The sequence below is a fragment of the Clostridium senegalense JC122 genome (assembly GCF_000285575.1).
GTDB lineage: Bacteria > Bacillota > Clostridia > Clostridiales > Clostridiaceae > Clostridium_J > Clostridium_J senegalense.
This window is the reverse complement of the sequence record NZ_HE611054.1, coordinates 177,810-235,480: the sequence shown is the minus strand read 5'-3', so window position 1 is coordinate 235,480 and position 57,671 is coordinate 177,810. Positions and strand designations below refer to the sequence as shown.

49 protein-coding genes, 2 pseudogenes and 1 riboswitch are annotated in these 57,671 nt (G+C 28.5%); of the genes and pseudogenes, 44 read left to right on the top strand and 7 right to left on the bottom strand.

Going from position 1 to position 57,671, the window contains the following annotated elements:
- Positions 1 to 415: 415 nt before the first annotated feature.
- From CSGHG_RS17095 to CSGHG_RS17040, 12 genes are all read left to right on the top strand, one after another.
- The gene (locus CSGHG_RS17095) at positions 416 to 1,675 is read left to right on the top strand and encodes a UDP-N-acetylglucosamine 1-carboxyvinyltransferase (protein WP_010298175.1); all 1,260 of its coding nucleotides are present in this window, start codon (positions 416 to 418) and stop codon (positions 1,673 to 1,675) included.
- A 23-nt stretch (positions 1,676 to 1,698) separates the two neighbouring features.
- Positions 1,699 to 2,484 (top strand): MBL fold metallo-hydrolase, encoded by a 786-nt coding sequence (locus CSGHG_RS17090; protein ID WP_010298172.1) that lies wholly within the window; start codon positions 1,699 to 1,701, stop codon positions 2,482 to 2,484.
- Between the two features lie 36 nt (positions 2,485 to 2,520).
- On the top strand, positions 2,521 to 3,096 hold the full coding sequence (locus tag CSGHG_RS17085; protein WP_010298169.1) for a GerMN domain-containing protein: 576 nt from the start codon (positions 2,521 to 2,523) through the stop codon (positions 3,094 to 3,096).
- A gap of 93 nt (positions 3,097 to 3,189) precedes the next feature.
- Complete coding sequence (locus tag CSGHG_RS17080) at positions 3,190 to 3,687, top strand: SEC-C metal-binding domain-containing protein (RefSeq protein ID WP_010298161.1); 498 nt, start codon at positions 3,190 to 3,192, stop codon at positions 3,685 to 3,687.
- 422 nt (positions 3,688 to 4,109) lie between these two features.
- Positions 4,110 to 4,289 carry a hypothetical protein gene (locus tag CSGHG_RS17075; RefSeq protein WP_026022423.1) on the top strand — a complete coding sequence of 60 codons (180 nt, stop codon included), beginning with the start codon at positions 4,110 to 4,112 and terminating at the stop codon, positions 4,287 to 4,289.
- A 112-nt stretch (positions 4,290 to 4,401) separates the two neighbouring features.
- Positions 4,402 to 4,896 carry a GDSL-type esterase/lipase family protein gene (locus tag CSGHG_RS17070; RefSeq protein ID WP_010298158.1) on the top strand — a complete coding sequence of 165 codons (495 nt, stop codon included), beginning with the start codon at positions 4,402 to 4,404 and terminating at the stop codon, positions 4,894 to 4,896.
- Positions 4,897 to 5,165: 269 nt separating this feature from the next.
- On the top strand, positions 5,166 to 5,657 hold the full coding sequence (locus tag CSGHG_RS17065; RefSeq protein ID WP_010298156.1) for a DUF4358 domain-containing protein: 492 nt from the start codon (positions 5,166 to 5,168) through the stop codon (positions 5,655 to 5,657).
- A 38-nt stretch (positions 5,658 to 5,695) separates the two neighbouring features.
- The gene (locus CSGHG_RS17060) at positions 5,696 to 7,102 is read left to right on the top strand and encodes an MBOAT family O-acyltransferase (protein WP_010298153.1); all 1,407 of its coding nucleotides are present in this window, start codon (positions 5,696 to 5,698) and stop codon (positions 7,100 to 7,102) included.
- A 32-nt stretch (positions 7,103 to 7,134) separates the two neighbouring features.
- Positions 7,135 to 8,283 carry a DHHW family protein gene (locus CSGHG_RS17055; RefSeq protein WP_235700172.1) on the top strand — a complete coding sequence of 383 codons (1,149 nt, stop codon included), beginning with the start codon at positions 7,135 to 7,137 and terminating at the stop codon, positions 8,281 to 8,283.
- A gap of 151 nt (positions 8,284 to 8,434) precedes the next feature.
- On the top strand, positions 8,435 to 8,557 hold the full coding sequence (locus tag CSGHG_RS24740; RefSeq protein WP_268869875.1) for a hypothetical protein: 123 nt from the start codon (positions 8,435 to 8,437) through the stop codon (positions 8,555 to 8,557).
- Positions 8,558 to 8,708: 151 nt separating this feature from the next.
- Positions 8,709 to 9,590, top strand: a complete 882-nt coding sequence (locus CSGHG_RS17045; protein ID WP_010298148.1) for a tRNA 2-thiocytidine biosynthesis TtcA family protein — start codon at positions 8,709 to 8,711, stop codon at positions 9,588 to 9,590.
- A gap of 204 nt (positions 9,591 to 9,794) precedes the next feature.
- On the top strand, positions 9,795 to 10,478 hold the full coding sequence (locus CSGHG_RS17040) for a hypothetical protein (protein ID WP_147582290.1): 684 nt from the start codon (positions 9,795 to 9,797) through the stop codon (positions 10,476 to 10,478).
- Between the two features lie 50 nt (positions 10,479 to 10,528).
- On the opposite strand, the gene CSGHG_RS17035 is transcribed toward CSGHG_RS17040, so the two are convergent.
- The 3 genes from CSGHG_RS17035 to CSGHG_RS22175 all read right to left on the bottom strand — a co-directional run bounded on the left by CSGHG_RS17035 (position 10,529) and on the right by CSGHG_RS22175 (position 14,083).
- Positions 10,529 to 11,887 (bottom strand): YjiH family protein, encoded by a 1,359-nt coding sequence (locus tag CSGHG_RS17035; RefSeq protein WP_010298141.1) that lies wholly within the window; start codon positions 11,885 to 11,887, stop codon positions 10,529 to 10,531.
- Positions 11,888 to 12,239: 352 nt separating this feature from the next.
- The gene (locus tag CSGHG_RS22180; protein WP_162130924.1) at positions 12,240 to 13,229 is read right to left on the bottom strand and encodes a glycerophosphodiester phosphodiesterase; all 990 of its coding nucleotides are present in this window, start codon (positions 13,227 to 13,229) and stop codon (positions 12,240 to 12,242) included.
- A gap of 104 nt (positions 13,230 to 13,333) precedes the next feature.
- Positions 13,334 to 14,083: a glycerophosphoryl diester phosphodiesterase membrane domain-containing protein gene (locus CSGHG_RS22175; RefSeq protein WP_010298135.1), complete on the bottom strand. Its 750-nt coding sequence runs from the start codon at positions 14,081 to 14,083 to the stop codon at positions 13,334 to 13,336.
- Positions 14,084 to 14,409: 326 nt separating this feature from the next.
- Here CSGHG_RS22175 and CSGHG_RS17025 point away from each other — a divergent pair.
- From CSGHG_RS17025 to CSGHG_RS16935, 20 genes and pseudogenes are all read left to right on the top strand, one after another.
- Positions 14,410 to 14,649: pseudogene (locus tag CSGHG_RS17025) on the top strand (ATP cone domain-containing protein); the annotation flags it as partial.
- A gap of 130 nt (positions 14,650 to 14,779) precedes the next feature.
- Complete coding sequence (locus CSGHG_RS17020) at positions 14,780 to 15,346, top strand: glycerol-3-phosphate responsive antiterminator (protein ID WP_010298128.1); 567 nt, start codon at positions 14,780 to 14,782, stop codon at positions 15,344 to 15,346.
- Positions 15,347 to 15,511: 165 nt separating this feature from the next.
- Positions 15,512 to 17,014 (top strand): glycerol kinase GlpK, encoded by a 1,503-nt coding sequence (glpK, locus tag CSGHG_RS17015; protein ID WP_010298125.1) that lies wholly within the window; start codon positions 15,512 to 15,514, stop codon positions 17,012 to 17,014.
- A gap of 49 nt (positions 17,015 to 17,063) precedes the next feature.
- Positions 17,064 to 18,502: pseudogene (locus CSGHG_RS21255) on the top strand (FAD-dependent oxidoreductase).
- Positions 18,503 to 18,517: 15 nt separating this feature from the next.
- The gene (locus tag CSGHG_RS17005; protein ID WP_010298121.1) at positions 18,518 to 19,777 is read left to right on the top strand and encodes an NAD(P)/FAD-dependent oxidoreductase; all 1,260 of its coding nucleotides are present in this window, start codon (positions 18,518 to 18,520) and stop codon (positions 19,775 to 19,777) included.
- Between the two features lie 4 nt (positions 19,778 to 19,781).
- Positions 19,782 to 20,129 (top strand): DUF1667 domain-containing protein, encoded by a 348-nt coding sequence (locus tag CSGHG_RS17000; protein ID WP_010298118.1) that lies wholly within the window; start codon positions 19,782 to 19,784, stop codon positions 20,127 to 20,129.
- A gap of 1,009 nt (positions 20,130 to 21,138) precedes the next feature.
- Positions 21,139 to 22,080: a carbohydrate kinase family protein gene (locus tag CSGHG_RS16995; RefSeq protein WP_010298115.1), complete on the top strand. Its 942-nt coding sequence runs from the start codon at positions 21,139 to 21,141 to the stop codon at positions 22,078 to 22,080.
- 380 nt (positions 22,081 to 22,460) lie between these two features.
- On the top strand, positions 22,461 to 22,625 hold the full coding sequence (locus CSGHG_RS23425) for a hypothetical protein (RefSeq protein WP_155844786.1): 165 nt from the start codon (positions 22,461 to 22,463) through the stop codon (positions 22,623 to 22,625).
- A 54-nt stretch (positions 22,626 to 22,679) separates the two neighbouring features.
- Positions 22,680 to 23,462: an ABC transporter ATP-binding protein gene (locus CSGHG_RS16990; RefSeq protein WP_010298112.1), complete on the top strand. Its 783-nt coding sequence runs from the start codon at positions 22,680 to 22,682 to the stop codon at positions 23,460 to 23,462.
- Complete coding sequence (locus CSGHG_RS16985) at positions 23,452 to 25,590, top strand: ABC transporter permease (protein ID WP_010298109.1); 2,139 nt, start codon at positions 23,452 to 23,454, stop codon at positions 25,588 to 25,590. Before CSGHG_RS16990 ends, CSGHG_RS16985 begins: the two co-directional genes overlap by 11 nt.
- Before the next feature lie 46 nt (positions 25,591 to 25,636).
- Complete coding sequence (locus CSGHG_RS16980) at positions 25,637 to 26,320, top strand: response regulator transcription factor (RefSeq protein ID WP_010298106.1); 684 nt, start codon at positions 25,637 to 25,639, stop codon at positions 26,318 to 26,320.
- A complete protein-coding gene (locus CSGHG_RS16975) occupies positions 26,317 to 27,387 on the top strand; it encodes a sensor histidine kinase (protein ID WP_010298104.1) in 1,071 nt (356 codons plus the stop codon). Before CSGHG_RS16980 ends, CSGHG_RS16975 begins: the two co-directional genes overlap by 4 nt.
- A gap of 423 nt (positions 27,388 to 27,810) precedes the next feature.
- Positions 27,811 to 27,996, top strand: a complete 186-nt coding sequence (locus CSGHG_RS23645) for a cation transporter (protein WP_010298102.1) — start codon at positions 27,811 to 27,813, stop codon at positions 27,994 to 27,996.
- 212 nt (positions 27,997 to 28,208) lie between these two features.
- Positions 28,209 to 30,371 carry a heavy metal translocating P-type ATPase gene (locus tag CSGHG_RS16965; protein WP_279232745.1) on the top strand — a complete coding sequence of 721 codons (2,163 nt, stop codon included), beginning with the start codon at positions 28,209 to 28,211 and terminating at the stop codon, positions 30,369 to 30,371.
- Positions 30,372 to 30,553: 182 nt separating this feature from the next.
- Positions 30,554 to 31,237: a response regulator transcription factor gene (locus CSGHG_RS16960; RefSeq protein ID WP_010298098.1), complete on the top strand. Its 684-nt coding sequence runs from the start codon at positions 30,554 to 30,556 to the stop codon at positions 31,235 to 31,237.
- A 1-nt stretch (position 31,238) separates the two neighbouring features.
- Entirely contained in the window at positions 31,239 to 32,501 is a 1,263-nt protein-coding gene (locus tag CSGHG_RS16955; protein WP_010298095.1) for a sensor histidine kinase, read from the top strand.
- 132 nt (positions 32,502 to 32,633) lie between these two features.
- The gene (locus tag CSGHG_RS16950) at positions 32,634 to 33,320 is read left to right on the top strand and encodes a polyphosphate polymerase domain-containing protein (RefSeq protein ID WP_010298092.1); all 687 of its coding nucleotides are present in this window, start codon (positions 32,634 to 32,636) and stop codon (positions 33,318 to 33,320) included.
- A gap of 43 nt (positions 33,321 to 33,363) precedes the next feature.
- A complete protein-coding gene (locus tag CSGHG_RS16945; RefSeq protein WP_010298089.1) occupies positions 33,364 to 34,053 on the top strand; it encodes a DUF4956 domain-containing protein in 690 nt (229 codons plus the stop codon).
- 255 nt (positions 34,054 to 34,308) lie between these two features.
- Positions 34,309 to 34,473, top strand: coding sequence for a hypothetical protein (locus CSGHG_RS23420; RefSeq protein WP_155844785.1), 165 nt, complete (start codon positions 34,309 to 34,311; stop codon positions 34,471 to 34,473).
- A gap of 458 nt (positions 34,474 to 34,931) precedes the next feature.
- Positions 34,932 to 37,049: a CotH kinase family protein gene (locus CSGHG_RS16935; RefSeq protein WP_010298088.1), complete on the top strand. Its 2,118-nt coding sequence runs from the start codon at positions 34,932 to 34,934 to the stop codon at positions 37,047 to 37,049.
- 256 nt (positions 37,050 to 37,305) lie between these two features.
- On the opposite strand, the gene CSGHG_RS25120 is transcribed toward CSGHG_RS16935, so the two are convergent.
- Complete coding sequence (locus CSGHG_RS25120; RefSeq protein WP_412766369.1) at positions 37,306 to 37,599, bottom strand: SdpI family protein; 294 nt, start codon at positions 37,597 to 37,599, stop codon at positions 37,306 to 37,308.
- A gap of 372 nt (positions 37,600 to 37,971) precedes the next feature.
- Between CSGHG_RS25120 and CSGHG_RS16925 the strand changes: the two genes are divergently transcribed.
- Entirely contained in the window at positions 37,972 to 39,384 is a 1,413-nt protein-coding gene (locus tag CSGHG_RS16925; RefSeq protein WP_010298084.1) for a potassium/proton antiporter, read from the top strand.
- Positions 39,385 to 39,685: 301 nt separating this feature from the next.
- Here CSGHG_RS16925 and CSGHG_RS16920 read toward each other — a convergent pair whose 3' ends face one another.
- Positions 39,686 to 40,606: a LysR family transcriptional regulator gene (locus CSGHG_RS16920; RefSeq protein WP_010298082.1), complete on the bottom strand. Its 921-nt coding sequence runs from the start codon at positions 40,604 to 40,606 to the stop codon at positions 39,686 to 39,688.
- 292 nt (positions 40,607 to 40,898) lie between these two features.
- On the opposite strand from CSGHG_RS16920, the gene CSGHG_RS16915 reads away from it, so the two are divergent.
- The 6 genes from CSGHG_RS16915 to CSGHG_RS16890 all read left to right on the top strand — a co-directional run bounded on the left by CSGHG_RS16915 (position 40,899) and on the right by CSGHG_RS16890 (position 45,739).
- Positions 40,899 to 42,089, top strand: a complete 1,191-nt coding sequence (locus CSGHG_RS16915; RefSeq protein ID WP_010298080.1) for a M20 metallopeptidase family protein — start codon at positions 40,899 to 40,901, stop codon at positions 42,087 to 42,089.
- 172 nt (positions 42,090 to 42,261) lie between these two features.
- Positions 42,262 to 42,828 carry a nitroreductase family protein gene (locus CSGHG_RS16910; RefSeq protein WP_010298077.1) on the top strand — a complete coding sequence of 189 codons (567 nt, stop codon included), beginning with the start codon at positions 42,262 to 42,264 and terminating at the stop codon, positions 42,826 to 42,828.
- Positions 42,829 to 42,955: 127 nt separating this feature from the next.
- Positions 42,956 to 43,339: a VOC family protein gene (locus CSGHG_RS16905; protein ID WP_010298073.1), complete on the top strand. Its 384-nt coding sequence runs from the start codon at positions 42,956 to 42,958 to the stop codon at positions 43,337 to 43,339.
- 153 nt (positions 43,340 to 43,492) lie between these two features.
- Positions 43,493 to 44,191, top strand: a complete 699-nt coding sequence (locus CSGHG_RS16900) for a lantibiotic protection ABC transporter ATP-binding protein (RefSeq protein WP_010298070.1) — start codon at positions 43,493 to 43,495, stop codon at positions 44,189 to 44,191.
- A gap of 11 nt (positions 44,192 to 44,202) precedes the next feature.
- Positions 44,203 to 44,961 carry a lantibiotic immunity ABC transporter MutE/EpiE family permease subunit gene (locus tag CSGHG_RS16895; protein WP_010298067.1) on the top strand — a complete coding sequence of 253 codons (759 nt, stop codon included), beginning with the start codon at positions 44,203 to 44,205 and terminating at the stop codon, positions 44,959 to 44,961.
- A 1-nt stretch (position 44,962) separates the two neighbouring features.
- Positions 44,963 to 45,739 carry a lantibiotic immunity ABC transporter MutG family permease subunit gene (locus CSGHG_RS16890; RefSeq protein WP_010298063.1) on the top strand — a complete coding sequence of 259 codons (777 nt, stop codon included), beginning with the start codon at positions 44,963 to 44,965 and terminating at the stop codon, positions 45,737 to 45,739.
- A gap of 100 nt (positions 45,740 to 45,839) precedes the next feature.
- Here CSGHG_RS16890 and mgtA read toward each other — a convergent pair whose 3' ends face one another.
- Positions 45,840 to 48,485, bottom strand: coding sequence for a magnesium-translocating P-type ATPase (gene mgtA / locus CSGHG_RS16885; RefSeq protein WP_010298060.1), 2,646 nt, complete (start codon positions 48,483 to 48,485; stop codon positions 45,840 to 45,842).
- Between the two features lie 394 nt (positions 48,486 to 48,879).
- A riboswitch (M-box (ykoK) riboswitch) is annotated at positions 48,880 to 49,040 on the bottom strand.
- A 311-nt stretch (positions 49,041 to 49,351) separates the two neighbouring features.
- Entirely contained in the window at positions 49,352 to 50,092 is a 741-nt protein-coding gene (locus CSGHG_RS16875; RefSeq protein WP_010298057.1) for a class I SAM-dependent methyltransferase, read from the bottom strand.
- A gap of 708 nt (positions 50,093 to 50,800) precedes the next feature.
- Here CSGHG_RS16875 and CSGHG_RS16870 point away from each other — a divergent pair.
- The 5 genes from CSGHG_RS16870 (at position 50,801) to CSGHG_RS24735 (ending at position 57,570) form a co-directional block, all read left to right on the top strand.
- Positions 50,801 to 51,502 carry a response regulator transcription factor gene (locus tag CSGHG_RS16870; protein WP_010298054.1) on the top strand — a complete coding sequence of 234 codons (702 nt, stop codon included), beginning with the start codon at positions 50,801 to 50,803 and terminating at the stop codon, positions 51,500 to 51,502.
- Positions 51,492 to 52,601 carry a sensor histidine kinase gene (locus CSGHG_RS16865; RefSeq protein WP_010298049.1) on the top strand — a complete coding sequence of 370 codons (1,110 nt, stop codon included), beginning with the start codon at positions 51,492 to 51,494 and terminating at the stop codon, positions 52,599 to 52,601. Before CSGHG_RS16870 ends, CSGHG_RS16865 begins: the two co-directional genes overlap by 11 nt.
- Positions 52,602 to 52,682: 81 nt before the next feature.
- Positions 52,683 to 54,560 (top strand): serine hydrolase domain-containing protein, encoded by a 1,878-nt coding sequence (locus CSGHG_RS16860; protein ID WP_010298046.1) that lies wholly within the window; start codon positions 52,683 to 52,685, stop codon positions 54,558 to 54,560.
- Positions 54,561 to 54,729: 169 nt separating this feature from the next.
- Positions 54,730 to 57,099: a peptidoglycan-binding protein gene (locus CSGHG_RS16855; RefSeq protein ID WP_010298043.1), complete on the top strand. Its 2,370-nt coding sequence runs from the start codon at positions 54,730 to 54,732 to the stop codon at positions 57,097 to 57,099.
- Between the two features lie 336 nt (positions 57,100 to 57,435).
- On the top strand, positions 57,436 to 57,570 hold the full coding sequence (locus CSGHG_RS24735; RefSeq protein WP_268869874.1) for a hypothetical protein: 135 nt from the start codon (positions 57,436 to 57,438) through the stop codon (positions 57,568 to 57,570).
- Positions 57,571 to 57,671: the final 101 nt, after the last annotated feature.

Below are 57,671 nucleotides of genomic sequence, written 5' to 3'. Positions count from 1 at the left end.
ATAAAAACTTTAAAAGTTTTTATTTAATAGTTAAAAAGTAATAGTTAATAGTTTTAGGATGAAACTGGAATGTAGTTTTCTTATAATCTGATGATATAAAAAGTATAGTTATTAATAATCACCATAACTCTTAGCTATTAGTATAATGTTAATATTATGAATTCATAAATTTAAAATTTAGTTTAGAACAGTATATCAATAATTTAAAAAAGGGTTAAATACCTTTAAAATTCTTGTAAAATGCATAAATATCTTGCATATAAGTATGATAGCCTTTATATTAGATGTAGAATAAATGATATATTTTAAAATTTCGTATTAATAATGTAATTTGTATATGATATAATATGATATGTATGATTTTTAGGATGCAAGATAAACTTAATATATATTAAATAGTGAGGATGATACCGTAATGGAAAAATTAATAATTAATGGTGGTAAATCCATATATGGAGAAGTGGAAATAAGTGGAGCGAAAAATGCAGTAGTAGCAATTTTACCAGCAGCTATAGTAGCAAGTAAGGGAAAATGCTGTATTGATAATATCCCTAATATTGAAGATGTTAATTGTATAGAAAGAATATTTGAATATTTAGGATGTAAAGTTGAAAGAAAAGAAGGGGCTTTAACTATAGATAGTACAGTTGTTAAAAGTCTTAATGCAAATACAGAACATGTAAGAAAAATGAGAGCGTCATATTACTTTTTAGGAGCTCTTTTAGGAAGATTTAAAGAAGCTAGAGTAGAGCTTCCAGGGGGATGCCCTATAGGTTCAAGACCTATAGATCAACACATAAAAGGATTTGAAGCTTTAGGTGCAAGCGTAACAATAGAATGTGGCGCTGTTAGTGTTAAAGCAGAAAAATTAGTTGGAACAAGCATATACTTTGATGTAATTAGTGTTGGAGCAACTATAAATGTCATGCTTGCAGCTGTTTTTGCAGAAGGTGTTACTATTCTTGAAAATGCTGCTAAAGAACCGCATGTAGTTGATGTAGCAAACTTTTTAAATAGTATGGGCGCAAAAATAAAAGGTGCAGGAACTGATACAATAAAAATAACAGGAGTAGATGAGGTTGTAGGATGCAATTACTCAGTTATTCCAGACCAAATAGAAGCAGGTACTTTCATGGTAGCTACAGCTGCATGTGGAGGAGAAGTAAAAATAAAGAACGTTATACCTAAACACCTTGAGTCTATATCAGCGAAATTAATAGAAATGGGAGCTGATGTTACAGAGGGTGATGACAATATTATCGTTAAATCAGATAAAAACTTAAAGGGTGTAAACATAAAAACATTACCTTACCCAGGATTCCCAACAGATGTACAACAGCCAATGAGTACTTTATTAGCTGTTTCAAAGGGCAGAAGTGTAATAAATGAAAGTATATATGAAAACAGATTAAAACATGTTGAAGAGTTAAATAGAATGGGAGCAAACATAACTGTTGAGGGAAGAGTTGCTGTTATTGATGGCGTAGAAAAACTTAAAGGTGCTAATGTTAAGGCAACAGATTTAAGAGCAGGAGCGGCACTTGTTATAGCAGGTTTAGTTGCAGAAGGAACTACTGTTGTTGAAGGAATACAACATATAGATAGAGGGTACCCTAATATAGAAGAAAAGTTTAAACGCTTAGGTGGAGACATTACAAGAGCAAAGTGTGATTAGTAAGTTAAGAGAAGGAGAAGTTTATGATATTTTGTCCATTATTTAGTGGTAGTAGCGGAAATAGTGTATTTGTATCAGATGGTAATACTAGAATTTTAATAGATGCAGGAGTTGCAGGTAAGAACATAGAAAGGGAATTAACTAATATAGGTGAAAACCCTTCGGAAATAGACGGTATTTTTGTAACTCATGAACATATAGACCATATAAAATCTGTAGGTGTATTATCAAGAAAACACAATATACCTATATATGCAAATGAGCTTACTTGGAATGCTATGGAAAGCAAACTAGGTAAATTAAAGATGGAAAATATAAAGCTTCTTGATAAGAAATACATAGACATAAAAGATATGACTATAGAAAATTTTAAAATACATCATGATGCTGTTGATCCTAGAGGTTATGCATTTAGAAGCAAAAATAAGGTAGCAGCAGTAGCAACAGATTTAGGACATTTTTCAGAAGAAGTGAAAAATGTTTTGAAAGAGGCAGATGTATTTTTATTAGAAAGTAACCATGATATTGAAATGCTTAAATTTGGGCCATATCCATATGTACTTAAGAAAAGAATTTTAAGTGATATTGGACATTTATCTAATGAGGCTTGTGGAAATGCTATATTAGATATTTTAGGAGACAATCTTAAAAATATATATTTAGGACACTTAAGCAAAACAAATAACTATCCACAGTTAGCATATGAGACAGTTATAAGCGTTTTAAAGGAAAACAAGGTTCAAATAGGAACAGATGTAAATATTACTATGGCAAATAGAGATAAACACAGTGATGTTATATGTGTATAATGATATTATGCTAATAATAAGTATAAGGGGGCAGTTATGAAAAAGAAATCAATAATAATAATATTAATAATTGCTTTTACTATAATAGGTGTTTTATCTTTTATAAATTACGATAAGAAAGATAAAAATAGTGCTTTAAATAGAGAAAAAATCAAGAATTTAAATGTAAAACAAGAAGAAAGTGGAGAGTATTTAGATTTAACATTATATTTTGATGGAACTGAAAATGATAGTGAATCTAAAATTTTAAAAGAAGAAAGACTAGTTGATAAGGAAGAATTGTTAGGAGAAATAATAGTTCAAGAGCTTTTAAAAGGCCCTTCAGTAGTTAGTCAATCTAAAGCAATATTCCCTAAAGACACAAGATTATTAAGCTTTTCTATTAAAGATGGTATTGCATATGTGAATTTAAGTGAAGCTGCAAAAGTTGAAATGAATGAGAATAAAGAAAAAACCACACTTACTTGTTTAGCTACGTCCCTTACTCAGCTAAGTAGTATTGACAAGGTTATGCTAACTATAGATAATAAAAATTTGCAAACAATAGGTGGAAATTACGATGTTTCAAAACCGTTTTCACAGGAAGATATTAATGGATTAAAGCTTAAATAGAATGAAGTTAAGTAAATATTGAAACAAATCAAAAGTTTTATTATAATTAACGAAGTAGATAAATTTTAATTTATTCATAAAGGAGATAATAACATGAGTTTATATAATGAATGGACAAATTACGTAGTTGATTTTGTGAAAAGCAAAGGTGAACCAGAATTCTGGAAAGAGTATGCTAGAGTTGAAACTACTATATATAGCAAAGCATTAACTAATTTAAATGGAGAAATTAAGGGAAAAATAAATGAATTAGCTGAAGAATATGGCGTTACAGATGTTCAATTTATGGGATTCTTAGATGGAATAAATGAGAGTATAGAAAAAGAATTAGATTTAGAGTCAATGGATGCAAATGCTGAAATAGATATGAAAATTGATTTTGAAAAATTATATTTCAATATGTTAGAATCTAAAGCTGATTACTTATACAAATTACCACAATGGAATGCAATATTCTCAGAAGAAAAAAGAAAAGAGATAACAAAAGAATGGAGAGCTTCTAAAGTAATAGTTAAAGAAACTAAAGTAGGAAGAAATGATCCATGCATATGTGGTAGTGGTAAAAAATACAAAAAGTGTTGTGGAAAATAGAATTTATGATAAAGCACCCTTATAGGGTGCTTTTTTAATACACAATTATATAGGGAAATAAGCTCCAATTTAAATTTATTTAATAACTTTTAACTTAAAACAAATTGTTGATTATTCATGAGATTAAGTGTATATAGGGAGTTTAAAAATTTTAAACAAAACGTTAATAATTTTAAATTTATTAAAAAAATACAATAGTAAAGTTTAGATTTTTAAAAAAATAATATAAAATTAGTTATAATTTAATATTATTGTAATTAATTTTGCTATATTAAATGATAAAATTTTTATGTAAAAGTGTTAAAAATTATATTAAAATAGCTTTTAATTGTGATAATATAGTTTAGTATTAAAGTATATTATATACACTAATGTAGGTATTTAACTTTAAAAGTTTTAACATAGATGTTTTGAGGTGCATTATGAACAAAAAGAAAAAGTATGTTGTGGTTAACGAGAAAAGACTAATTATGGCAATAATAGTATGTTTGATTATTATATTTGGTGCATCTATACCAATGATTAATTATATAAAGAGTGTAAATAAAAAAATGAATTGGTATATGGAAAAAAGAAGAGGTCAAACAGTTAGAAGACTCTAAAACAAATGAAGAAGTTAAAGAGAAGGAAGAAGATAAAAGTGACAATAAAGAAAATAAAATAGAAAATAATGAGACAAGCAGTGATGAAAATATTTTAACAACATCTGCATTTATGGGAGATTCTATAACGGAAGGGTTCTCTTTTTATGAATTAGTAGAAGATAAAAGAGTTTTAGCTAATAAAGGAGATACTACTGAAGTTGCAGTAAGTTATGTAAATCAATTAAAAGATATAAATCCTAAAAATATATTTATACTTTATGGAATGAATGATTTGATTTGTTTTTCTAAAAATGAAGATTTTATTTCACAATATGAAAAACTAATAGAAGATATAAAAAAAGAAGTACCAAATTCTACTATATATGTTCAATCAGTATTTCCAGTAGCAAGTTTTGGAGAGGATGCTACAAATGGAATTACTAATACTCGTATAGAAGAAGTTAATAAATTGATTGTAGATATGTGTGTGAGACAAAGGGTTAATTATATGGATATTGGTAAGCTTTTAAAAGGAAATGATAATTCTTTTGAGCCAGATGGTAAACATGTAAAAGGAACCTTTTATAGCACATGGATAGATGAAATAAAAAACAATTTACATTAATTATAAGGGAAAGTAGAGTTAAACTTAGCTACTTAAAAATTGAGAATGAAAAGTTAGGTTAATTAAATCAGTACATAAAAATTTTAAGGCGTATAAAAATAAATAAAAAGTCAAAAATTCAAAGTATATTTGTCATGAGACAAAGAGATAAAATCTAGTGATAGTGGGGCTATGTATGGGCTTTATCGACAAAGTATTCATGGCAAATAAGTGAGAATATTAGTTTATTATTTATTTGAGTATGCCTAAATACAGGAAGGATGAAAAATATGTTAAAAGGAAACACTAAAACAAAAAAAATAATGGCAATTGCTTTTGGAGCAATACTAACGGTAGGAATGTTAACTGGTTGTGGGACAAGTACTAAGGAGAAAAACCCAACGACAAAAGAAGTAATAGAAAACATAAAAAATTCAACAGAATTTGCAGATATGCAAGAAGGTAGTGAAGAAAAATTAGAGAAGTTTGTTGGCGTTAAGTCAGAGGATATAGAAGAAATTTCATTTTACATACCAAAAACAAACTTACAAGCTGATGAAGTAGCTGTTATAAAAGTTAAAGATGAAGCAAAAGTTGAAGATATGAAAAAACAAATCGAAGCAAAAGTAAATGAAAATGGTGAAGGATTTAAAGATTATCTTCCAGAACAATATAATTTAGTAGAAAACAAGGTTTTAAAATCTGAAAGAACGTACATATTATTAGCAGTATCAAAGGATGCAGAAAAAATAGAAGAAGCTTTTGATGGTTCTTTAAAATAATATAAAAACAAAATTTAATAATTAAGGTGGGACGTAAATTGGTATTTAGTAGTTTAATATTTTTATTTGTATTTCTACCTGTAACATTACTAGTTTACTATATATCCCCTAAAAGAATAAGAAACTTAGTATTATTGATATTTAGTCTTATATTTTATGCATGGGGTGAGCCTGTTTATATAGGAATAATGCTATTTTCAACAGTGTTTGATTATACTAACGGAATTCTTATAGATAAATATAGAGATAATAAGAGCAAGGCAAGACTTGTTCTTATTATTTCTATGGTTATTAATCTAGGAATTTTAGCATTTTTTAAATATTACGGGTTCTTTATAGCAAACGTTAATGGATTACTTGGTCTAAATTTAGTAGCAAAAACTTTACCATTACCTGTAGGTATATCATTTTATACGTTTCAGACAATGTCATACACTATAGATGTCTATTTAGATAAGATTCCAGTGCAAAAAAACATCATATCTTTTGGTGCGTATGTTACAATGTTCCCACAGTTAGTAGCTGGTCCTATTGTAAAGTATGGAGAAGTTGCAAAACAAATAGATAGTAGGCATGAAACACTAGAAAAGTTTGGAGAAGGATGCGAATTATTTATAGTAGGTTTAGCTAAAAAAGTTTTACTAGCTAATAATATAGGAATTATATGGACTACTATTAAAAATACTCCAATAAATGATGTTACTGTGATTGGAGCGTGGCTTGGTATAATAGCATTTACCTTCCAAATATATTTTGATTTTAGTGGGTATTCAGACATGGCAATCGGTCTTGGAAAAATGTTAGGTTTTGATTTTATGAAAAACTTTAATTACCCATATATATCAAAGAGTATTACAGAGTTTTGGCGTAGATGGCATATATCTTTAGGCTCTTGGTTTAGAGAATATGTATACATACCGTTAGGTGGTAATAGAGTTTCACTAGGGAAACATTTAAGAAATTTATTTATAGTTTGGTTTCTTACTGGCCTTTGGCATGGAGCAAGTTGGAACTTTATAGTTTGGGGACTTTACTTTGGATGTATATTAGTAATAGAGAAAATGTTCTTATTAAAATGGCTTGAAAAAATGCCTGGATTTATTGCTAATTTATATGCAATGGTACTAGTTATAATCGGTTGGGTGTTCTTTGATGTAGAAACATTAAATAGTGCCTTAAAGTACATAAAAGTTATGTTTGGTCTTAATAGCAATCCTTTAATGGATAGTATGACAATGTATTATTTCACAACTAATATAGGATTAATCATAGCAGTTATAATATGTTCAACACCTATTTTAAAAAGATTAGTTGATTTTATAAAAATAAAACTAAAAACTTTAAAGATAGTAATATTACCAAGTATATACTTAATAATGTTAGTTATATCAGTGGCTTATTTAGTTAATGAAACTTATAATCCATTCTTATACTTTAGATTTTAGAAGTATGAATAATTAGCTTAAAAGAGGTGAAAGTGTTGAACAAAAATAATAAATTATTAAAGATAATTGTAGCTATAATGTTTATTGGATTTTTTACATCTATTGTAGCTTTAAATATAATAACTCCAAATAAAGATTTTTCAGAGTTGGAAAATAGAGTGCTTCAAAAGAAGCCTAAGTTTTCAATAGAATCTTTGCTTGAAGGTAAATTTACTAAAAAATATGAAGAATATATTTCTGACCAATTTGCATTTAGAGATTTTTGGGTAGAATTAAAATCTAAATGTGATAAATTTATAGGAAAAAAAGAAAGTAATGATGTTTACTTAGGAAAAGATGATTATTTACTTGAAAAATTTAAAGCACCATCACAAGAAGAGGTTGATACTAGGGTAAATGCTATCAATAACTTTGATAATCAATCTAAAGAGTTAAAAAAATATATTGTATTAGCACCTACTGCAGTGGATATACTTAAAGATAAGTTACCAAACTATGTAGTAGAGCCTAGTGAAAAAACATATCTAGATAAGTTTAAAGATGGTTTAAATGAAGACATAAATTTTGTAGATGTATATGAAAAGTTAAATTCTAAAAAAGATGAGTACATATACTATAAAACGGATCATCACTGGACAACTGATGGAGCATACTATGCTTATGAAGAATTAGCTAAGAGCATGAATCTGTCTTTAGCAGATAAAGATAACTTTGATAAAGTAGAAGTGAGTAATGAGTTTTTAGGTTCACTATACTCTAAAGGTAATTTTAGAGGTGTATCTTCTGATAGCATTAATCTTTATAAATATAAAAATCATATAGATGAAGATATAAAGGTAGAGTATCCATTAGAAGAAAAAGAGAGTAATTCTATGTATGCAATGGATAACCTTAAGAAAAAAGATAAGTATACTGTTTTCTTAGATGGAAATCATCCTTTAGTAAAGATAAGTACAAAAGCAAATAGTGATAGAAAGTTGCTTATAGTAAAGGATTCTTATGCTAATTCTTTTGTTCCATTTTTAATAAATGATTTTAGTGAAATATATATGGTAGATTTAAGATACTATACAGAAGACTTGTCAAAATTAATAGAAAAGAATGAAATAGATGAAATGTTAATGCTTTATAATGCAAATACATTTTTTCAAGACACATCTATAAAAACTATTAAATATTAAAACATATAAATAACCTTTAATTTAAGTTTAGTAAGTAATTATTAAACTATAGATAATGTTTACTTTTAATTATGAAAGTAAATGTTAAAAAAGCATATAAACTTAGTTATATAGTATAATATTATTAACTGTAAAATTAGGGGGAGTATTTATGAGTATGACTTTAATACCACATTTAGTGACTTTGGGGTTAACTTGTATAAAATTTTTAATTTTATATTTTGTTATAAAACTTGCTGTAAAAAAATCTATTCAAGAAGCTCAAGATAAATAATTTACAAAGTTATATAAGAGAGTTTAGAAAATAAGTTTTTATAAGCTAAATTTTTAAACTCTTTTTATTATTTTAATGTAGAAGTTCAAAAGTGAGTTTGTATCACTATAGATTGGTGTTATAATATTTTAAAGGTAAGTGAGGTGTAAATATGAGTGAAGAAAATAAAGAGGGATTAGCTGGTAGTGGATGTGAAGTATTAATTCCATTTAACGAAAGACGCCCTATACAAGAAATTGAAAGAAGCTTAATAAAAAAATATAGAAAACATATATGGTCTAAATTTATAAAGGCTATAAAAGACTATAAATTAGTAGAAGATGGAGATAAAATTGCAGTAGCTATATCTGGAGGAAAAGACAGTTTAGTTATGGCAAAATGTTTTCAGGAATTAAAAAGACATGGCCAAATGGATTTTGAACTAGAGTTTATAGCTATGGATCCTGGTTATCATGAAGATATTAAACAGCTTTTAATTGACAACTGTAATTACTTAAATATACCTATACATATATTTGACTCAGGGATATTTAAAATTGTTGATGACATAGCTAAAGACTATCCATGTTACATGTGTGCGAGAATGCGTAGAGGTGCATTATATTCAAAGGCTCAAGAACTTGGATGTAATAAACTTGCACTAGGACATCATTTTAATGACGTAATAGAAACTACAATGTTAAATGTTTTATATGCAGGAAATTTTAAAACAATGCTTCCAAAATTAAAGGCAACTAATTTTGAAGGATTAGAGCTTATAAGACCACTTTATTATGTAGAAGAGCCATATATACAAAAATTCATTCAAAACAGCGGTATATGGCCATTAAATTGTGCATGTATGGTAGCTGCAAAGAAAATAGGGAACAAACGTTTTGAGATAAAGGATATGATAGCAGATTTAAAGAAAAACTTTAAAGATGTAGATAAATCTATATTCAGAGCAGCACAGAATGTAAACATGGATGCAATATTAGGATGGAAAAAGGACGGAGAAACCTATTCATATTTAGATTTCTTTGATGAAGATTAATAATTTATTTAAATTAGCTGTATTAAAATAGAAGAACAAATCTATTTTAATACGGCTTTTTTCAACTATATTATAGTTTATGTAAAAATGAGGTTAATTTACAATATGTTAACATAATGATAGATATAATGTTATGATTTAAATTTACGCTAATTATAAAATTAATTAGAATATAAATTTAGAGAGGGAGTTGGTGTGATATATATGAAGAATAAAAAAACAAATTGGATTTTAGTAATTATACTTATTATATTATCAATAATTATCTTAGGATATATAATTGCACTAAAAAGTATGAAAGGTGATGTTGTAGCAACATATCTTACTAAAGATAGTTATAAATATGCTCCAATAGAGTTTAGGGAGAATGTATACTTTCCAGTAGGTGGTGGATTTCCAGAGGCTAATAGAACAGAACCACTAGGTAGTCTTTCAAGAAACAAAGGAGGACTATTAGCTAGAATTGTTTTTGATGAACCAATTGTAGGAGAAAAAAATGATGAAGAGTTTACAGATTTAGAAGTGTATCAAGGTTATAGTATGAAATACACTAAAGCTAATAAAGTAGAGAAAGATAATTCAGTAAAAGAAGGTTTAGAAAAATATTCACAATATATGTTATACAAAGGAAATATATCAGATGAAAATGAGATGGAGAAAGTTTTAATTGATAAGGAAATAGTTCTTCAACTTGAGAAGTTATTTGGTGAGATTAAATATAATATAGATGATTTTAGTAAATATGATGAAATATATTATGTATATGCTGAACCTAAAGTTTATATTGGAACTATTTTTTATATTGATAAAAAACTTTATTATGGAAATATGAATAATCTCATTGAAGGGGAGTTATATGATAAGATAATGAACCTTATAGAAAAATAGAAATAAAAAAATCTCAAAATGTTTTATTCATTTTGAGATTTCTTTGTTTATTAGAATATTATGTGTGCTATTAATGACACAATAGGAAGAGCAATTAATGTTCTTTCTAAGAAGATTATAAATAAATCTTTTAATGAAACTGGTATTTTTGAACCAAGTATAAGTCCTCCTATTTCAGACATATATATTAATTGAACTACAGATATACATGCTATGATAAATCTTGTCATTGGGCTAACTATTGTAGCACCTATAACTGTTGGCAAGAACATATCTGCAAAACCTACTATTAAAGTTTGAGAAGCAGCAGCTGCTTCTGGTATATGTAATAGATTAAGTATTGGTATGAACGGCATACCAAGTATTTGGAAAACTGGAGTATACTCAGCAATTATTAAAGCAAGTGTTCCTATAGCCATAACAATAGGAAGAACTCCAAGCCACATATCTAAAACATTTTTTACACCTTCAAAAACTAATTCAGAGAAGTTTTTGTTTTTTTCAGCTCTTTCTAATGCTTGAGTTAAAGCCCATTGATAAGAAGTGTAACCTTCAGGAATGATTTCCTTATTTTCTGCTTTAGCATTATTAAAAAAGCTTCTACTTTTTTTTGAAAGTGGTGGTATACGTGGAGTTATTATAGCTAAAATTATTCCACATAATGTAACAGTTAAGTAAAAAGGTATAAACATATTAGAAAGTCCTACTTGAGCTATTACAACTAAACTAAATGTTATTGAAACAGCAGAGAAGCTTGTACTTATTATTGAAGCTTCTTTAGCAGAATAATAACCTTCCTCATATTGTTTGCTAGTAAGTAGTACACCTATAGTTCCATCACCAAGCCAAGAAGTTATACAATCTATAGATGAACGACCAGGCAATCCGAAAACTGGTCTCATTACTTTACTACAAAAAGTTCCTACGAATTCTAATAATCCAAAGTTTAATAACAGTGGTAGAAATAATCCAGCAAATAAAAATACTGAGAATAGAATTGGTAGTAAATCATAAAGTAAAAGTCCACCTGTGTTTTCTGATACAATGAAATTTGGACCAATATTAAAAGTAGCACATATTACAAAAATCATTCCGAAAAATCTTGATGCAGCCCAAATTGGTGAAATATTAAATAATGAATTGAAAAATTTATTATTTATAATAAAATTAGGTTTTACTAATTTAGTTACTAATGTTCCAAGTGCAGCTAAAGTAATCATAAAGCATACTATGTATGGCATAAAATCGATTAATCTATTAAGTAAAGCCCTAGATAGTATGGCCACTGGTATTGTTAATTCGCCTTCATGGGGAACAGGTGTCATGAAAAACAATACGCCAATTAAAGATGGTAATAAAAATAATAATAAGTTCCATTTAGAATAAGATGCTTTTTCTGTTTTTAGCATATATAATTCCTCCTTCTTTAGTTTATAAATATACAATTTCTTATTATAATAATACAGAAAATGAAAAAAGTCCACCCTTTTTCGTCATAAAATCAAATAAAAATACAATTTATAAGTGGAATATACATAAAATGATGTATTAATATACAAAATATGCATAAAACTTAATATAATATGCCAAAAGCATTGTTAATTATAATACTTGTAAAAACATAAAAATTACTTTAACAAGTTACATTAATGTTGAAAATCATTAAAAGTTATTATATAAAATTGTATACAACTAGATTAGTTAGAGGTGAAAAAAATAAGGAGAGTTCATACAAAACTCTCCTTATTAATAAGTTAAAACTTAAATAAAAGATTGAATTAAATCGTTAAGTTGAAATTGAAAATTATCTTTAGATATAGAATCTATTAATTCTCTAGCAGCTTTTACCTCATCGGTAATTACTCCATCTACACCCATATAGTAATATTCTTCTATTGAAGTCAATGTATTTGCAGTCCAAACATAAATATCTTTATTAAATAATCTACAGGCCATTATTAGTTTATTACTTATAATAGATTCTTCAACAGATAGAAAATCAATATCCATAAATTCAACATTTGGTATACCTGCAACCACTATATATCCTACTGTTAATTTAGGAGCTTTTTTATTAACTTCCTTTAAAATATTATAGTTAGTAGATTGAACTATGCATTCATTATAAAAATCATTTTCATTTAATATATTTAAAAAATCATCTACAAAGTTATTTTCGTACCCATGAAGCTTTAACTCTATATTTAGCTTAATACGACCTTTAGAAAGTTTTAAAACTTCATCTAAAGTAGGAATTTTACTTACAAATCCATTTTGAGAAGTTTGTAGGGTTTTAATTTCATCTAAGGTTAAGTCATATACATTTACATTTTTCTTTGCAAGCCTTTTAAGATTAGTATCATGGATAACTATAAGTTTATTATCTTTCGTTTGAAGTACGTCTATTTCAGCAAAATCTGCATTGGCATTTATTGCCCCTTCTATAGCTTCTAAACTATTTTCAACACCTGCATTTCTATAACCTCTATGAGCCATAATCTTAAAATTATTATGGGTATCATTTACCGCTCTAACAATAGAACTATCTACCAATAAAGAAGTTATTACGAAAAACAAAAGAGCCGGCACTATTACAAGGGATAAAATTACTTTTTTATGTTTTACAGTAAAACTTTGTTTTTTGTCAGCGCTAGTAAATTCTATATTATCAATACAAATATTCTTTTTATCACAATAATCTAAATAAAGAATTGTAAGTGTATTAATAACAATAGGTGTAGTTATAGTCATTAAGATATAGTATAGAGTTAAAGAAATTACAAAGGTAATAGCTGGTGAAAATTTATAAACAAAAGATTTATTCACAAGCCAAATTATAAAGCAAATAAGAGAAACTAGTAAAAATGATAATAGTATATAAAGTAAAAAAATAAAATTATAGAGCTGATTAAAATAACAACAGTTTTAATATAATTTTTCTTTACTATTTCACTACTTTTTTTAGCAGCACGCCTAAAGCTTGTTTCACCCTCTAAAATTACAATATGAATAGAATATATCCATCTTACGTTTAAGTAAAAAATAACTGCTAATACTAATAAATATAAAATTCCACCTAGAGTTGTTTTCATAAGTTCATCTGAAATAAAATTAGGAATACTTAAAGATGGAATTAAAGATGAGTTAGCACCTACATTAAATAATGGCAAAAGAAGAATTAAATATAATGCCATATGAATCATTCCAAAACCAAATATAATTTTAATATTCGAGAAAGCCTTTTTTAGTGCTGATTTTAAATTTATACGTTTTTTATAGTTACTAAAATAAGAGATTATTATAAGAACAGAAAGTTCTATAAATATAACGCCTATTATTATTGGCGTTAAAACAATAAATGTTAAAAATCCATATCTACTAAGTCCAAATCTTATAAGTTCTCCATTAGTTAAACTATTAAAACCAGCAAAATAAAGAAATTTATTAAATATCAAAGAAATAAATGGTGTAAAAATACTAATAGTAAGTATTTTATAAATTGCTTCAAAAAGTGAATTTTCCCAATAAGAAAATCTTATATTTTTATATGAAGTAGATATAGTTTTTATTAAGTATATATTTTTAGATTTATCAAATAATTTCATATATAGAACCTCTTTTAAAAAATAATTTAAGATTATAAGTTTTAGAACTAATTTATTAAGACAATTATACTTTAATGTAAAGATTATAATTATTCACTCTTCACTAGAAAATTAAGTTTGTAACCCTATGTATATATAGGATTCCAAATATAACACCAATTTATTAATACCATGATTAAAAATTTAATATTACATTTAGAATTACATATTATTATATACTATTTAAAATAAAAGGAAGGTGAAAATTTCTAAAAATTAAAAAATTACATATAAAACTAAAAATTAAAAATACGAGGTGAAAAAATGAATATAATAAAAAAGATGGTAGAATAGAAGAACTTAAAAAAGATAAAATAAAAGTAAGTATTGAAAATGCAGCAAAGGATTCAGCTACTATATTAAATAATTCAGATGTAGAATTATTAGTATCTGATATAATGGAAACTTTAAAAAAATTAAGAGAAGACGGGAATACATCTAGTTATGAAGTAAGTGGCGTGGTACTTCATACTCTTAATAAAAATAAATTTGGTGATATATTAAACTCATATTCAGAAAATGAATAATGTATTAAAAAGTAGTAAATATTTATATGTAAAAAATTAATAGGTTTATTTTTTATATGATTTATATTATAATGTTAATAAATATGAATAAAGTTTTTATATTTATAATAACTTTGAAAAGGTTGATTAGATGAGAAATGTTTTTTATGACGCATTAGAACAGTCACCGATAGTATCTGCAGTTAAAGATATGGATGGTCTTTGTAAGGCTTTAGAATCCGACTCAAAAGTCGTGTTTGTTCTTTTTGGTGATATATGTAACATATCCGATATAACTAAAAGAATTAAAGAAAAAAATAAAATAGCTATAGTTCATATCGATTTAGTTGATGGACTTGCAAATCGAGATATAGTGATAACCTTTTTAAAAAATAATACATCGGCAGATGGAGTAATTAGTACAAAATCAAACATAATAAAAAAAGCTAAAGAAAACGGATTTATAACAGTCCAAAGATGTTTCATACTTGATTCATTATCTTTGGAAGGTAGTAAAAAATATATGAATGCAGGATATGCAGATGCAATAGAAATATTACCTGGAGTTATGCCTAAAATAATTAAAACCGTAGTTGGTTTTGCAAAAGTACCAGTTATTGCTGGTGGGCTAATACAGGATAAAGAGGATATAATGACTGCGCTTCAAGCTGGAGCTACAGCAGTTTCCTCGACTAAAAAAGATATATGGTTTATGTAGCGAGAGAATTAGAGAAAAGCTACAAAAACAAAAACGCCGTTAAGGCATAAGAAAAGAAATGAAGGATTAAATATTTAAAATATTAGTCTATTATTTATTTGATTATGCTTAAAGTGGGGGTGTGTTGTTTTTGTAGCTTTTTTTATTTGTTTGGAGGGATTATTAATGGAAAAGTATATTGTGGCTTTAGATCAGGGGACGACTAGTTCAAGGGCGATAGTTTTTGACAAGGATCAAAATATTTTAGAGATAGTCCAAAAGGAAATAACATGTTTTTATCCTAAAAAAGGATGGGTTGAGCAAGACCCTATGGAGATATTTGCATCTCAATATGGAGTACTTATAGAAGCTTTAGCAAAAACAGGATTATTAGCAGAAAATATAGCAGCTATAGGAATTACAAATCAAAGGGAAACTACAGTTTTATGGGATAAAGAGACAGGAAAACCTGTTTACAATGCAATTGGATGGCAATGTAGAAGAACGGCAGATATATGTGACAAATTAAAAAAAGATGGTCATGAAGAATATATAAGAGAAAATACAGGTCTTGTTGTAGATGCTTACTTTTCAGCTACAAAAATAAAATGGATTTTAGATAATGTTGAAGGTGTAAGAGAAAAAGCAGAAAAAGGTCAAATTTTATTCGGAACAGTTGATACATGGCTTTTATGGAAACTTACTAATGGAAAAGTTCATGCAACAGATTATACAAATGCATCAAGAACAATGCTTTTCAATATAAAAACATTACAATGGGATAAAAAATTACTAGAGATTTTAGATATACCAGAAAATATTTTACCAGAAGTTAAAAACAGTAGTGAAGTATATGGAAGAACAAACCTTGGAGGTAAAGGTGGTACTAGAGTTCCAATAGCAGGAATAGCTGGAGACCAACAGGCAGCATTATTTGGTCAAGCATGTTTTGAAAAGGGTTCTGCAAAAAATACTTACGGAACAGGTTGCTTTTTACTTATGAATACTGGTGATGAAATCATAAACAGTAAAAACGGACTTATAACAACAATTGCAATAGGAATAGATAATAAAATTCAATATGCACTGGAAGGTAGTGTATTCGTTGGTGGAGCTGTTATCCAATGGCTTAGAGATGAACTTAGAATTGTTAATGATGCTCACGATACAGAGTATTTTGCAAAAAAAGTTAAAGATAATGGTGGAGTTTACATAGTTCCAGCCTTCACTGGACTTGGCGCACCATACTGGGATATGTATGCACGTGGTGCAATATTTGGACTTACAAGAGGTGCAAATAGAAACCATATAATCAGAGCTGCACTTGAATCTATAGCATATCAAACTAAAGATGTTATAGATGCAATGGTTGAAGATACAGGAATGTGTCTTACAGAGCTAAAAGTAGATGGTGGAGCAAGTTCTAATGGATTCTTGTTACAATTCCAATCTGACATATTAGGAAAGACAGTAAGAAGACCACTTATAAGAGAAACTACAGCATTAGGAGCGGCTTATCTTGCTGGACTTGCAGTAGGGTTCTGGGAAAGTAAAGAAGAGATTAAAGATAAGTGGAATATAGATAATGAATATATGCCAAACTTAAGTGAAGAAGAAAAAGAAAGGCTTTATAAAGGCTGGAAAAGAGCAGTTGTAAGAGCTATGGAATGGGAAGAAAAAGAAGATTAATTATTTTTATAAATTTAGATAAATGGCTAATTTCTAGGAGGAAAAAATTATGTATGATGTAGTTATAGTAGGAGCAGGAATTATAGGCGCGTCTGTTGCTAGAGAGCTTTCAAGATATGACTTAAAAGTTAAGGTGTTAGACAAAGAAAATGATGTAGCTAATGGAACTACAAAAGCAAATAGTGCAATAATCCATGCAGGATATGATCCTAAAAATGGAACAATAATGGCAAGAGTGAACGTAAAAGGAAATGAAATGTTTGAAGATATATGTAAAGAATTATCAGTTCCTTTTAAAAGAAATGGTTCATTAGTTTTAGCTTTTTCAGATGAAGATTTAGAAAATGTTAAAGAGCTTTGCGAAAATGGAACTAGAAATGGTGTTAAAGATTTAAAAGTTTTAAATAAAGAAGAAGTTTTATCTATGGAACCTAATATAAGTAAAGAAATAAAAGGGGCATTATATGCACCAACAGGTGGAATTGTAGGACCATGGGAATACACAATAGCATTAATGGAAAATGCAGTAGTAAATGGTGTAGAACTTCAATTAAATTCTGAAGTAACTTCAATTGAAAAAGATGAAAATGGATATAAAATATATGTAAATAATGAAAAAGAGCCGATATGTGCTAAATATATTGTTAATGCAGCTGGTGTTTATGCAGATAAGATTCACAATATGGTTGGAAGTGCTGATTATGATATTATTCCAAGAAAAGGTCAGTACTATGTTATGGATAAGAGTCAAGGAAGTCTTGTTGAAAAAACAATTTTCCAATGTCCAAATAAACTAGGAAAAGGTGTTTTAGTTACTCCAACAGTTCACGGAAACTTATTAGTAGGACCAGATGCACAGGATATAGAAAATAAAGAGGATGTTTCAACAACTTCAGATGCTCTTACTTTTGTAAGGGATAAAGGGGTTTTATCTGTTGAAGGAATTTCTTTTAGAGATGGAATAAGAAACTTTGCAGGACTTAGAGCGTATTCTACAAGACCAGATTTTATAGTAGAAGAAGCAAAAGATGCTAAAGGATTTATTGATTTAGCAGGAATGAAGTCACCAGGACTTTCTTCAGCACCAGCAATTGCTTTAGAGGCAATTAAATTATTAAAAAATACTGGATGTAGCTTAAAAGAAAAAAAGAGTTTATAAAAGAGCGTAAACAAATTAATTTTATGGAACTATCAACTGAAGAGAAAGCAAAGGTAATAAAAGAAAACCCAGCTTACGGTAGAATAATCTGTAGATGTGAAAACATAACAGAAGGAGAAATTTTAGATAGCATAAAAAGACCAGTGGGAGCTACAACTTTAGATGGTGTTAAGAAAAGATGTAGACCAGGTATGGGAAGATGTCAAGGCGGTTTCTGTGGTCCAAGAGTACAAGAAATTTTAGCAAGAGAGTTAAATAAAGATTTAAAAGATATAGTTTTAGATAAAAAAGGCTCTTATATTTTAACAGGTGAAACTAAAAGAAAGTAGCAGGAGGATTTGAAGATGAATTACGATTTAGTAGTTATAGGTGGAGGTCCAGCAGGACTTGCAGCAGCAATAGAAGCATACGATAATGGCGCAGAAAAAATATTAGTTATAGAGAGAGATAAAGAACTTGGCGGAATATTAGAGCAGTGCATACACAATGGTTTTGGACTTCACACTTTTAAAGAAGAGCTTACAGGTCCTGAATATGCTCAAAGATTCATAGATTTATTAAATAATACAAAAGTAGATGTAAAACTAGATACAATGGTTTTAGATATTACAAATAAAAAAGAAATCCATGCTATCAACTCAGAAGATGGCTATATGGTTATAAATGCGAAGGCTATAGTTTTAGCTATGGGTTGTAGAGAAAGAACTAGAGGAGCAATATCTATACCTGGAGATAGACCAGCAGGAGTATTTACAGCAGGATCTGCTCAAAGATATGTAAATATGGAAGGATATATGGTAGGAAAAGATGTTGTTATATTAGGTTCTGGAGATATAGGACTTATTATGGCAAGACGTATGACTTTAGAAGGAGCTAAGGTTCATGCAGTAGTAGAGCTTATGCCATATTCAAATGGATTAAATAGAAATATAGTACAATGTCTAAATGATTATGATATACCATTATATCTTTCACACACAGTTACAGATATAAAAGGTGATGGAAGAGTTGAGTCTATAGTAATATCACAGGTAGATGAAAATAGAAGTCCTATAAAAGGAACTGAAAAAGAATTTAAATGTGATACGTTACTTCTTTCAGTAGGTTTAATTCCTGAAAATGAAATATCTAAAAATGCAGGAATAGAGCTTGATAGAAGAACAAACGGTCCAGTTGTAAATGAAATGATGGAAACTAGTATAAAAGGAATATTTGCTTGTGGAAATGTTGTTCATGTTCATGACCTTGTTGATTTTGTTACAGCAGAAAGTAAAAGAGCTGGAGCAAATGCAGCAAAATATATAAAAAATGAAATAAAAGATAGTGAAAACTATATAGCTATAAAAAATGGCAATGGAATAACTTATACAGTTCCTCAAAAAATAAGATTAGAAAACATTGATAAAGGAATAGAAGTATTTATGAGAACTAATGCAGTTCAGCATGATGTTTCTATAAAAGTTAAGGCTGGCGATGAAGAGTTATTAAGTTTTAAGAGAAAACATATGGCACCAGCTGAAATGGAAAAAATAATGGTTCCTAAAATGAAGCTTGAGGGAATTGCAACAAATGAAATAACAATATCTGTAGAGAAAGAGGCGTAATTTTATGGTTAAAGAATTAATATGCATAGTATGTCCAAGAGGATGTCACTTAAGTGTAGATATAGATAATGATTATAAAGTAACAGGAAACTTATGTCCAAGAGGGGCAGAGTATGGAGTTAAAGAATTAACAGCGCCAACAAGAGTTGTTACATCAACAGTTAAAGTTAAAGGTGGCGTTCATAAAAGATTGCCAGTAAAAACAAATACAGCTATACCAAAAGAGTTAAATATAAAATGTATGGAGCTTTTAAATGATATAGAAGTAGAAGCACCAATTAAGGTTGGAGACGTAATAGTTAAAAACATTTTAGATACTGGCGTAGATTTAATAGCTACAAGAAATATGTAATAAAAGTAATTTCATTTAAATTGAGGATTGAGATAAAAAATTTAATGCTTTTTTATAGTATTAAACTTTAAAAATCAATTCTCAATTTTTATTTTATAGAAATTTACAGAATTTATTTTCCAATTGGGGAAAATAAGACAAAAAACTACAAGAAAATTAACCCAAATGTCACAAAAATGTCAAAAATAATTGATTATTGTTATATATTAAGTTATTATTTTATATGTACAATTTTTTTAAACACGCATTTTTGCTTACTTTATAGGGCATTTAAGTTGGGCATAATTAAATAAATAATAAAGTCAATATTCTCGCCTATTTGCCGAGAATACTTTGTCGATAAAATCCATACATAGCCCAACTATGAATGGATTTCATCTTCTTGTCTAGTGACAAATATGCTTCGAATCTTTGACATCTTATTTTTTATATGCTTTATTTTTTTCATATATTGAAGTTTGAAATTTAATTTATACGTGTAATTTTATTAATTAAATAATTAGTATTGACCTTGAAATAGATAAAAAGTTAACGATTATTTTATCCAATATAATACTTATTTGGTACCAAATATTAAATTTTTTCAAGTATAAATTAGGTTTTAAAAATATAGGGATACAATGGTTAATTTAAATATAAAAGTGTAATCCTAAAAAGAGCGGAATTTAAATGTAGTTGTTTAAATTTATCAAAAATTCAAATGAAATAATTTTACATATTGGCTTTAGAAAATATAGATTTGGTTATATATAGGGGAACAAGTTCGAATTTAAATTTATTCAATAATCTTAAAGTGTTTTTATACAAGATGAATTGTTGAATTTTAAGTGAGTAGGGGCATGTCTCACTATTTTAGGTATCAAAGTTTTGGAATGGATAATTTTAAAAGTCAACTTAGAACCTTATAGATTTCAAAATTAAAATTTGAAATCTATATAAATCTATAATATAAATTATATTAAAATAAGTTACTCAGAAAATAGTATTTTAAGTGTTCAGGAGGAAAATGATGGGTAAGGATAATAATTCATATGTATTGGTACTTGGTATGTCAATCATAGATATTTTGGGATTTTGCGGAAATAAATATAAAGCATGTGATTCCATACCAGGAAATATTAAAATATCATTTGGAGGAGTTTGTAGAAACATAGCAGAAAACTTAGCTAGAGTTGGTGTAGATACTCAATTTATATCTGTTATAGGTGATGATAAAAACGGAAAAGATATAATAGAGCATTCTAAACAAATTGGATATTGCATGGAAAATTCTTTAATGTTAGAGGATAGTAGTACACCTACATATATGGCTGTTTTAAATGAGCATGGTGAAATGGTATCTGCTGTAGTTGATATGGAGAGTGCAAACAAACTAGATAGCAAATTTATTGATTCAAAGGCGGATGTAATTAGAAATTCGGAATACACAGTATTAGATTCAGACAATCCAGAATTACTTAAATACATATTAGAAACTTTTAAGGGTGAAACTAAATTTATATTAGACCCTATATCATCAGCAAAAGCGGCAAATATAAAGCATTTAATACCATACTTTCACACTATAAAACCAAACAGATTAGAAGCAGAAGCATTATGTGGATTTAAAATTAAGAATATGGAAGATGCTAAAAGAGCTGGTAAATTCTTATTAAACCAAGGTGTAGAAAATGTATTTATTAGTTTAGATGTTGATGGTGTTTATTATTGCAATAATAATTGTTGTGGACTTGTAAAGAGTGAACAAGTTGAAGTTAAAAATGTTACAGGGGCAGGAGATTCCTTTGTATCAGGTATAGCATACGGTTATATGAATAATTTATCTATGGATGAAATAGTTAAAGTGGCAATAGCTATGTCAGTAATAACTATAAGACATGAAGAAACTATAAATCCTAACATGAGTATGGAGTTAGTTGAAAAAACTATAAAAGAGCTACAATGGCTATAGGAATAATTTTTAATTATATATTTTTTTATTAATACAAGGCATATGATTGATTATGCCTAAATTCAGCCTCAAAATAAAACTTTTATTTTGAGGCTTTTTATTATGGTAAAATTATCTTAAAAACATACAATTTTTGTAATGAAGGTAATATTTTATTTGGATAAAATATAAAAATCTATAAGAGTCTCTAAATCAATTTTTAATGAATAGCTTATTTAAATTTTTTATTATTATATAGTAATAAATTAAAAGAAAAGTGGTTTATTAGAATAAAGTGGTTTAGCTTTACGCACATATTTGTTTCCCTATAATATTGGGCATAGTGTTTGTAATTTTTAATTGTAATTAAAATATTAGTATTTAAAACAATTGAATCATATATGGAAAAGCAGGAAATAGACAAAAGTAAAATTATGTTTAAAGGTTTTATGAGAGATTGGACATGTAGAGAATATATAATAGATTTATATGGAGAAAGTAGCTCAATAAGATCTTTAAATAATAAACCTTACAATGAATGTAAGTATAATATCAGGTCACTATAATATAAAATTAACTTGTAAATTAGGATAAAGAGAATGAATGAGAGGTGCCTATTTATGAATTATACAGAAAAAATATTAGAAGTCAGAGACTTACATAAATCTTATAAAAAAGTCGGTATTCCTACAAAAGCATTAAATGGTATTACTTTTGATGTTCTTCCCGGAGAATATTTAGGAATTATGGGAGCTAGTGGTTCGGGAAAGACAACATTACTGAATTGTATTGCTACGATTATTAAGCCAACATCCGGTCAGATTTTACTTTCTGGAACAAATATCAGTGCTTTTAACGGTAATGAACTAGCTATGTATCGTGGTAATAAAATTGGATATTTATTTCAGGACTTTGCTTTGTTGGATAATTTAACTGGGAGAGAAAATATATTGCTTCCCTTATCCATACACAACGCAGACGCATGCTTATCTGAGAAAAAATTAAACGATATTGCAAGTTTCCTAAAAATCACAGATGTACTTTCTAAATTTCCATCGCAAATGTCTGGTGGACAAAAGCAACGTGTAGCAGCAGCCCGCTGTTTAATCTCTGACACGGATATTATTTTGGCAGATGAGCCTACCGGAGCATTAGATACGAAAGCAGCAAGGCTTCTAATGGAAAAACTTCAAGAAATTAATCAAATAAAGAATAGAACAATTTTAATGGTAACCCATGACCCTAATGCAGCAAGTTTTTGTTCCAGAATATTATTCATACAGGATGGTAAGATTTTTCATGAGTTGCGTCGACAAATTCCAACGGAAACAAGAGATGAATTTTACGACCGTATTTTACAGGGAATGGCTCAAATGGGAGGAGGAAGTGCGAATGTTCTTTAATCTGGCGTGGCGCAATGCAAAAAGAAGTCGAGATGAAAATCTGATTTATTTTCTCACAATGGTAACAGCTGTGGCGGCATTTTATATCGTTCTTTCTTTAGGGCAACAAGATGTCATAAGATTTTTAGGAGAATTTGAAAGTGATGCTGTAGATAGATTGCTGACAACAGTGCTGCCGATGGTTTATTTGTGTGGGTTATTGTTTGTATTTTTCCTTGTTATGTTTGCAAATAAATATAAACTTGAATGTCGTAGCCGGGAATTAGGACTTTATTTGATGTTTGGTATGAAAAAGCAACATCTGTTCTTTCAACTTATGATGGAGGGGGTTATTACATCTCTTTTAGCTCTTTGCGGAGGAATTATTTGTGGTGGCTTTTTATCAGAAATCATCAGTCTTGCCACTGCACGTTTGGTTGGGCAAGGAGTAATTGCACACCAATCCAGTTTTTCTATGGTTGCAGTTGTCTGGACAGTGATTGGACTTTTGCTAATTCAGGCATTAACTTTGTTTATCTTAGGTGGAGAAACTTTGAAACAAGAAGTTTACCAGTTGCTTTATGGAGAAATAGAAAAAAAACAAGATACTGGAAAAGTAGGTGGTGGTTTTTTTACATTACTTGCTGGTGTTGTATTTTTAGTTGTAGCATATTGGGTTATTTTAAAGCATTTTTTTATCGGAAATCTTGTTGCTGTGATTTTTGGTATTGTAGGGACACTTTTTTTTATTCGAGGGTTGGCGAGACTATTAAGTCTATTTGCCAGTTCTGTTAAAAACAAAGCGACAAAGGGACTTTATACGTTCACTTTACGACAGTTACAAGAAAATATTGTAAGCAAATATATTTCAGTCAGCGTAGCATCTATTTTGATGATGCTTACAATTATGTTAATTGCTAACGGTTTGGTCAGTATTATTTCGAACATTGATAAGTTGAGCAGGAGTTCTTCTATTTATGATTTTACTGTGATGGGCGATGATAAGATGGTAGAACAATATCTTTCTTCTGAAAAGATGAAACCTTATGTGGCACATTTGAACCGTATTGAAACAGGAAATATGAGAAAACCTGGGACCGATGGCATAAATTCTTTTGTGGATTGGACGAAATTTAGAGAAGAAGTTGTGCAGCATTTACCACCAGATGTAGTAGATCCTGATACACAAGGCGCATTAAGCTATACGATTGGTCCTGATAATCCTCCGGCATTAAATATCTTAGGAATTATTAGTACTGATAGCTCTACACCATATTTAATTCCAGTATCTACATACAATAGACTACTGGAAGCATCCGGTGAAGTTCCTTTGACACTTGGTGAGAATGAAGCAGTATTCTATATAAACCCTGACTTCCGTGGTTCTGCGCAGAAAGACGAATTTTCAATGCTGAATGAAATTTCATCAACTGCAAAATCCACGAATACGCCGCTTCTTTCTATTGATGGTGAGCCATTCTTTTTTGTTCCATCTGTGCCTATGAAAGGTCTGACTGCTGACGAAAATATCCTCATTACTAAAGCATTGATTGTTTCAGATGAAGTATTTGAAAAATATGTAGACCCTGATACTTGCATGGTTTATTGGAACTTCTGTATCCCAGAAGAAATGGCCAATGCAGATGGCTTAATGAAATCAATTATGGACGCAAATCATTTATTGAAACCATCTGGCTTCGTTTATGAAAGCTACTTGAACAATTTTGGGCGTCAGTTGTTTTATGTGATTTCAGAAAGTTATACGACTTTATATATGGGATTTATGTTTTTAATTATCGCTTGTGCGCTTCTCTCTTTACAATTTTTAACACAAATGCATGCAACTAAAAAAAGATATTTAACGTTGTCAATGTTAGGAGCAAATCATGAGCAAATGAAAAAATCAATAAACAAACAGGTTATGTGGTATTTCTTGATTCCTCTTTTATTAGCGTGCATAAGCGGTTCTGTTGGATTGTATGCTATGCAAAAACATCTTCATTCTTCCCAAACTACGATTGGACAGTCCTATCCACTTATGTTTATAATGGCAGTTAGTGTTATTCTTGTATTGGTAATTTATGCAGTAGCCGTTGCTCGAACAGCAAATCGTGAAATAGGAAAATTAAAATGGAAGACAAATTCCTAAATGACTGTGTATACTGCTATTGTAATAAAGAGAGGAGGAGGTTTTATTGACTAGGGTTATTGTGGTTGAAGATGATATATACATGAGGGAGGAGCTGATTTATCTTTTAAATAAATCAGGATATGAAGCGTTGCCAATATCAAATTTTGAAAATGCAGTTTCTCAAATACTTGAACTTGCTCCCGATTTAATATTACTTGATATAAATTTACCTTATCAATCAGGCTTTGAAATCTGCAAATCACTAAAGTCCAAAGGTATTGGCAATATATTGATATTGACTGCAAGAGATAAATTGCAGGATGAATTGCACGCGTTGGGATTAGGCGCAGATGATTATTTAACAAAGCCGTGCAACATGGAACGCTTGTTAGCTCGTATCAAAAATCTGTTGCGTAGAACCTCAAAAAATGAACAGCAAGGTTTATTAAATGGTGGAAATTTTAGGATTGACCCCAACACTTTTACAATTTATATTGGCAAAAATTCTTATATTTTACCACCAAATGAGGGAAAGCTATTGCTTACCTTATTGATTAATAGTCCTAATATCGTCACAAGGTCTGAATTGTGTCATGCTATCTGGAATACGAATGAATTTATAGATGAAAATGCACTACAAGTGAATTTCACTCGTTTACGAAAAACATTGCGAAGTTTTGGTATTGATAATCGCATTGAAACAGTGCGAGGACAGGGGTATAGATTAAGAGAGTGGGTGAACTTATGAAAAAAATACATACTATTTTCGCCCATATTTCTTCTTGCAAGATTTGGTTGATTTCATTGATTTATGTTGATATTTTATTTCTGTTTTTTGCATGGGTGGCGTATCCGGGAGATTTTCTTAAACTTGCCGGTCTTATGTTTTTTGTTATTTTATCTGCATTTATCATACCACTTACGCTTATCATTAGAAAACGTAAAAAAGAGAACGTTGCATTCCAAAATTTTTTGCTAGAACCGGATGAAACAAATGAATATTTGTTAAGTGAAATCACTTCTGCATCACTACGTCCATACATCCATGAGATTGGTCAGTATTTAAGAGAAAAGCAAGTGGAAGTGGATAAGCGAAATACACAGGTTATAGATTATGAGAATTATATCGAAAACTGGGTACATGAAATCAAAAGGCCCTTATCACTAATGACATTGTTATTGGATAATCGAAAAGATGAAATATCTCCCCTTGTTCACACAAGAATGTTATATGCTCGTGACTATATCAGGCAAGACGTAGAACAAATTCTTTATTTTTCCCGTCTGGGTGCTGTGCACAAGGATTATTATTGGGAACCGTTGTCAATTCTAAATGTATGCATGGAAGCTGTTGAGGATAATTCTACGCTTTTAGAAGAAGCAGGCTTTCATATTGAATGTTCAGATGAAGATTATGAGGTTGTATCTGATCAAAAAGGGCTTATGTTTATTTTAGGGCAGATAATCAGCAATAGTGTGAAATATCCAGATAAAGAAGTTTCTCCTTTGCTTCGTTTTGAAGTGAAAGAAGATACAGATACAGGGCAAATTGTTTTGTATATCAATGACAATGGTTTAGGTATACCACCATCTGATTTGCCGTTTATCTTTGATAAAGGATTTACAGGGGTTACGGGAAGCTATTTGAGTCGATCTACGGGAATGGGATTGTATTTGGTTCAGAAAATGGCTGATGATTTGAATATTAGAGTAAATGTTCAATCACATAATTTAGGATGTGACAAAGGCACAACCTTGTCATTGATTTTCCCAAAAGTACAACAATCATTGAAGAGGAAAAAGAATTTAGAATAAATGATAAAAGTATTATTTCACGAGTACAAAAGCTTATTAAAGATAAAAAACTAAAAAAGGTTGGGTATGAAAAAGATTTTTATAAAAATTTAATTATGAAAATATAAAATGTAATTTCAAAAGTGTTAGATTTAAAAGCCAATATACTATAGTTATATTATAAAGTAACTATTAGATGTTGGTTATTTTTTTATAAAAATTTACCAAGAATAATTTTAGTCACTAATTTGGAATCCTATAAATATAGTGAAACAAGTTCCAATTTAAATCTATTCAATAACTTTAAAGTATTTTTATATAAGATGTAGTTTTAAATTTAAAATAAATTTTCAAAAAAACGTTGACACTTTTGAGGGTAAAGGAGTATTATAATATTAACATATGAACAATTATTCATATGTTCATAGTTTGGAGGTGAATGTTTTGAGTAAAAAACAATTAGTTTTAGAGAATTTACATTGTGCTAATTGTGCTTCAAAAATAGAAAATAAAATAAAAGAATTAGATGATATAAAAGATGTTACAGTTAATTTTATGACTAGAAGTCTCCTTTTTGAAACAAAAGATGAAGATTCAAATGAAGACACCTTATTAAAAATAAAAAAATAGTAAATAAAATAGAACCGGACGTAATTATTAAAGAGGATAAAAAAACTATTCCTTTAAAGCCAACGTTGAGTGCAAAAAAAATAGAAATTATAAAGACTGAGAATAATAGTTGTTGTAGTAGAGATAACCATGAGCATAATCATAAAGAAGATTGTTGCAGTGGACATGACCATGGTAGTAATTGCTGTGGTGGACATGATCATAATCATGACATTATTAATAAAATACAACCGAAAGAAATAAAAAATAATAAAAAAGAGTTGATTTTAGAAGGTTTAGATTGTGCTAATTGTGCTTCGAAGATAGAAAATAAAACAAGAGAAATTAAAGGTGTTAAGGCAGCAAATTTAAATTTTATGAATAAGACTTTAGTTTTTCAATATGATGAGGAAGAAAACATTCCAATAATTTCAGAGGAAATAAAATCAATAGTTAAAAAACTAGAACCACAGGTTAAAGTTTTAGATAAGGAAACTATAGAAAAAAATAATAGTGGTTTAAAAAAAGAAAAAAGCTCTATATATAAAGAGCATAAAAAGGAAATTAATAAATTAATATTAGGCGGAGCTATTTTTCTTATAGGTAATATATTAAATTTAGAAAATAATATAGAGTTAATTATATTTTTAATAGCTTATGTTATTGTTGGTGGAGAAATTGTTTTAAGAGCGGTTAAAAATATAGCTCGAGGTCAAATATTTGATGAAAACTTTTTAATGACAATAGCAACAATAGGAGCTTTCATAGTTGGACAATATCCTGAAGGTGTAGGAGTTATGTTATTCTATCAAGTAGGTGAATTGTTCCAACATATAGCAGTAAACAATTCACGTAAGTCAATATCAAGTCTTATGGATATTAGGCCGGATTTTGCTAACTTAAAAAAAGGTAATGATATAGTTGTTGTATCGCCAGAAGAAGTTAATATAGGAGAATATATAGTTGTAAAACCTGGAGAAAAAGTACCACTAGATGGAGTTGTAGTTGATGGAACTACAATGGTAGATACTTCAGCATTAACTGGAGAGTCAATGCCAAGAACTATTGAAAAAGAGGATGAGGTTTTAAGTGGTTTTATAAATCAAAGTGGTGTTATAACTGTTAAAGTAACTAAACCTTTTGGAGAATCTACTGTAGCTAAAATACTTGATTTGGTTCAAAATGCAGGTAACCGTAAGGCAAAGGCAGAAAACTTTATAACTAAGTTTGCCAAATATTATACACCAATAGTTGTTATATCAGCAGCCTTACTTGCTATTATTCCACCGTTATTTGTTGAAGGTGCAACATTTAGTGATTGGGGATATAGAGCATTAATATTCTTAGTTATTTCTTGTCCATGTGCACTTGTTATTTCAATTCCATTAGGATTCTTTGGAGGAATTGGTGCAGCATCTAAAAATGGAGTTTTAATTAAAGGAAGTAACTATTTAGAAATATTAAAAGATATAGAAACAGTAGTTTTTGATAAAACAGGAACTCTTACTAAAGGAGTATTTAATGTAACCACTGTTAACAGCAGTAATAATTACGATAAAGAAAAAGTATTAGAATATGCAGCTTATGCTGAAAGTTTTTCTAATCATCCAATAGCAAAATCAGTGGTTAATGCTTATAAAAAGGATATAGATAATTCTAAGATAGAAAAACATGAAGAGATTGCTGGACAGGGTATTATTGCTTATGTTGAAGGCAAGAAGATAGTTGCTGGAAATATTAAAATAATGGAAAGCAATAATATAGAATTTAGTAAGGTTGATACAGTAGGAACAGTAATTTATGTTGCAATAGATAAAGAATTTATAGGTAGCATAATTATAGAAGATACAGTAAAAGATGATGCAAAACAGGCAATAGCAAAGCTGAAATCAAATGGAGTAAAAAATACAGTAATGCTTACTGGAGATAATGAAAAAGTTGCATTAAAAGTTGGAAAAACTTTAGGTTTAGATAAGGTTTATTATGAACTATTACCTCAAGATAAAGTTGAAAAGTTAGAGGAAGTAGATAAAGCTAAATCTAAAAATAAAAAAGTTGCATTTGTTGGTGATGGAATAAATGATGCTCCAGTTTTAGCAAGAGCAGACATTGGAATAGCAATGGGTGGACTTGGTTCTGATGCAGCAATAGAGGCAGCAGATGTTGTTATAATGACAGATGAACCATCTAAAATAGCTACAGCGATAAATATATCTAAAAAAACAAGAAAAATAGTTGTAGAAAATATAGTATTTGCATTAGGTGTTAAAATAATAGTTTTAATACTAGGAAGTTTAAGAATGGCAACAATGTGGGATGCTGTATTTGCAGATGTAGGTGTGGCTGTACTAGCTATATTAAATGCTATGAGAGTAATTAGATATAAAAAATATTAAAATAATGTTGTGTTAAAAAAGCACTCCTTTAAAAATAATTTTAAAGGAGTGCTTTTTAATTTTGTTTTGGATAAACTAAAAGTAAAGTTTTTAAAGATAAAAAAATATTTGTTAAGGTAGTTTAAAGGAAGCAGTACTATAATTATTATATTATAAAATTTTTTAGGAGTTGAGGGGAGAATATGATAAAAGTATTACTTGTTGAGGATAATATAAAGATAGTTGAAAACATATTAGAATATTTTAAAAATGATGTGGAGATAGAGTCTGTATATAATGGCTCTGATGCTATAGAGTATTTAAATGCCTATTGTTATGATGTGGTCATATTAGACTTAATGCTACCAGAAGTAGATGGTATGGGTGTATTAAATTACATTTCTAAAAAGAGTTTAAATGTAGGAGTTATTGTATTAACAGCAAAAGAAGAATTAGGAGATAAACTTAAAGCTTTTGATTTAGGTGCAAACGATTATCTTACAAAACCTTTTTATATGGAAGAATTAAAGGCTAGAATTAATGCTATTTTAAAAAGTATGGGAAAGATAAAAAATTCTAACATACTTGAACTAAAAGATATGGAAATCAATATGAAAACTAAAAAAGTATATATAGAAGATAAAGAAATAGAACTTAATGAAAAGCTATATAACCTTTTAGAGTATTTAGTTATCAATAAGGGAGTGGTGCTTTTTAAAGAACAAATTTTTGATAATATATGTGGATATGATAGTGATGCATCAACAGAAATTATTGAAGTTTATATGAGTAGATTACGTAAAAAACTAAGTGGTTTTGGATATGATAAATATATTATAACTAAAAGGGGAATGGGATATTTAATTGACGAAAGTATTGGAGAGTAGAATGAAAAGAAAAGATATTTTTCGTAGCACTAAAAGAAAAGTAACACTTATAAGTACAGTTATAGTGTTTGGTTGTTTATTCATTTTTGCAATAATAACTACAACTTTATACAAATCAAGAGTCTTTACTAATATAGATGATCAGTTGTATGAACAAAAAAATGCTGTAGATAAATATTTAAATAGCAAAATTCATGAAGGAAACTTCTTATTTAACCAAAAAGAAAATAAATTTCCACCACCAATGTTACCTAAAGTAATAACTATTGTATATGTAGGGGAAGAAGTATATTATATCAACCCTAATCCTTATTTTGATGCAAGTGTATTACCAAATTTTAAAGATAATGTAGATAATGATGTGCAAAAGATAAATCATAATGGATATGAATTTCGAGGAATTACTTTTAAAAATCGTGAATTTACAACACAATTACTCGTTAATGTAGATTCAGAAATACAATCAATGTCGCAATTGAAAACTTCCATTATACTTAGTTTAATGCTTTTAATTATAGTAGCATTAGTTTTATCATATATCCTTTCATCAAAAATAATAAAGCCTGTAAAGGAAGCTTATGATAAACAAGTGTTCTTTGTACAAGATGCTTCACATGAAATGCGTACTCCTTTAGCTGTAATTAAGGGAAGGTTAGAAATTATAGCAAATTCATGGGTTCAAAGTATGGATAAAGATTTTGAGCATATTTCTAAAATTATGAGTGAAATTAAAAGTCTTGAGAAGTTAACCAGCGATTTATTATTACTATCTAAAGAAGATATTGATGTAAATATTAATGTTACAGAATTTAAGCTTAATAGTTTAATTAGTGATATAAGTGAGTTTTATATGGATTTAGCTGAATTTCAAGGTAAGAAGTTTTATATAAATAAACCTATTGAGCATATAAAAGTACGATGGGATTATAGCAAGGTAAAAAGAATGATTATAATACTTCTTGAAAATGCCTTCAAGTATACTGAAAAAGGTGGAAGTATAGTCTTAACATTTGAAGAGATAAATAAGGCGATAAAAATAACGGTTAAAGATAACGGGATAGGAATTAAGGAAGAGGAACAAGAACGTATATATGATAGATTTTTTAGAAGTGCATATGTAAGAGGGAAAAATATAAATGGAAGTGGAATTGGGCTTAGTTTATTAAAGTCTATATCAAACACTTTAGGAATAAAAATTAAGTTAACATCTACATATAAAAAGGGAACTGAATTCGTATTAATTGTGCCTAAGAGAATAAAATAAAGAATTAAAGATAAAGCATTCTAATGGAAAAATTACCAGTAGAGTGCTTTATTTTTTATTGTAACTGTTAAGGAAATATTAAGGTTCACTATATAGAATAGGTATTGTTAAGAGATTGGAGGTGTTGAATTTATGGCTGAAAAGAAGTTTAGACACGAGCTTAAGCATTATATAAACATGTCAGACTATATGGCTATCAAAAATAGGTTAACTCAGATTATGAGGTTAGACAAAAATGCTAACCAAAATAATGAATATAAAATTAGAAGTCTTTATTTTGATAACTTAAATGACAAAGCTTTAATGGAAAAGATTAATGGAATAAATCGTAGAGAAAAATTTCGTATAAGATTTTACAACGATGATTATTCATTTATTAAGCTAGAAAAAAAGTCTAAAATAAATGGGTTATGTGGAAAAGATAGTGCAAAAATAACAAAAGAGCAGTGTGAGAAAATAATCGAAGGCGATATTGAGTTTTTAAAGCATAGTAATACACCATTATTTGTGGAATTATATGCAAAGATGAAAGGTGATTTGCTAAAACCTAAAACTATAGTGGATTACACAAGAGAAGCTTATATATACCCAACAGGTAATGTAAGAATAACCTTTGATAAGGATATAAGAACTGGAATTCATAGTAAAAGTATCTTTGATGCAAATGTACCTACTATAAGCTCTATAGATAATACTTTTGTAGTGCTTGAAGTTAAGTATGATGAATTTTTACCAGAAATAATACAACATATCATACAAACTAATGACCGTAGAGCAACTGCTATTTCAAAGTATGCTGCATCTAGAATATATGGTTAAATTATTTATTAAAAATTTTTATAAGATATAAGGAGGAAATATGATGGGAGAACAAAGTATCAATTTTGGAGACATTTTTAAATCAAGTTTCATTGAAAAAATGAGCGCAGTATCAATTTTAGACATGTTAATTGCAATGGCTCTTGCATTTGTAATAGGACTTTTCATAATGCAAGTTTATAAAAAAACATTCAAAGGGGTTATGTATTCAGCAAACTTTGGAATGTCACTAGTAGCACTTAATTTAGTAACAACATTAATTATATTAGCAGTTACATCTAATGTAGTTCTTTCTCTTGGTATGGTTGGTGCTCTTTCTATTGTTCGTTTTAGAAGTGCAGTTAAAGAGCCAATGGATATTGCTTTTCTATTTTGGTCAATAAGTGAAGGTATAGTATTAGGAGCAGGACTTATTTCATTAGCAGTAATAGGAGCAATTTTTATAGGAATCGTTATGGTTTTATTTTCCAACAAAAATACAGTTAATAACCCATATATATTAGTAGTTAATTGTGAAAATGATAATAGTGAAAAGAGTGTACTTCAATTAGTATCAAAGAGTGTTAGTAAATATGCAGTTAAATCTAAAACAATTTCACCATCAAATGGAATTGAAATGACTGTTGAAATTAAGCTTAAAAATGCTACGACAGCTTTTGTTAATGAAGTATCCAATATTCATGGGGTTTCAAATGTTGTTTTAGTAAGTTATAACGGAGATTATATGGCTTAAAGGGCTAAGTATGTAGGGGGAAAGCTTGAATTTAAGGAAGTGAAACCTGAGTTTAGGATGTAAAACAAACTAAAGATATATTCAAAATGCACAGACGTAACAAATGGGACAGGCACGAATAGTGTAGTTCCATAAAATAGAGAGTAGCTCTTATAATTTAATTACCGTAAATAAAAAAGTTAGTCAGTCCCTTAGTTAGTTAAGAGTTAAAAATTAATAGTTAAGAGTTTAGGATGAAACTGGAATCCAGTTTCTTTGGAATTGTTAGGGACAGGCTTTGATTTATTAGGTGAAAAATACAAAATTAGGAGAGCATCAAGTGTTAGCGAAGAAAATAAACTTACCGTGCCTATCCCATTTGTGATGGAGACAATACTAGGGGCAATTGCTTGTTTAAAGGTTTCACTAAAACCAAAATAAGGGTACTGGTTCTTTACTCATATTATTATGGGAATACAGTAATTGTGGAATCTACAGTTAAAGGGAAGAAAACAGACACAAATGAACCTGTCCCACTTGTTGTGGAGCTAATACTGTAAGGAATTAATTGTTTAGACGTGTTGCCAAAACTGAATAATGGGGACCGACTTCGAGTACTATTGGAGAGAAACTAAAATCAGCAAAAGTATCTAGCCCAAAGAATAGTAAAGTAGCCAATTACGCGTCTGTCCCTCTTGTGACGGAGGCAAAACTTTTGGTGATTGCTTGCTTAGGAGTTTTATTTTTGTAGATTCAAAAAATACGTTCAGTATTACTAGGAACGAAGTGAGTAGTAATAACCGCAACTATTCACTTTTAACTGAGGAAGCTGTTAACTATTAATATAAATTTAAATTTGAGCTTGTTTGACTATATTTATAACAAGGTGGTGATATAGGGTGATAAATGAAAAAAATAGTGGATATGTATCTATAATAACTATGATACTAACAGTAATGTTCATTGTAGTTTCAATAGTATTTGTAAATCCAAATAGTAGTAAGGTAACTTCAAATTCCACTATTACTGATGTTTTAGATCAAAACAGTATAACAGAAATAGATATTAAAATAGATGAAAGTGATTGGCAATGGCTTTTAGAAAATGCCACAGATGAAGAATATCGTAGTGCAGATATAACTATAAATGGAGAAACTTTCACAAATGTAGGGGTTAGACCTAAGGGTAATTCAAGTTTAAGCTCTGTAGCGAACGATAGTACTACAGATAGGTATAGTTTGAAAATTGATTTTGATCAGTATGTTGATGGACAAACTTATCATGGTATAGAAAAACTTGCATTAAACAATAATATATCAGATGCAACTTATATGAAAGAATATCTATCTTATGATATATATAAATTTTTAGGAATTCCAACACCAGAATATTCTTATAGCAACATAAAAATTAATGATGAAGACTGGGGATTATATTTAGGTGTTGAAGTTATAGATGAAAGATATATTGAAAAAAATTATGGAGAATTAGCAGGAAATCTTTATAAGCCAGAAACTATGGGCGTAGGAGCCAATAAAGGTGGAGAAAAACAAGATATGCCACAGATGAATGGTGATGAAAAAGGTGGCAATGTTCCTGATAAAGGACAAGTGCAAAATGACGGAAATATGGTTGGTGGAGAAAATCCAGAAGGTATGCCACAAATGCCTGCTGGCGGTAATATGCCAGATAATGCTAGCGGAGAAATGCCTAATGGTGGACAAGTAGATGGTAATATGCCAAATGGACAAGCACCTGAAAATAATGAGCAAAATAATACAAATGAAAATGGGGACAAGGATAATAATAAACAAGGAATGCCAGGAGGAATGCCTGGTGGAATGGGTGGAAATAGTAACGGTGCAGATTTAAAGTATACAGACGATAATGTAGATAGTTATTCTACACTTAGAGATAGTGCTATATTTAAAAGCACTACAGATGCAGAGTTTGAAAAAGTAATTGATATGATGAAGAATCTTAATGACGGAACTAACCTTGAAGATTATTTAAATGTTGAAGAAGTATTAAAATACTTTGCTGTAAATACATTCTTAGTTAATTTAGATAGTTATTCAGGTGGAATGTATCACAATTATTATCTTTACGAAAAAGATGGAGTATGTGAAATGCTTCCATGGGATTTAAATATGTCTTTTGCAGGATTTTCTGTAAGTGATGGTACGAAAGCAGTGAATTTTCCTATTGATTCGCCAGTTACAGGTAATTTAGAAGATGCGCCATTAATAGGAAAACTTTTAGAAGTCGATGAATATAAGGAACTTTATCATGAATATTTAGAAAAGATTGCTAACGAGTATTTTAATAATGGTACATTTGCAAATTCAGTTACAAATCTAGATAAACTAATTGGAGATTATGTAAAAACTGATGCTACTGCTTTCTTTACTTATGAAGAATATAAAAACTCTATCCCTGAGTTACTTACTTTTGGTGAAGATAGAACTAAAAGTGTATTATCTCAATTAAGTGGAGAGCAATCATCCACAGAATATGGAAATGTAAGTACAACATTAAATTTAAAAGCATTAGGTGAACAATCAATGGGCGGTGGCATGAAAGGTGATAATCAAAACCAAAATGCTAAAGATGGAGAAGTGAACGGAAATGGCATGCCTAATATGAATGACGATAATCAAAACAAAGATGATGGGAATGGAATGCCTAATATGAATGGCAATAATCAAAATCAAGGTGATAACAATGGTATGCCGAACATGGAAAATATGCAACAAGTTATGTCAATTATAAAAGGAAAAAGTGCAGATGAGCTAACGGATGAAGAAAAAGCACAGTTAGAGGAATTGGGCGTAGATGAAAGCATGATTAGCAAATTTCAAAACATGCAAGGCAATAATATGGGCGGACATAAAGAAATGCCAGGACAAACTGCGACTACTTCCCTTGGTAGTGATGCTATAATTTACGGAGCAGGATTAGTATTAGTACTACTTGCAATGTTATTTGTAACAACATATAAAAGAAAAAAATATTAAATTAAAGATAAGTTTAGTGTTTCTGATTTTAAGCAAGGACAGTTTTAAAATTTAAATTTAAAACTGTCCTTATTTATAGGTTTCCAAGTTGACTTTTAAAATTATCCATTCCAAAACTTGGATACCTAAAATAGTGAGATATGCTCCGAATCACTTAAAATTCAACACTGTATCTTGTGTGAAAATATTTTAAAGTTATTGAATAAATTTAAATTGGAGCTTGTTTCCCTATATATAACCTAATATATTTTATCAATCAATCTTTTTTCTTAATATGAATTTCTACAAAAACAAATAAAATTAAAATAATTAATACTGTAAATTTATAATAAAAATTTCTAATAGTTATATATTGGTTTAAAGAACTAATGCTAATACAAAAACAGATTAATGCAGATAAAGGACCCCAAATAATGAACATTTTGCCTAAAAGGCGATTACCTTCTTTTAGTTTACTATTGCTCTTTAAAGTCGTAGGAGTTTTAATCCCTATGTTACCGTTACTCCAATTGGAAGGGTAAAATTTAAGAATAAGACCAGCTAAAAGCATAAATAATGATACCCAATAATTAATTTCCATTTATCACACCTCGTTTTAATAAATATATTTATAGATTATAAAATATACTATATAAATGGGTATTATATACAATAATTAAATATACTTCAATGAAGGTCTTTTATAAAGATTATTATTTAAAAGTTTTATGAATTTAATTGCATAAAATTTATAAAATAAATCATCATAAGGTTATAAAACAATTAAAAAAGATTATTGTAAGGCATTTATATTTACAAGTTTTACATTATTTATATGATAAATCTTAATAAATTGTTACTATTTAATTAAATGGCTAAATATTAGTGGATACTTTGGTATAATTTATTGTATATACACTAAATATTTTTTTAAGGAGGTATTATGATTGAATTAATGATTGCTTGTGGATTAGTTTTATTAATCTGCATAACATCCAGCAAGGTTTTTTACAAGTTTGGAGTTCCAATGCTTTTAGTTTTTATTGTCCTAGGAATGCTATTTGGATCAGATGGTGTTGTAGGAATATATTTTGATAATTATGAGCTAACTAGACTAGTGTGTTCTTTTGCATTAGTTTTCATAATGTTTTATGGTGGATTCGGAACAAACTGGAAGATGGCAAAGCCCACAGCTATTCCATCAATATTAATGTCAACATTAGGCGTTATAGTAACAGCAGGTCTTACAGGATTATTTTGTAGTTTTGTACTTGGAATGAATCTTTTAGAAGGTCTGCTTATAGGTGCAATAGTAGCATCAACTGATGCTGCATCGGTATTTACAATACTCCGTGCACAAGAGCTAAATTTAAAGGGTTCATTAGCATCTTTATTAGAGGTAGAAAGCGGCAGTAATGACCCTATTGCATATATGTTAACTTTAGTTATATTAACATTGATGTCTAATTCAGGTGTAGGTAACATAGTTCCAATGGTATTAGCACAAATAATATTTGGATTATTAGTAGGAACTGTACTTGCAAAAGCATCTGTATTTATAATAAAAAAGGCAAATTTTGAAGTAGAAGGTTTTTACACTATATTTATAACAGCTATTGCATTACTTTCATATTCATTAAGTGAATTTATTGGAGGAAATGGATACTTAAGTGTATATATGGCTGGAATAATTATAGGTAATAGCAAAATACCACATAAAAAAAGTTTATTTCACTTTTTTGATAGTATTTCTTGGATAATGCAAATAGGACTATTCTTTATGTTAGGTCTTCTATCATTTCCATCCCAATTACCATACGTTATTGGAATAGCAACAGCAATATCAATATTTATGATATTTATTGCAAGACCATTAGCCACATTTATCATATTAAAACCATTTAAATTTTCAAATAAAGAAAAAGTTTTTATTTCCTGGGTAGGTCTAAGAGGTGCCGCGTCAATAGTTTTCGCCATTTATGCTGTAACTTATGGAGTGCCTATAGAAAGTGACATATATCATATAATATTCTTTATAGCACTATTCTCTGTAGCAATTCAAGGTACATTAATACCAAAGGTAGCACAGAAACTAGATTTAGTAGATAATAAAACTACGGTTCTAAAAACATTTAATGACTATAAGGAAGAAAAATGTACTGAAATTAAGGAGATAAGTGTTTCAGAAAATAACAAATGGGTAGATAAAACTATTATGGATGCAAATATTCCAGAAGAAATTCTAATAGTTATGATAAAACGAAAAGGAGAAATAGTAGTACCTAAAGGTTCTACTGTTATAGAAAGTGGAGATACTCTAGTTATGGTTAGTAACGGAGAAGAGTGTTTGTCATAATTTAAAAGAAAAGTTTAAAGGTAGATAGGGTCAAGTACTCAATCTACCTTTTACGTTTTACGTTATATGTATCTTTAAGTTTGAATTTGAATGGAGTAAATTTAAGATTTCAGAGAAAATCAAAAGTAAAGGTTAATAACAAAGTGTAGCACTGTAACAAATAGGATAGGCACCACCAATGTAACTTCATTAAATAAAAACCAGCTCTTTAAATTTTCTTACCATAAATAAAAAAAGTTAGCCAGTCCCCAAAGCAGTTAAGAATTAATAAATATATAACTTTAACTCTGAGGATTGTTCACTATAAAATACTTTTGAAGTTTTCCAAGAATTCTTCTGCAATTGGAGAAAGTTCAGAGGATATAGGCTTTATATAGCCAAAGGAACAAGTGATATCTTCATTTAAGTCGATGCTTTTAAAAGTTCCCTGAAAAGATTCTATGTTAGGCATAGGTGTCAGATTATCAAATTTAAATGTAAAGGTAATAGCATTTAAATCTTTAAGTAAAAATAATAGTGAACAATAATCATCTACTGATATTTTTTGTTTAAAATCGTCAAATTTAATTTGGTTTAGAAAAGACGAATATAAAAAATACTTGTCTGATATATTTAAGTGAGCCAAAGGGTATTTAAGTAAGTCACTTAGTGATACAGATGATTTTATAGATAATGGGTGGCTAGAATCCATGTATGCACATAACCTTGTATTAGATAAATGTATAAACTCTAAGCCATTCATTTTTAGTATATTATCTATTAAAAATTTTTGAGTATTAGGAATACTAATAAATCCTATATCACAATGACCATGATTAATGTTATCTATGATACTAAAAAAATCTGTTTGTTGTATTTTAAAATCTAATTCAGCGTCCCTATATTTTTTAATTAAATCAACAAGGGTGTAAAATACTGTGGAACTATATTGAACAGAAATAAAAAAGTTTATTGGTGAAATAGTGTTATTTTTTTTAGCTAATTTATTTATAGAATCCATAGAGGTGTTGATAGATTTAGCATGTTGTAAAAATATAGCACCTTCTTTAGTCAATTCTATGCCTCTAGGTAATCTTTTAAAAATAGTAAAGCCAAGTTCATCTTCTAAAGATTTTATTGATAAACTTAAATTAGGTTGGCTCATAAGTAACGACTTTGCAGCTTTGTTAATAGAGCCAAGTTTTGCAACTTCTATTATATAATTTATCTGTTCAAGCTTCATAAAATTCCCCTCCCTTTTTTAATTTCATATCAATAGTTTATACCAAATAATATAGTAATAAAACAAGTAATAAAAAAATGTATATAAGGAAACTTTATAACTATATATAAAAAATAAAGATTAGTTATATAACAGAAGTAGAAATATAATTTATATATAAGTTATTTAAAGGGTTCTAATATAAATTATCAGATGATAAAATTTAAGATTATTTCCCTATAAAAGCTTTATCCAAGCTAGAGTTTTTACTTGAAATTGTTAAATTACTAGTTCTTTAAAGGAGAAGATAAATATGAAGATGATAGATAGAGCTAAAAATATTGAAAAAGATATTATAAATTGGAGAAGATATATTCATAAAAATCCTGAAGTAGGATTAAATACACCAGCAACTCAAGAATATGTAAAAAAAGAATTAGAAAAAATGGGGATAGAATGCAAAACTTATAAAAACTGCTCAGGTATAAGTGCTGTAATAGGAAAGAAAGAAGGAAAGGTTATAGCATTAAGAGCAGATATAGATGCACTTCCTATTAAAGAAGAAACAGATTTTGAATTTAAATCCACTAATGGAAATATGCATGCATGTGGCCATGATGCTCATACAGCTATGCTTTTAGGAGCAGCTAAAATTTTAAAAGAAAATGAAGATATGTTAAATGGTAAAGTAAAACTTATATTCCAGCCTGGTGAAGAAATTGATGGCGGAGCTAAAGTTATGATTGAAGAAGGTGTGTTAGAAAATCCTAAAGTGGACGCACTAATAGCTCAACACGTTGCAATAGCTAAAGGTTTTGAATCAGGTAAAATAGCATTGAAAGAAAATCAAGTTTTAGCATCATCAGATAAAGTTTTTATAAAAATTAAAGGTAATGGAGGTCATGCTTCAACACCAGAGCTTTGTATTGACCCTATAATGGCATCTGCTCAACTTATAAATAATATTTATAGTATAGTTAGCAGGGAATTAAGTGCCACTGATTCAGTAGCTTTAAGCATAGTAAATGTAAAAAGTGAGCAACCAGAACACGCTGTTACTAATATAATACCTAATTATGTAGAAATGATGGCGTCAGTTAGATCTTTAGATAATAATTTAAGAGATTATATAAATGAAAGAATAGGTCAAATATTAGAATCTAATAGTTTATCTATGAGAACAAGCTATGAATATAAGTATGTATATGGCTATCCAGCACTTATTAATAACAATAATATGGTGAAACTAGTGGACAATACATGCAATGAATTATTAGAAAAAGGTTCCGTTGTAAAATTACCTAAGCCTGCTATGGGTTCTGAAGATGCAGCTTATTACTTACAACAGGTTCCAGGAGTATATTTTGCATTAGTAGTTGGTGATTTAGATAAAGAAGGTTATTATCCACTTCACAATCCTAAAATGAAACTTGATGAAGAAGTGTTATATAAAGGAACTGCTGTTTTAGCAGAAAGTGCTATAAACTATTTAAATGAAAAATAAAAAATTAACTAAATTTATATATAAGAGTATACTCCTATGAGTATATTCTTTTTTTATAATAAATTAATAGAAATGTCATTTTAACTCCTTATAATAAAAAGAAAAATACAAACACTAAATAATAGATAAATTTAACCTACAAACAAAAGAGTATTATAAAAGGAGATTAAAAATGGAAAAGATTTTTTTAGATGTAATAAAAAGTAGAAGGAGTGTAAGGGCATATAAAGATGAACAAGTAAAAGATGAACAACTTGAACTTATATTAGAAGGTGGAATGTGGGCTCCAAGTGGGATTAATCAGCAGTCATGGCATTTTACTGTGGTTCAAAATAAAGAACTGTTAAATGATATAAGCAATGAAACTAAAAAGATTTTACAAAAGGGTGAAAATGATTATTTAAGAAAGTTAGGTGAAAATGAAAACCTTCAAATATTTTATAATGCACCTACAGTAATATTAGTTTCAGGGGATGAAAAAGCTGCAACTCCTATGGAAGACACTTCAGCAGCAGTTCAGAATATGCTTTTAGTGGCAGAAAGTATGTCTATAGGAACTTGTTGGGTTGGAACAATACAAGGTTTATTTTCTCATCCACAATTAGGTGAAGTATATAAAAAGAAATGTAATATACCAGAAGGTTATAAAGTGTATCATGCTGTTTCAGTAGGATATAAAAAAATAGAAGGTCAAAAGGCTCCAAGAAGAAAAGAAAATAAGATAAATTATATAAAATAGATGTTTTATGAAATTACTTTAAAACAATATGTAGACATTTATAGAAAAAATAAATTAAAATAAGTAATATGAAATTTTTATAATACAAAAGAAGAAAATGTTTTTATAAAGCATGAGGAGGAATACTATGATTAACAAAATTGGAAAAATAACATTATATGTTAATAATCAGCAAGAGGCAGTAGAGTTTTGGACTAAAAAATTAAACTTTGTAGTTAAGTTTGAAAAGCAAATGGGACCTAATATGAAGTGGGTAGAAGTCGGACCAAGTGAAAATGAATTTACAACTTTTGTTTTATACGATAAAAACTTAATGCAATCTCAAAATAAAGAAGCTAGTATTTCTCATCCATCTATAATTTTAAGTACTAATAATATAGAAAAAACTCATAATGAAATGAAAGAAAATAATGTTCAAGTAGAAGAGATAATGAAAATGCCATATGGAAGTATGTTCTCTTTTAAAGATCAAGATGGAAATAACTATTTAGTTCGTGAAGATAACTATTAAATAAAATTATAAAAATAACAGTCTATTCGTAAGAGGGTAGGCTGTTTTTACTTTACACTAAAATATTTTTATAAAAAATTAAAAACTTTATAAAGTCTTTAAAATTAGTTGTTAATATACACATATCAGATAGAAATATAAGAGGTGTAAAGAATGAGTGAATATATAGTACAAACTAAAAAATTAACTAAGAAATTTAAAAATCAATTAGCAGTTAAAGATGTTAATTTAAATATTAAATCAGGAAAAATTTATGGATTATTAGGACCTAATGGTGCTGGGAAATCTACAACTTTAAAGATGTTAACTGGGTTGTTGCATCCAACATCAGGGGAGATACATTTTGATGGACATCCTTGGACTAGAAATGATTTAAAAGATATTGGTGTTTTAATAGAGTCACCGGCGCTTTATGGAAATCTTACAGCAGTAGAAAATCTTAAAGTTCATGCAAAATTATTAAATGTATCAAATAGAAGAATTGAAGAAGTTCTTGAAATTGTAGGTTTAAAAAATACAGGTAAAAAAAGAGCATCTCAATTTTCTTTAGGGATGAAACAAAGGTTAGGTATAGCAATAGCCCTTTTAAATAATCCAAAATTATTAATTTTAGATGAACCAACTAACGGATTAGACCCAGTAGCAATACAAGAACTTAGAGATATGATTAGATTCTTTGCAAAAGAAGGAATAACAGTAATTTTATCCAGTCATATATTATCAGAAGTTCAACAAGTTGCTGACTATATAGGAATTATTAATGATGGAAATCTTATGTATGAGAATGAGATAAAAAAAGATGAAGATTTAGAATCATTATTTATGAATGTAATAACTAGAAAAATTGGGTAGGGTGATGAAAAATGTTTAACATGATACAATCAGAAAACTTAAAATATAAGAGAACTTTTTCAAGAAAAATGCTAGTTTTAATGCCACTATTAATAGCTCTTTTAGGAATATTTTTACTTAGGTATTTTGACCCTAATGCAGAGGTGTTTTCCAATTATTTTTCTCAAAGTGCTATTAATTATTGGTCTATAACTATAATGCCAATAGGTATGGCACTGTTAGCTTCTCTCTCTGCTATGAAAGAAAAAAAGTCAGGACAATACAGAGCTTTAAAATCTAAAAATGTTAACATAAGTAAAATGTGGATTAGTAAAATAATAGTTATATCATTTTATACTTTAATTACAACAATATTAGTTATGACCGTAATAATAGCATTATATTTATATGAAAATAAATTTATAGGTAATTTATCACAAATATTAATAGCATATCTAGTTGTTTGGGTAACTACATTAGCATTAATTCCTATATATTTATTTCTTGCAGAACTATTTGGAACCTTTGCTGCTATATTATCAAGTATTGTTGGACTTGGAGTAAACGTATTTATTTCAATTAAACCAATGTGGTTTATATGGCCTTGGAGTTGGAGTGCTAGATTAATGTGTCCTATAGTAAAAGTTCATCCTAGTGGAGTTTTACTAGAAGGTGTAGATCCACTTTTAGATCCATCTGTAATAACGTTAGGAATGGCCATATCAATAATAACTTTTTTAGTATTATCATTTTTAACAGCAGAATGGTTTGCCAAAAGGGAGGTCCTATAATATGAGTATTTTAAATAAAATATCTTCAGATTGGATGCGAACAAAGCATACACCTATAAGAATAATGGTATACTTTTCTCCCATAATATACCCTATTTTAATGCTTTGGTATTCATCTTTTAGTAGAGGCAGTGAGTTATGGCAATTAAATATTCATAGTATTTTTAGCCAAGGGCTAGGACTCTTGTTACCAATGGTTGTATCACTATTAACAACACTTATAATTCAACAAGAAGAACAGGCAGCATCTTTTATTGGATTATTAGCAGAACCAGTTTCTAGAAAAAGTATATATGTTAGTAAGTTACTTATGGTTATTTTTATAACTATAGTTGATTTACTTTTAGCTACAGCAATATTTTTAGTAGGAATGAAATTTGTATTACATGTAGAAAATATTTATTATATTAAATTCTTTGAATCAGCATTGTTATTAGCACTTGGAACCTTATTCTTATATGGTTTTCATCTTATAGTTGCTTTTATGTTTGGAGTAGGACCTAATATAGTAATTGGCTCTATAGGACTTATAGCAGCAGGATTGATGGCAACAGGTTTAGGGGATGGAATATGGCAGTATATACCGTGGGCATGGTCTATTAGATTAGGTGGAATGATAGGTGCAACTTTTCCAGAATACTCTTATTCATCTGTAATAGCGAATTATTTTAATAGTGAATTACTTAAAGGAGTAGTTCCAGCTGTAATATTATTTATTTTAGTATTAATAATAGGTAGTTTATGGTTTGAAAGATGGGAAGGTAGAAAAGAAGATTAATAAGGGAGTAAACAAAAAGGTTTGAAAAAATATATTTTTTCAAACCCTTTTTATATAGTTTCAAGATTAATATGATATTTATAATTGATAGCTTATTTTATTATAACCAACTATTAAACTTTTTAATATACCATGTTTTTACAAACTGTGTTACTATGCAATATGATAATAAAATACCTACAAGCCATGGGAAGTAAGATAGTGGTAATGCTTGTAAACCTACTGAAGCTCCGAAGGCTGTGAATGGTATACAAATACCGGCTAACATTATAAGGCTTGTTAATAAAAGAACAGGAGTTGTAGCTCTGCTTTGAACAAATGGTATTTTTTTAGTTCTAATCATATGAACTACAAGGGTTTGAGATAATAATCCTTCAATGAACCATCCTGATTGGAATAAAGATTGCATTTCTGGAGCATTAGCTTTAAATACAAACCACATAACAAGGAATGTAGTTATATCAAATATAGAACTTATTGGTCCTATAAATATCATAAATCTTCCAATATCATCTGCATTCCACTTTTTAGGCTTTCTTAAATATTCTTTATCCATAGTATCCCATGGAATGGATATTTGAGAGATATCGTAAAATAGATTTTGTAGTAAAAGATGTATAGGAAGCATAGGTAAAAATGGTAAGAACGCACTTGCAACCAATACACTAAATACATTACCTAAGTTTGAGCTTGCAGTCATTTTTATATATTTTATGATGTTACCAAATATTTTTCTACCTTCAATAACACCTTCTTCTAGAACCATCAAGCTTTTTTCAAGTAAGATTATATCCGCAGATTCTTTTGCAATATCTACAGCAGTATCAACAGAAATACCAACATCTGATTGACGAAGAGCAGCAGCATCATTAATACCATCACCCATATAACCTACAGTATGACCTTTATCTTGAAGTATCTTAATTATTCTTGATTTTTGAAGTGGAGAAAGCTTAGCAAAAACGTTAGTAGTATCTACTAGAGAAGATAATTTTTCATCGCTCATATCATCCAGCTCTGTTCCAAGAACAACGTTACTAACCTCTAAACCAACTTCTGAACATATTTTTTTAGTTACTGAATCATTGTCACCTGTTAATATTTTTACTGCTACACCGTTATTGTGTAGTGCTTTTATTGCAGCGGCTGCAGAGTCTTTTGGTGGATCTAAAAATCCTATATATCCCATTAGAACCATATCATTTTCGTCTTTTACACTGAAATTATTCTCATCTGGAATATTATTTTTTTGTGCAACTGCAATAACTCTCATACCGTCATTATTTAGTTTTTCTACCATATTAAGAACTTTAGTTTTAATTTTATCAGTAAGTTCTACAACATTTCCTTTGTATTCTGCATAAGAGCAACTTTCAAGCATTTCCTCAACAGCACCCTTTGTTATAAGTTGTCTTTTTCCTTCATGATTTTTTAAAACTACAGACATTCTTCTTCTAGAAAAATCAAAGGGAATTTCATCTACTTTTATATAATCTTTTTCAAGCTTATCAAAACCATTGGTTACTCCATGTTCTAAAATTGCAACATCCATTAAATTACGTAAGCCTGTTTGATAAAAACTGTTTAGATAGCCATGTCTTAAAACTCTTAAGTCTTCTTCGCCGTGAATATTTAAGTGTCTTTCAACAACTATTTTATCGCAAGTTAAAGTACCTGTTTTATCAGTACATAATACGTCCATTGCACCGAAGTTTTGTATTGCATCAAGTTTTTTAACTACAGTTTTATGCTTTGCCATTACAACAGCACCTTTTGCAAGGTTTGTTGTTACAATCATTGGTAGCATCTCAGGAGTAAGACCTACAGCAATTGATATTGCAAAAATTAGTGCTTCTAACCAGTCACCTTTTGTAATTCCATTTATTAAAAACACTACAGGAACCATTATAAGCATAAATTTTATAAGTAGTGCGCTTACACTGTTTACTCCTTTTTCAAAACTAGTTTGAGTTTTAGTGCCAACTAAAGTTAATGCCATTGAGCCTAAATAAGTGTTATTTCCAGTAGCTATAACCACAGCTGTAGCACTTCCACTTATTATATTAGTACCTAATAAACATATATTATCAAGATCTGTGACAGTTAGATCTTTAGTGTCATTTTTCAATGTTGAGTATTTTTCTACTGGCTCTGATTCACCAGTTAAGGAAGATTGACTAATAAATAAATCCTTACTACTTATTATTCTTACATCAGCAGGAATCATGTCTCCAGCGGCAAGATATACTATATCTCCCGGTACAATGTCTGCCATGTTTATTTCTTTAACCCCAGATTCTTTTCTACATATAGCAGCAGTTGTTTTAACTAATGCTTTTAACTGCTGTGCAGCTTTTCCTGATTTAAATTCTTGAAAAAATTGTAAAAGACCACTTAGTGTTACCATTATTGTTATAACAGCTACAGTTGTAAAGTTTTTCTCTGCTGGAGAGACTAATATAACATCTGTGATTAAAGAAACTATAGCAAGTGCTATTAAAACTAAAATAAAAGGATTGATAAAGGCTTTAAGTAATTGAATATACCATGGTGATGGTTTTTCATGGGCAAGTTCATTTAGTCCATATATTTCAGCTCTTTTTTCTACCTCTTCTTTGGATAGTCCATTAACTTCTGTATTCAACTCTTTATAAACTTTATCTAAATCCATTTTGCTAAAATTAAAAAGTTTATTTGTAGAATAATTTGCTTTGCTTTGAGTGTTCACTTTTCTTTTTTTTATCATAATTCACACCTCCGAATTCTTAAAAAAGACAATAAACAACTAAAGGTTAATAAGTGCATTTTTAAAAACCCTAATTTATTATTTCTATATATAGTTTTACTATTTTTTTATTTATAATACTTGTGAATTGATATTAGTAAAGAAACAGTGAAGATGGTATAGATATGATTCTATTAATTGCATTTATTTTAAACGTGAATTTTTATAAGATGGAGTCACATTATAATCAGTTTAAAAGACTGGATGTGACTAAATAATATATTAAATTTTTGTCATAAATATGCGTATCTTCACCGTCTAAACTACTACCGTCTACTTCCATTCTTTTTCACCTCCAATATTTTTAAAATAACGTAAAAAAACTTCGTCAACTTGAACGTGACGAAGGTATATAACAACACTTTCTCGTTCAAGTTTTGGCTCTGCAAGGCGATGAAGTTGCGTTAAGTTAAGCCTTCTTTGTTCGGCAAAACCTGCTAACCAGTTCAGAATGTTTCCATCCTTTTACGGCAGCAACCCGTATCCTTGTAGTAACCTCCCCTACCGAGGCAATATTCATTTACATGAAAAGTATAGCTATGTTTGTTGAATATGTCAATTGAATTTTTTTTAAACAAATTAATAAAAAATATTATATAAAGAAATTATATTGGACTATGTAAATGTTTTAATTATAGCAAAACACACAAAGAACAAGCTCGAATAAAGTCGAAATTTGTTCAGAAAAAATTAAAAAATAAATTAAAAAAATATTTTAAGAAATTGATTTTAAGTTTTATTTATAACTTTTAACTAACTATAGTTGTATTTAGTATTTTAAACTGACAATAAAAAGGAAGCACGTATCTAATGCTTCCTTTTTATTGTTATACTTGGCATTCATATAAAAACATTTCAGCGTTATTATCTTTTGCTATTTTTTTAGAAAAAGAAGAATATACTTTTATTTCACTAAAACCTATTTTATATAAAATCTCTTCTAATTCTCCTAATTCATATAATCTTATTTGAAAATCCATTGATTCAGCTTTAATAATTTTTTCATTATCTCTTAATTCATAAATACTAGGAGAATAGAGAATTTTATTTGTTGGGTTATAAATATTTTTAGTTTTTAACACCAAATCAAGTCCATTTCTTGTTTTGACTTTTTCAATAATTTTATATTCATCTTCATTCTGGCCTTTATTGGCTACTGTATCAACAGCAAATACAAATTTGCCACCTTTTTTCAGTAATGTATATATTTTTTGTAGAATAGATTTGCATATATTCATATCAGTGAATAAAGATACGGAACCAGAGGATATAAAAATATAATCAAACTGTTCTTTCGGATTATAATTTTCAAGGGATATATTAGTCACTTGAGCTTCTGGTAATTTTTCAGTCAGTTTACTTAACATTTCTTTAGATAGGTCAAGTCCTTTAATATTAAATCCACTTTCATAAAAGGGTATTAAGAATCTTCCACTACCACATAAAGGTTCAAAAATTTTCATTTTTGATGTTGCATATGAAAGATAAAAAGCTAGTTCATCTTCTGGCGCTTTTTCGTGTAAAATCTCATACATTTCTGTACATAAGTTACCATAATAATTTATCATAAATTTTCCTCCTAAACTTTTTTTAAGTATAACAATTTTAAAGTAAGGAAACTGTTCCAATATTGCTAAGTTACTATAGTCTACCTTCTATATAAAAATGGCTAAATTAAAAGATTATATTAATTTGTGTAAATGTTATAATTATATAGGGAAACAAGCGGGAATTTAAATTTATACATCAAATTTTTGTTATCAGTTAAGAAAAAATAAGTACAACTATAGTTAGTTAAGAGTTAAGAGTAATGGATGAAACTGAAAAGCAGCTTCTTTTAATTAGAAGAATTAAACCTTGAATTTGGGATATAAAGCTAACTGAAGTTATATCCAAAGTTTACAGCCGTAACAAGAAGGACAGGCGTACCTAAAGCTATTTTCTATAAGTTATTTATTCAGTAAAATTGAAAGGATATCAATAAAATCTAAAACAATCAAAGCCGGTCCTTAAGATAGTTAATAGTTAACAGTTAAAAGTTCAGGATGAAAGTGGAGGCCATTTTCTTTTTAATCCATTAATATAATTTGCTTTGCAAATTTATAAAAAGATACGTTGAGAATCACTAGGAGCAAGGCGAATATTAATAACCTCAACTGTTAACTATTCACTCTTAACTTTTAACTAAAATAATCTGTTAGTTATTGATAAAATATTAATTTAAGTTTTCTTATTTGATAAATATGAAAAATTTATAAAGAGAATAGGGGTAATTTATGAGTAGTGAAAAAATTCTTATAGTAGATGATGATAAAGAAATATTAGATTTAATTGGCTTTTATTTAAATAATGAGGGATATGATGTTTTAAAAGCTAATAATGGAATGGAAGCAACTAAGTTTATTGAAAATAATCCTATACAATTAATAATCCTTGATATAATGATGCCTGGAATTGATGGTATTGAAGTTTGTAGAAGAGTTAGAATGAAAAAAAACATTCCAATTATAATAGTAAGTGCAAAATCTTCAGAGATAGATAAAGTTATAGGACTAAGTTCCGGTGCAGATGATTATATGATAAAACCTTTTAGTATGATAGAACTAGTGGCAAGGGTTAAAGCACAACTTAGAAGATATATTTATCTAAATAGTAATGAAAAAGAAAATGTAAAAAAAGATTTGATAAAAATTAATGGATTACAAATAAGTAAAGAAAATTTTACTGTTAAAGTTTATGGAAGAGAAGTTAGTTTAACTAAAACAGAATATGAAATTGTATTGCTTATGGCTGAAAATCCGAACAGAGTTTTCCCTTTAGAAGAAATTTTTGAAAGGGTATGGAAAGAAAAATATTTTCATGGTAACAATACAGTCATGGTACATATCGCTAGAATTAGAGAAAAAATTGAAGAAAATCCTAGGGAACCTAAAATTGTAAAAACTGTTTGGGGGGTAGGATATAAAATTGAAGATTAATTTATTTAAAGGAATTCAGTTTAAAATATTAAAGTCATTTTTATTAAGTATTTTATTATCATTTTTTTTAGTTCTTTTTTTAGTATTAAAATTTTTAAATATAAAATACAATGTTACTTATACTAATTGGGGAAATTGGGCCAATGAAAATCTTATGTTAAATACATATATATTAATTATATTTTTTCTAATGTTTATTTTAGTTACTACAATGTTTTTTTATATATTCACAAAGAAGTTTATAAAACAGATAGATGATATAAATAAAAAGATTTCTATAATTTCAGAGGGTAATTTTAGTACAATAATTCCAGTAACTACAGATGATGAGATTGGAAAGTTAGCTAATAACATTAATATAATGTCTAAAAAACTTGAAGCTCTAATTAAAAAAGATGCGAAAAATGAAAAACTTAAAAATGATATGATAAGCAATATTTCTCATGATTTAAGAACACCACTAACATCAGTGATAGGTTATGTGGAAATTATGAAAAATTTGCAGTATAAAGATAAAACAGTTTGTGATAATTGTATAGATATTATATTGAAAAAATGCGATGAGCTAAAAAATTTAGTTGAGGATTTACTTGAATATACAAGCATAAATTTTAAAGGAATTAACATAAAAAAAGAGCCTATAAGCATAAAAGATGTAATAGATCAGATAATGATTGGTTTTATACCAAACCTTGAAAAAGTAAAAATGTCATTTAGCATTAAAGCACCAGATGGAAAAATATTTATAGATGGTGACATGAATTTAATAATAAGACTTTTTGAAAATATAATAAATAATAGTATTTTTTATGGACAAAACGGTAAAAAAATAGATGTTGAAATTGGTGAAATAAATAATATGGTTTCCATAAAAATAATAAATTATGGAAAAAAAATATCACCAGAAGATCAAGCCTATATTTTTGAAAGATTTTATAGAGGTGAAAAATCTAGAAATGTAAACACTGGCGGAAAAGGTATGGGACTTGCCATTGCTAAAAGCATTATTGATTTACATAAAGGAAAGATTAATGTGGATAGTGATGATAATAAAACGGTCTTTGAAATTTTATTGTTACTTTCACATGAAAAATTGTAAGATTTTCTTAAGAATTTATTAAACGGTTTGTAAGATGTTTTTTCTAAACTTATTTTGAGTTAAAGTTTAGGAGGAAAATTTATGAAATATGTTAATAAGTTCTTATTTTTTTTAATCACTGTTTTTACTTTTATAAGTTTATTAAGTCCGTGCAATGTATTTGCTACAGAGCTTAACAATGAGGATTTAAAAATATTTTTAGATAATATAACAAAAGAAAACTTTGAAAAATATAAATTACCAAGTTTATCTATGATAGTTGTTAAGGATGGAAAAGTAATTTATGAAAATTCCTTAGGGTATGAGGATGTTGAAAATAAAATTAAAGCTAATATAAACACTACTGCGTATAGAATAGGGTCTACATCAAAACTTTTTACAGAGACTGCAATAATGCAACTTTATGAACAAGGAAAAATTGATTTGAAAGAAGATGCTAATAAGTATTTAAAGGATGTTCAGATTGAAAATAAATTTACAAAAAAAGTAACTGTAGAAAATTTACTTACACATACTTCTGGAATAGATGAAGCTACAACTACATATATTGGTGCAAAAACGGAAAAGGATATGATGTCTTTATCACAGTTTTTCAAAAAACACACACCAATAGTTGTAACTGAACCAGGAAAGGTATGTTTATATAGCAATATAGGAATAGATTTGTTAGGAAAAATTATAGAAGATGTATCTGGTTTGAGATATGAAGATTATATAGAAAAAAATATCTTTAACCCTTTAGAAATGAAAAATAGTAAAGTTGCATTGCCTTTAAACAATATGGCAAAAAACTATGATGTGCTGGCTCAAAGTGAATATTATTACTATAATGATAACCCTGCTGGTGGAATAAACTCAACGGCATCGGATATTGCAAAATTTATGATAGCCCATCTTCAAAAAAATGATAAAAAAGAAAATAATATTTTAAATGAGTCTACATTAGAATTAATGCATAAAGAGCAATTTTCAAATGATAAAAGTTTGTTAGGGGTTACCTATGGGTTTTGGGAAAAAGACTTTAATGGAAAAAGAGTTATAGGCCATGAGGGGGCACTTGCTATAGGCTTTTTTGGTGATATGCTACTTTGTCCTGAAGAAAATGTTGGGGTTTATATTGTATCAAATAATTTAACTAAAGCGGCACCGGCTATAACCAATATAGAGAATGATTTTTTTAATAGATATTATCCTAAAACCGAAGATAAAGAATATAGTAACAAAAAACTTGATTTAAATGATGAAAAAAGATACATAGGAACTTATAGGTCCTATCATGATAGTGCTAAAGGCAACTTTTCAAAATTTTTGAGTTTTTTAGGTTCTATTGAAGAAAATGAAGATGTGAAAATTAGATACGATGAGAAGAAAAATTCTTTAATTTATAATGGAACAAGTCATTTAAAAGAAAGTGAAGAAACTATTTTAATAAAAGTTTCAGATAATCTTTTTAAAAGAGAAGATAACAATGAATTAGTTGCTTTTAAAGAAGATGATGGCAAAATTCAATATGTATTTTTCAATAATATGCCTTATGATAACTTTGAAAAAGTGACTTTAAAGGATAACTATAAATTAAACTTAACAATATTTATCATTGCAGTAGCTTTTTTTATTATTCAAATAATAAAAACTATAATCTTATTTTTAAAAAGCTTTTATAAAAAGAAAGTTTTATGTAATGAAGTAAAAAGTACCGATTCAACAGGTATTATAAGTGAAAAATTTAGGTTAACAATTTTTTCTATAAGTTTATTAAATGTAATTTCTTTATTTACAATTATATATTGGATAATATCTTTTGATATGTACTATAGTGCTACATGGTATATAAAAATAGCATTGATACTTTTAATACTTTCAATAATTTTAAGTCTTATTGGTAGCATTTTATTTTTAGTAAGTATTAATAAAGAAAAACTAATATTTATTATAAAATTTCTGGAGTCACTAGTTTAGTAGTTATATATTCTTTTCTATTGTTCTTATATAATTGGAATTTAATTGGATTTAAATATTAGTAAAGTTAAGAAGGTAAACTTTAGGTATATAAAAATTTTACATTTATTCACAATAAGATATGAAGCTGTATAAAATGATATGAGAATAATTTTAAAAGGTGAAAATATTGGGAAAAGGGTATATATTAGTAAGGTTATTTAAATTTAAAAATGCTTTGCCAAAGACAACAGGTAAACTTAAAATTACAGATTCAGATAGTGGTAATGTAATTTATGAAAGTGATGATGCTTTTGATATTAGTGGAAGAAGTACATTAATAGAGGTACCAACTCCAGATAAAAGTCTATCTCAAAAGCCATATGAAGAGGGGGTAACACCCTACGGACGATATAACATATACATTTCAACTAATGGTTATAGGGATGTTGAGGTAGACAATGTAAGCGTTTTTGATGAAACTACATCAATACAGAATATTGAAGTAGAAGAGGAAAATGGGCTTGGTAAACTTGGCAAGTCTACAGAAAAAATTGTATTACCACCACAGCAATTAGTATTTAATGCCCCAAGAGATAAACAAGTAGGTACAATGATAACACCCTTTGTTTTAGAAAGGCCATATATACCAGAATTTATTATAGTTCATTTAGGACCACCAAGTGTTCCAGCTGAAAATGTAACGGTAGGGTTTATTGATTATATTAAAAATGTTGCGTCAAGTGAAATATATCCAACATGGCCAGAAGAATCATTAAAAGCAAATATATATTGTCAAATATCTTTTGCATTAAATAGAATTTATACAGAATGGTATAGAAATAAAGGATACCCATTTCAAATAACAAATTCTACAGCTTATGATCAATATTTTGTTAAGGGTAGAAATATATTTGATAATATAAGTAAAATAGTGGACGAAATTTTTAGTGAATATATTGTAACTATAGGCAATAAAACACCATTTTTCGCACAGTATTGTAATGGAACAACTGTTACATGTGCCGGATTATCACAGTGGGGAACTGTAACATTAGCTAATAATGGAATGAAAGCTTTAGAGATTATAAGGTATTATTTTGGATACGATAAAGATTTAGTTAGAGCTACAGTGATTGAAGGAATTCCAGAATCATATCCAGGAAGTCCTTTAAGGCTTAATGATGAAAATGAGAATGTTGCAGTGATTCAAAAGCAATTAAATAGAATATCAGATAACTTCCCTGCTATTCCTAAAATACCTGTTACAAATGGTAAGTTTGATAAGACAACTGAGGATGCAGTTAAAACATTTCAAAAGATTTTCAATCTAACTCAAGATGGTATTGTAGGTAGAGCTACTTGGTATAGTATATCTAATATTTATGTTGCTGTTAAAAGACTGGCAGAACTTGAACAGGAACCAGAACCAGAGGGACCTGGTGGAGAAGGACAATATCCAGGACAGATATTGAAATATGGTTCAACAGGAGAAAAAGTTCGAGAAATGCAAGGTTATTTAGCTGCAATTTCTAAAGAATATAATATACCAACTATTAGACCAGATGGAATATTTGGAAATATGACAAAGGAAGCTGTTATAGCGTTTCAAAGGTTGTTCAATCTAGTTCCTGATGGCTTAGTAGGAGTGGAAACTTGGAATAAAATTTATGAAGTTTATAAAGGGTTAGAAGAAGAAAATCCAGAATATCCAAATCCAGAATTTGATGGTAAGTACCCAGGATATTTATTAAGATATGGCTCAACTGGAGAAAAGGTTCGAGAAATGCAAACTTATTTAGCAGCTATTTCACAACAGTATAATATACCAACTATTAGACCGGATGGAATTTTTGGAGAAGCAACTCGAAATGCAGTTATACAATTCCAAAGATTATTTGGGTTAGCACAGGATGGAATAGTAGGAGAAATAACTTGGAGAAAAATATATGATGTTTATACTGGTTTAAAAAAGGCCACTTTAACAGAACCGTCTATTTACTCACCAGATTACCCTGGTTATGTTTTAAAAGAGTATTTAACAGGTGAAGATGTGAAATGGCTACAGACCTATTTACAATCAATATCAAAATTCTATAAAGAAATACCTAGTATTGAAGTAGATGGAGTCTTTGGTAAAAGAACTAAAAATGCTGTAATGGCTTTTCAAAGAATTTTTGGGTTAAGTGAAGATGGTAAAGTTGGATTAAATACTTGGGAAAAGCTATTAGAAGTATATAATAGTTTAAGTGGCGATAGAAATATAAATATGTCAGACATATTATACCCTTATCCAGGCGTTGATTTAGAGCTTGGCGATATGAATGGTTATGTTAATGTTTTGCAACAATATATAAATGTCATTGCCAAAAATAATTACAAAGTGAATGAAGTTGAAGTTACAGGTGAGTTTAATGATGAAACTTATAATGCTGTGAAACAACTTCAAAGAGAGCTTGGATTAAAGGTTACTGGAATAGTTGATGAAAGAACTTGGAATAAGACAGCAGAGCTTTATGAAGCTTTGTATAGTGGAAAGAGACTTAGAAAATCTAAATAAATATGTTAAACCGTACTTAAATTAAGTACGGTTTTTTATGTAATAAAAAATAAATACAGCAATAGGTAATTAAAAGTTAAGAGTTAAAACAATTGACATTTGACAAAGGACAATTGGCAATTTAGGTTGAAACTGGATCACCAGTTTCTTTTAAATTTAAGGGAGTAAATTCTGAGTTTATGATATTAAATTAAACAAAGTTATATTCAAAATTTACAGCCGTAACAAGAAGGACAGGCGTACCAAAGTATATTTTCCATAAGTTATTTTCACAGTGAAATCGAAAGATTATCAATAAAACTTAAAGCAATCAAAGCCGGTCCTAAAATAGCGGCTTTGCTGCGTAGATGTTCGGGACCGACTTCGAGTAATATTGGAGAGAAACTAAAATCAACAAAAGTATCAAGTCTAAAGTATAGTAAAGTAGCCAATTACGCGTCTGTCCCTTTTGTGATGGAAGTAGAACTTTAGAGGATTGCTTACTTAAATTTTGTTAGCAGAACTAGATTTAAAAATATGTTAAGAATTACTATGAGCATAGCGAATAGTAATAACCTCAACTGTCGGACGGC

What these genes read in the sequence shown, in the direction of transcription:
- CSGHG_RS23425 (WP_155844786.1), top strand. Translation starts at nt 22,461, where the DNA reads ATGGAAAAGCAGGAAATAGACAAAAGTAAAATTATGTTTAAAGGTTTT.
- CSGHG_RS17075 (WP_026022423.1), top strand. Translation starts at nt 4,110, where the DNA reads ATGAACAAAAAGAAAAAGTATGTTGTGGTTAACGAGAAAAGACTAATT.
- CSGHG_RS16860 (WP_010298046.1), top strand. Translation starts at nt 52,683, where the DNA reads ATGAAATATGTTAATAAGTTCTTATTTTTTTTAATCACTGTTTTTACT.
- CSGHG_RS17090 (WP_010298172.1), top strand. Translation starts at nt 1,699, where the DNA reads ATGATATTTTGTCCATTATTTAGTGGTAGTAGCGGAAATAGTGTATTT.
- CSGHG_RS17065 (WP_010298156.1), top strand. Translation starts at nt 5,166, where the DNA reads ATGTTAAAAGGAAACACTAAAACAAAAAAAATAATGGCAATTGCTTTT.
- CSGHG_RS16920 (WP_010298082.1), bottom strand. Translation starts at nt 40,606, where the DNA reads ATGAAGCTTGAACAGATAAATTATATAATAGAAGTTGCAAAACTTGGC.
- mgtA (WP_010298060.1), bottom strand. Translation starts at nt 48,485, where the DNA reads ATGATAAAAAAAAGAAAAGTGAACACTCAAAGCAAAGCAAATTATTCT.
- CSGHG_RS16890 (WP_010298063.1), top strand. Translation starts at nt 44,963, where the DNA reads ATGAGTATTTTAAATAAAATATCTTCAGATTGGATGCGAACAAAGCAT.
- CSGHG_RS16985 (WP_010298109.1), top strand. Translation starts at nt 23,452, where the DNA reads ATGTTCTTTAATCTGGCGTGGCGCAATGCAAAAAGAAGTCGAGATGAA.
- CSGHG_RS17070 (WP_010298158.1), top strand. Translation starts at nt 4,402, where the DNA reads ATGGGAGATTCTATAACGGAAGGGTTCTCTTTTTATGAATTAGTAGAA.
- CSGHG_RS17095 (WP_010298175.1), top strand. Translation starts at nt 416, where the DNA reads ATGGAAAAATTAATAATTAATGGTGGTAAATCCATATATGGAGAAGTG.
- CSGHG_RS16995 (WP_010298115.1), top strand. Translation starts at nt 21,139, where the DNA reads ATGGGTAAGGATAATAATTCATATGTATTGGTACTTGGTATGTCAATC.
- CSGHG_RS16910 (WP_010298077.1), top strand. Translation starts at nt 42,262, where the DNA reads ATGGAAAAGATTTTTTTAGATGTAATAAAAAGTAGAAGGAGTGTAAGG.
- CSGHG_RS16925 (WP_010298084.1), top strand. Translation starts at nt 37,972, where the DNA reads ATGATTGAATTAATGATTGCTTGTGGATTAGTTTTATTAATCTGCATA.
- CSGHG_RS17020 (WP_010298128.1), top strand. Translation starts at nt 14,780, where the DNA reads ATGAGAAATGTTTTTTATGACGCATTAGAACAGTCACCGATAGTATCT.
- CSGHG_RS22180 (WP_162130924.1), bottom strand. Translation starts at nt 13,229, where the DNA reads ATGACTATAACTACACCTATTGTTATTAATACACTTACAATTCTTTAT.
- CSGHG_RS17045 (WP_010298148.1), top strand. Translation starts at nt 8,709, where the DNA reads ATGAGTGAAGAAAATAAAGAGGGATTAGCTGGTAGTGGATGTGAAGTA.
- CSGHG_RS16955 (WP_010298095.1), top strand. Translation starts at nt 31,239, where the DNA reads ATGAAAAGAAAAGATATTTTTCGTAGCACTAAAAGAAAAGTAACACTT.
- CSGHG_RS16875 (WP_010298057.1), bottom strand. Translation starts at nt 50,092, where the DNA reads ATGATAAATTATTATGGTAACTTATGTACAGAAATGTATGAGATTTTA.
- CSGHG_RS16915 (WP_010298080.1), top strand. Translation starts at nt 40,899, where the DNA reads ATGAAGATGATAGATAGAGCTAAAAATATTGAAAAAGATATTATAAAT.
- CSGHG_RS16960 (WP_010298098.1), top strand. Translation starts at nt 30,554, where the DNA reads ATGATAAAAGTATTACTTGTTGAGGATAATATAAAGATAGTTGAAAAC.
- glpK (WP_010298125.1), top strand. Translation starts at nt 15,512, where the DNA reads ATGGAAAAGTATATTGTGGCTTTAGATCAGGGGACGACTAGTTCAAGG.
- CSGHG_RS16895 (WP_010298067.1), top strand. Translation starts at nt 44,203, where the DNA reads ATGTTTAACATGATACAATCAGAAAACTTAAAATATAAGAGAACTTTT.
- CSGHG_RS17005 (WP_010298121.1), top strand. Translation starts at nt 18,518, where the DNA reads ATGAATTACGATTTAGTAGTTATAGGTGGAGGTCCAGCAGGACTTGCA.
- CSGHG_RS25120 (WP_412766369.1), bottom strand. Translation starts at nt 37,599, where the DNA reads ATGCTTTTAGCTGGTCTTATTCTTAAATTTTACCCTTCCAATTGGAGT.
- CSGHG_RS16975 (WP_010298104.1), top strand. Translation starts at nt 26,317, where the DNA reads ATGAAAAAAATACATACTATTTTCGCCCATATTTCTTCTTGCAAGATT.
- CSGHG_RS17080 (WP_010298161.1), top strand. Translation starts at nt 3,190, where the DNA reads ATGAGTTTATATAATGAATGGACAAATTACGTAGTTGATTTTGTGAAA.
- CSGHG_RS16870 (WP_010298054.1), top strand. Translation starts at nt 50,801, where the DNA reads ATGAGTAGTGAAAAAATTCTTATAGTAGATGATGATAAAGAAATATTA.
- CSGHG_RS17000 (WP_010298118.1), top strand. Translation starts at nt 19,782, where the DNA reads ATGGTTAAAGAATTAATATGCATAGTATGTCCAAGAGGATGTCACTTA.
- CSGHG_RS16900 (WP_010298070.1), top strand. Translation starts at nt 43,493, where the DNA reads ATGAGTGAATATATAGTACAAACTAAAAAATTAACTAAGAAATTTAAA.
- CSGHG_RS17085 (WP_010298169.1), top strand. Translation starts at nt 2,521, where the DNA reads ATGAAAAAGAAATCAATAATAATAATATTAATAATTGCTTTTACTATA.
- CSGHG_RS16990 (WP_010298112.1), top strand. Translation starts at nt 22,680, where the DNA reads ATGAATTATACAGAAAAAATATTAGAAGTCAGAGACTTACATAAATCT.
- CSGHG_RS16945 (WP_010298089.1), top strand. Translation starts at nt 33,364, where the DNA reads ATGGGAGAACAAAGTATCAATTTTGGAGACATTTTTAAATCAAGTTTC.
- CSGHG_RS17040 (WP_147582290.1), top strand. Translation starts at nt 9,795, where the DNA reads ATGAAGAATAAAAAAACAAATTGGATTTTAGTAATTATACTTATTATA.
- CSGHG_RS22175 (WP_010298135.1), bottom strand. Translation starts at nt 14,083, where the DNA reads ATGAAATTATTTGATAAATCTAAAAATATATACTTAATAAAAACTATA.
- CSGHG_RS17035 (WP_010298141.1), bottom strand. Translation starts at nt 11,887, where the DNA reads ATGCTAAAAACAGAAAAAGCATCTTATTCTAAATGGAACTTATTATTA.
- CSGHG_RS16905 (WP_010298073.1), top strand. Translation starts at nt 42,956, where the DNA reads ATGATTAACAAAATTGGAAAAATAACATTATATGTTAATAATCAGCAA.
- CSGHG_RS24740 (WP_268869875.1), top strand. Translation starts at nt 8,435, where the DNA reads ATGAGTATGACTTTAATACCACATTTAGTGACTTTGGGGTTAACTTGT.
- CSGHG_RS16950 (WP_010298092.1), top strand. Translation starts at nt 32,634, where the DNA reads ATGGCTGAAAAGAAGTTTAGACACGAGCTTAAGCATTATATAAACATG.